This window comes from Photorhabdus tasmaniensis (genome assembly GCF_011189505.1).
GTDB lineage: Bacteria > Pseudomonadota > Gammaproteobacteria > Enterobacterales > Enterobacteriaceae > Photorhabdus > Photorhabdus tasmaniensis.
This window is the reverse complement of the sequence record NZ_PUJU01000027.1, coordinates 1-57,671: the sequence shown is the minus strand read 5'-3', so window position 1 is coordinate 57,671 and position 57,671 is coordinate 1. Positions and strand designations below refer to the sequence as shown.

At 41.3% G+C, this 57,671-nt stretch carries 48 protein-coding genes, 2 tRNA genes, 4 pseudogenes and 2 CRISPR repeat arrays (1 of these 56 running past the window's edge); of the genes and pseudogenes, 28 read left to right on the top strand and 26 right to left on the bottom strand.

Features of this window, described 5'->3' with window-relative positions; translation table 11 throughout:
• The 11 genes from C5471_RS13685 to C5471_RS13640 form a co-directional block, all read right to left on the bottom strand.
• A protein-coding gene (locus C5471_RS13685; RefSeq protein WP_133814685.1) for a phage protein crosses the window boundary here: on the bottom strand, positions 1 to 565 show its 5' portion. It extends 389 nt beyond the left edge of the window; the window shows 565 of its 954 coding nt (coding positions 1-565); the start codon lies at positions 563 to 565; the stop codon falls past the left edge of the window.
• A gap of 343 nt (positions 566 to 908) precedes the next feature.
• Positions 909 to 1,214 carry a phage baseplate plug family protein gene (locus C5471_RS13680; protein ID WP_133814684.1) on the bottom strand — a complete coding sequence of 102 codons (306 nt, stop codon included), beginning with the start codon at positions 1,212 to 1,214 and terminating at the stop codon, positions 909 to 911.
• The gene (locus tag C5471_RS13675) at positions 1,199 to 1,804 is read right to left on the bottom strand and encodes a phage baseplate protein (RefSeq protein ID WP_133814683.1); all 606 of its coding nucleotides are present in this window, start codon (positions 1,802 to 1,804) and stop codon (positions 1,199 to 1,201) included. The genes C5471_RS13680 and C5471_RS13675 overlap by 16 nt, the downstream gene beginning before the upstream one ends.
• A gap of 2 nt (positions 1,805 to 1,806) precedes the next feature.
• Positions 1,807 to 3,576, bottom strand: coding sequence for a hypothetical protein (locus C5471_RS13670; RefSeq protein WP_133814682.1), 1,770 nt, complete (start codon positions 3,574 to 3,576; stop codon positions 1,807 to 1,809).
• Positions 3,569 to 3,634: a DUF6889 family protein gene (locus tag C5471_RS25320; RefSeq protein WP_422630923.1), complete on the bottom strand. Its 66-nt coding sequence runs from the start codon at positions 3,632 to 3,634 to the stop codon at positions 3,569 to 3,571. Before C5471_RS25320 ends, C5471_RS13670 begins: the two co-directional genes overlap by 8 nt.
• Before the next feature lie 134 nt (positions 3,635 to 3,768).
• On the bottom strand, positions 3,769 to 4,179 hold the full coding sequence (locus C5471_RS13665) for a phage tail assembly chaperone (RefSeq protein ID WP_133814681.1): 411 nt from the start codon (positions 4,177 to 4,179) through the stop codon (positions 3,769 to 3,771).
• 103 nt (positions 4,180 to 4,282) lie between these two features.
• Positions 4,283 to 4,723, bottom strand: coding sequence for a DUF3277 family protein (locus C5471_RS13660; RefSeq protein WP_133814680.1), 441 nt, complete (start codon positions 4,721 to 4,723; stop codon positions 4,283 to 4,285).
• Positions 4,724 to 4,732: 9 nt separating this feature from the next.
• Positions 4,733 to 6,202 (bottom strand): DUF3383 domain-containing protein, encoded by a 1,470-nt coding sequence (locus tag C5471_RS13655; RefSeq protein WP_133814679.1) that lies wholly within the window; start codon positions 6,200 to 6,202, stop codon positions 4,733 to 4,735.
• Positions 6,203 to 6,205: 3 nt separating this feature from the next.
• Positions 6,206 to 6,751: a phage neck terminator protein gene (locus tag C5471_RS13650; RefSeq protein WP_242688702.1), complete on the bottom strand. Its 546-nt coding sequence runs from the start codon at positions 6,749 to 6,751 to the stop codon at positions 6,206 to 6,208.
• Between the two features lie 312 nt (positions 6,752 to 7,063).
• A complete protein-coding gene (locus C5471_RS13645) occupies positions 7,064 to 7,483 on the bottom strand; it encodes an antiterminator Q family protein (RefSeq protein ID WP_133814677.1) in 420 nt (139 codons plus the stop codon).
• Positions 7,484 to 8,727: 1,244 nt separating this feature from the next.
• Positions 8,728 to 8,803, bottom strand: a tRNA-Thr gene (locus C5471_RS13640).
• 498 nt (positions 8,804 to 9,301) lie between these two features.
• On the opposite strand from C5471_RS13640, the gene C5471_RS13635 reads away from it, so the two are divergent.
• The 8 genes from C5471_RS13635 to C5471_RS13600 all read left to right on the top strand — a co-directional run bounded on the left by C5471_RS13635 (position 9,302) and on the right by C5471_RS13600 (position 15,398).
• Entirely contained in the window at positions 9,302 to 9,655 is a 354-nt protein-coding gene (locus tag C5471_RS13635) for a Dabb family protein (RefSeq protein WP_133814676.1), read from the top strand.
• 1 nt (position 9,656) lies between these two features.
• Positions 9,657 to 10,079, top strand: a complete 423-nt coding sequence (locus C5471_RS13630) for a DUF2000 domain-containing protein (RefSeq protein WP_133814675.1) — start codon at positions 9,657 to 9,659, stop codon at positions 10,077 to 10,079.
• A 6-nt stretch (positions 10,080 to 10,085) separates the two neighbouring features.
• Positions 10,086 to 11,489, top strand: a complete 1,404-nt coding sequence (locus C5471_RS13625) for a phenylacetate--CoA ligase family protein (protein ID WP_133814674.1) — start codon at positions 10,086 to 10,088, stop codon at positions 11,487 to 11,489.
• Positions 11,486 to 12,433, top strand: coding sequence for a branched-chain amino acid transaminase (locus tag C5471_RS13620; RefSeq protein ID WP_133814673.1), 948 nt, complete (start codon positions 11,486 to 11,488; stop codon positions 12,431 to 12,433). Before C5471_RS13625 ends, C5471_RS13620 begins: the two co-directional genes overlap by 4 nt.
• Positions 12,434 to 12,452: 19 nt before the next feature.
• On the top strand, positions 12,453 to 13,031 hold the full coding sequence (locus C5471_RS13615) for a prephenate decarboxylase (protein WP_133814672.1): 579 nt from the start codon (positions 12,453 to 12,455) through the stop codon (positions 13,029 to 13,031).
• Between the two features lie 68 nt (positions 13,032 to 13,099).
• Positions 13,100 to 13,642, top strand: coding sequence for a carboxymuconolactone decarboxylase family protein (locus C5471_RS13610; protein WP_133814671.1), 543 nt, complete (start codon positions 13,100 to 13,102; stop codon positions 13,640 to 13,642).
• Between the two features lie 28 nt (positions 13,643 to 13,670).
• Positions 13,671 to 14,621, top strand: coding sequence for an ornithine cyclodeaminase family protein (locus C5471_RS13605; RefSeq protein ID WP_166295985.1), 951 nt, complete (start codon positions 13,671 to 13,673; stop codon positions 14,619 to 14,621).
• Between the two features lie 150 nt (positions 14,622 to 14,771).
• Positions 14,772 to 15,398, top strand: a complete 627-nt coding sequence (locus C5471_RS13600) for a LysE family translocator (protein ID WP_133814669.1) — start codon at positions 14,772 to 14,774, stop codon at positions 15,396 to 15,398.
• Positions 15,399 to 15,676: 278 nt separating this feature from the next.
• On the opposite strand, the gene C5471_RS13595 is transcribed toward C5471_RS13600, so the two are convergent.
• Positions 15,677 to 15,764: transfer RNA gene (locus C5471_RS13595), tRNA-Ser, on the bottom strand.
• A 215-nt stretch (positions 15,765 to 15,979) separates the two neighbouring features.
• Between C5471_RS13595 and rcsD the strand changes: the two genes are divergently transcribed.
• Both rcsD and rcsB read left to right on the top strand, forming a co-directional pair.
• Positions 15,980 to 18,670 (top strand): phosphotransferase RcsD, encoded by a 2,691-nt coding sequence (rcsD, locus tag C5471_RS13590; RefSeq protein ID WP_133814668.1) that lies wholly within the window; start codon positions 15,980 to 15,982, stop codon positions 18,668 to 18,670.
• Positions 18,671 to 18,675: 5 nt separating this feature from the next.
• Positions 18,676 to 19,329: a response regulator transcription factor RcsB gene (gene rcsB, locus C5471_RS13585; RefSeq protein ID WP_133814667.1), complete on the top strand. Its 654-nt coding sequence runs from the start codon at positions 18,676 to 18,678 to the stop codon at positions 19,327 to 19,329.
• Between the two features lie 67 nt (positions 19,330 to 19,396).
• Here rcsB and rcsC read toward each other — a convergent pair whose 3' ends face one another.
• The gene (gene rcsC, locus C5471_RS13580; RefSeq protein ID WP_166295982.1) at positions 19,397 to 22,249 is read right to left on the bottom strand and encodes a two-component system sensor histidine kinase RcsC; all 2,853 of its coding nucleotides are present in this window, start codon (positions 22,247 to 22,249) and stop codon (positions 19,397 to 19,399) included.
• A gap of 172 nt (positions 22,250 to 22,421) precedes the next feature.
• Complete coding sequence (gene gyrA, locus C5471_RS13575; RefSeq protein ID WP_133814666.1) at positions 22,422 to 25,049, bottom strand: DNA topoisomerase (ATP-hydrolyzing) subunit A; 2,628 nt, start codon at positions 25,047 to 25,049, stop codon at positions 22,422 to 22,424.
• A 167-nt stretch (positions 25,050 to 25,216) separates the two neighbouring features.
• Here gyrA and ubiG point away from each other — a divergent pair, with 167 nt between their 5' ends.
• From ubiG to yfaE, 4 genes are all read left to right on the top strand, one after another.
• Entirely contained in the window at positions 25,217 to 25,939 is a 723-nt protein-coding gene (gene ubiG, locus C5471_RS13570) for a bifunctional 2-polyprenyl-6-hydroxyphenol methylase/3-demethylubiquinol 3-O-methyltransferase UbiG (protein WP_133814665.1), read from the top strand.
• A 365-nt stretch (positions 25,940 to 26,304) separates the two neighbouring features.
• Positions 26,305 to 28,596 carry a class 1a ribonucleoside-diphosphate reductase subunit alpha gene (nrdA, locus tag C5471_RS13565; RefSeq protein WP_133814664.1) on the top strand — a complete coding sequence of 764 codons (2,292 nt, stop codon included), beginning with the start codon at positions 26,305 to 26,307 and terminating at the stop codon, positions 28,594 to 28,596.
• Between the two features lie 12 nt (positions 28,597 to 28,608).
• Positions 28,609 to 29,739 (top strand): class Ia ribonucleoside-diphosphate reductase subunit beta, encoded by a 1,131-nt coding sequence (gene nrdB / locus C5471_RS13560; RefSeq protein ID WP_133814663.1) that lies wholly within the window; start codon positions 28,609 to 28,611, stop codon positions 29,737 to 29,739.
• Positions 29,739 to 30,005 (top strand): class I ribonucleotide reductase maintenance protein YfaE, encoded by a 267-nt coding sequence (yfaE, locus tag C5471_RS13555; protein ID WP_021325288.1) that lies wholly within the window; start codon positions 29,739 to 29,741, stop codon positions 30,003 to 30,005. Before nrdB ends, yfaE begins: the two co-directional genes overlap by 1 nt.
• A 3-nt stretch (positions 30,006 to 30,008) precedes the next feature.
• Here the strand turns inward: yfaE and C5471_RS13550 are convergent.
• Together C5471_RS13550 and C5471_RS13545 are read right to left on the bottom strand one after the other, a co-directional pair.
• Positions 30,009 to 30,338, bottom strand: a pseudogene (locus C5471_RS13550) (type II toxin-antitoxin system YafO family toxin).
• 50 nt (positions 30,339 to 30,388) lie between these two features.
• Complete coding sequence (locus C5471_RS13545; protein WP_166295979.1) at positions 30,389 to 31,009, bottom strand: iron-sulfur cluster assembly scaffold protein SufA; 621 nt, start codon at positions 31,007 to 31,009, stop codon at positions 30,389 to 30,391.
• 402 nt (positions 31,010 to 31,411) lie between these two features.
• Here C5471_RS13545 and C5471_RS13540 point away from each other — a divergent pair, with 402 nt between their 5' ends.
• The 4 genes from C5471_RS13540 to C5471_RS13525 all read left to right on the top strand — a co-directional run bounded on the left by C5471_RS13540 (position 31,412) and on the right by C5471_RS13525 (position 34,618).
• Positions 31,412 to 32,386 (top strand): Gfo/Idh/MocA family protein, encoded by a 975-nt coding sequence (locus tag C5471_RS13540; RefSeq protein WP_339959285.1) that lies wholly within the window; start codon positions 31,412 to 31,414, stop codon positions 32,384 to 32,386.
• A gap of 346 nt (positions 32,387 to 32,732) precedes the next feature.
• Entirely contained in the window at positions 32,733 to 33,011 is a 279-nt protein-coding gene (locus C5471_RS13535) for a type II toxin-antitoxin system TacA family antitoxin (protein ID WP_021325292.1), read from the top strand.
• A 7-nt stretch (positions 33,012 to 33,018) separates the two neighbouring features.
• Positions 33,019 to 33,519, top strand: coding sequence for a GNAT family N-acetyltransferase (locus C5471_RS13530; protein ID WP_133814712.1), 501 nt, complete (start codon positions 33,019 to 33,021; stop codon positions 33,517 to 33,519).
• 376 nt (positions 33,520 to 33,895) lie between these two features.
• A complete protein-coding gene (locus tag C5471_RS13525; RefSeq protein WP_133814662.1) occupies positions 33,896 to 34,618 on the top strand; it encodes a helix-turn-helix transcriptional regulator in 723 nt (240 codons plus the stop codon).
• 518 nt (positions 34,619 to 35,136) lie between these two features.
• Here C5471_RS13525 and C5471_RS13520 read toward each other — a convergent pair.
• The 4 genes and pseudogenes from C5471_RS13520 to C5471_RS13510 form a co-directional block, all read right to left on the bottom strand.
• Entirely contained in the window at positions 35,137 to 35,643 is a 507-nt protein-coding gene (locus C5471_RS13520) for a contact-dependent growth inhibition system immunity protein (protein WP_133814661.1), read from the bottom strand.
• Positions 35,643 to 37,682: pseudogene (locus tag C5471_RS25065) on the bottom strand (DUF637 domain-containing protein); the annotation flags it as partial. The pseudogene C5471_RS25065 and the gene C5471_RS13520, both read right to left, overlap by 1 nt.
• A complete protein-coding gene (locus tag C5471_RS24395; RefSeq protein WP_242688708.1) occupies positions 37,655 to 37,942 on the bottom strand; it encodes a hypothetical protein in 288 nt (95 codons plus the stop codon). The gene C5471_RS24395 and the pseudogene C5471_RS25065, both read right to left, overlap by 28 nt.
• A pseudogene (locus C5471_RS13510) lies at positions 37,929 to 38,018 on the bottom strand (ShlB/FhaC/HecB family hemolysin secretion/activation protein); the annotation flags it as partial. The gene C5471_RS24395 and the pseudogene C5471_RS13510, both read right to left, overlap by 14 nt.
• A 231-nt stretch (positions 38,019 to 38,249) precedes the next feature.
• On the opposite strand from C5471_RS13510, the gene tyrP reads away from it, so the two are divergent.
• Positions 38,250 to 39,455 carry a tyrosine transporter TyrP gene (tyrP, locus tag C5471_RS13505; protein WP_133814660.1) on the top strand — a complete coding sequence of 402 codons (1,206 nt, stop codon included), beginning with the start codon at positions 38,250 to 38,252 and terminating at the stop codon, positions 39,453 to 39,455.
• 47 nt (positions 39,456 to 39,502) lie between these two features.
• Here tyrP and C5471_RS13500 read toward each other — a convergent pair whose 3' ends face one another.
• The gene (locus C5471_RS13500) at positions 39,503 to 39,685 is read right to left on the bottom strand and encodes a YfaZ family protein (RefSeq protein WP_242688700.1); all 183 of its coding nucleotides are present in this window, start codon (positions 39,683 to 39,685) and stop codon (positions 39,503 to 39,505) included.
• Positions 39,686 to 39,970: 285 nt separating this feature from the next.
• Between C5471_RS13500 and C5471_RS13495 the strand changes: the two genes are divergently transcribed.
• Positions 39,971 to 41,419: a catalase gene (locus tag C5471_RS13495; RefSeq protein WP_133814659.1), complete on the top strand. Its 1,449-nt coding sequence runs from the start codon at positions 39,971 to 39,973 to the stop codon at positions 41,417 to 41,419.
• Between the two features lie 92 nt (positions 41,420 to 41,511).
• Here C5471_RS13495 and menE read toward each other — a convergent pair whose 3' ends face one another.
• From menE to menD, 5 genes are read right to left on the bottom strand one after another with little or no spacing between them, the layout of a single operon-like run.
• Complete coding sequence (gene menE / locus C5471_RS13490; RefSeq protein ID WP_133814658.1) at positions 41,512 to 42,912, bottom strand: o-succinylbenzoate--CoA ligase; 1,401 nt, start codon at positions 42,910 to 42,912, stop codon at positions 41,512 to 41,514.
• A complete protein-coding gene (menC, locus tag C5471_RS13485) occupies positions 42,900 to 43,871 on the bottom strand; it encodes an o-succinylbenzoate synthase (protein ID WP_133814657.1) in 972 nt (323 codons plus the stop codon). Before menC ends, menE begins: the two co-directional genes overlap by 13 nt.
• Positions 43,871 to 44,728 carry a 1,4-dihydroxy-2-naphthoyl-CoA synthase gene (gene menB / locus C5471_RS13480; protein ID WP_133814656.1) on the bottom strand — a complete coding sequence of 286 codons (858 nt, stop codon included), beginning with the start codon at positions 44,726 to 44,728 and terminating at the stop codon, positions 43,871 to 43,873. The genes menC and menB overlap by 1 nt, the downstream gene beginning before the upstream one ends.
• Before the next feature lie 12 nt (positions 44,729 to 44,740).
• On the bottom strand, positions 44,741 to 45,508 hold the full coding sequence (gene menH / locus C5471_RS13475) for a 2-succinyl-6-hydroxy-2,4-cyclohexadiene-1-carboxylate synthase (protein WP_133814711.1): 768 nt from the start codon (positions 45,506 to 45,508) through the stop codon (positions 44,741 to 44,743).
• On the bottom strand, positions 45,505 to 47,178 hold the full coding sequence (menD, locus tag C5471_RS13470) for a 2-succinyl-5-enolpyruvyl-6-hydroxy-3-cyclohexene-1-carboxylic-acid synthase (protein ID WP_133814655.1): 1,674 nt from the start codon (positions 47,176 to 47,178) through the stop codon (positions 45,505 to 45,507). Before menD ends, menH begins: the two co-directional genes overlap by 4 nt.
• A 1,214-nt stretch (positions 47,179 to 48,392) precedes the next feature.
• Here menD and C5471_RS13465 point away from each other — a divergent pair.
• The 8 genes and pseudogenes from C5471_RS13465 (at position 48,393) to C5471_RS13430 (ending at position 57,051) form a co-directional block, all read left to right on the top strand.
• Entirely contained in the window at positions 48,393 to 49,619 is a 1,227-nt protein-coding gene (locus tag C5471_RS13465) for an alpha-xenorhabdolysin family binary toxin subunit A (RefSeq protein ID WP_133814654.1), read from the top strand.
• A gap of 50 nt (positions 49,620 to 49,669) precedes the next feature.
• Positions 49,670 to 50,731 carry an alpha-xenorhabdolysin family binary toxin subunit B gene (locus tag C5471_RS13460; RefSeq protein WP_133814653.1) on the top strand — a complete coding sequence of 354 codons (1,062 nt, stop codon included), beginning with the start codon at positions 49,670 to 49,672 and terminating at the stop codon, positions 50,729 to 50,731.
• A gap of 784 nt (positions 50,732 to 51,515) precedes the next feature.
• Positions 51,516 to 51,974, top strand: a complete 459-nt coding sequence (locus C5471_RS24390; RefSeq protein ID WP_339959284.1) for a DcrB-related protein — start codon at positions 51,516 to 51,518, stop codon at positions 51,972 to 51,974.
• Positions 51,975 to 51,995: 21 nt separating this feature from the next.
• Positions 51,996 to 52,400: pseudogene (locus C5471_RS13450) on the top strand (RHS repeat-associated core domain-containing protein); the annotation flags it as partial.
• On the top strand, positions 52,397 to 52,681 hold the full coding sequence (locus C5471_RS13445; RefSeq protein WP_133814652.1) for an Imm53 family immunity protein: 285 nt from the start codon (positions 52,397 to 52,399) through the stop codon (positions 52,679 to 52,681). The pseudogene C5471_RS13450 and the gene C5471_RS13445, both read left to right, overlap by 4 nt.
• Before the next feature lie 2,096 nt (positions 52,682 to 54,777).
• A complete protein-coding gene (locus C5471_RS13440) occupies positions 54,778 to 55,080 on the top strand; it encodes a type II toxin-antitoxin system HigB family toxin (RefSeq protein WP_133814651.1) in 303 nt (100 codons plus the stop codon).
• A 3-nt stretch (positions 55,081 to 55,083) separates the two neighbouring features.
• Positions 55,084 to 55,458 carry a helix-turn-helix domain-containing protein gene (locus C5471_RS13435; protein ID WP_133814650.1) on the top strand — a complete coding sequence of 125 codons (375 nt, stop codon included), beginning with the start codon at positions 55,084 to 55,086 and terminating at the stop codon, positions 55,456 to 55,458.
• Between the two features lie 123 nt (positions 55,459 to 55,581).
• Positions 55,582 to 55,969: a CRISPR direct-repeat array (repeat unit 28 nt; unit sequence TTTCTAAGCTGCCTGTACGGCAGTGAAC).
• Positions 55,970 to 56,253: 284 nt separating this feature from the next.
• Positions 56,254 to 57,051 carry a PhzF family phenazine biosynthesis protein gene (locus tag C5471_RS13430; protein WP_133814649.1) on the top strand — a complete coding sequence of 266 codons (798 nt, stop codon included), beginning with the start codon at positions 56,254 to 56,256 and terminating at the stop codon, positions 57,049 to 57,051.
• 129 nt (positions 57,052 to 57,180) lie between these two features.
• Positions 57,181 to 57,572: direct repeats of the CRISPR family, unit length 28 nt; unit sequence TTTCTAAGCTGCCTGTACGGCAGTGAAC.
• Positions 57,573 to 57,671 lie beyond the last annotated feature (99 nt).

Here is a 57,671-nt window from a genome sequence, read left to right as displayed (position 1 = left end):
CAATATGCAACTGGTTATCTTCGTAACGCCAGTTAGCATCACATTGCTTCGCTAGGTTAGAAACTTCATTACGGTGCATACCAAAAAGCACTTTTCCCCTAGGTGATGCCGATTTGCGAAATTCCGGGCGCAGACCTGCGGTAATGCCATATTTAGCAATATCACGCATGAGTAAATGGTCTAAGTCTGCTTGCGAATACCCAGCCGCAATGGTGGTATTTACTGTCGCGTAATTGTGTGGCTCATCCCCATCGGCAGCTTGAATAACAACACAGGTATCGGTTGCACTTTCTCTTTTCACATGTGTGTATTGGATTTGGCCTGAAAATATTTGCCCTGAATTCTCCTTGTAGCCCGCCACAAATTTAATTGTTTTAAACTCATTTCGGCGTAATTTATTACTGGTTTCGTCATTGAGGTTATATATCGTGAAAACACCCGTAGCCGGATAGGCGTGTTCAGCTCTGTTGATATTAAATATAATTTTCAAGTTTGATAAATCTACTTTTTCACCCTTTTCGTCTACAACGATAAGGTGGCATTCTCTTATCCATTGTTTTGACATAATTCACCTAATTAACAGAAACAAAAAACCCGCCGAAACGGGCAGATGTTGACAATTATTACTTGTTATTTTTCAGGAATTCTTTCACCTTATTCCAGTCTTCACTTAAAGGTATCTCAACCGAAGTATTCCCTTTTCCTGAAACCTCTATCTTTAATTCAATTTTATCATCACGTTTTATCTGCTTTAAAATAAGGCGTAGTTATAAGCACAACAATCATCATCTGGATTTTCATTCTTTGCTGGATATGAAGTCAGTTTTCCAGCAACCTTTCCATCTTTGGATATACTAACAGTAACAGAATAATTTGCTTCACTATATTTTACCTTCATTTTTACCAAATTAACTTACTACAAAGTATAATCTATCCTCCTTGCCAAGATTATTCCTATAAGGTTTCTGCTGATTTATATCGCCATAAAAGATTAATGAACCATTAAAACCAAGATGACAATATTGTTCAAGCAGATTAACCCCAAAAACCAGCGGCAAACCATTGACTATTGGCTCACTGTCCGGCGTCATAATATCCAGGATCCAACCCGCAATATCACGCCACATCAAACGCATTTTATAGTTAATTCCATTTAGTTGAACATCAAATTGCTGATTTTTAGGTGATAAAGGAATTTCTACAATCCCAGCCATTTTTTACCTCGATCTATAACAAAGTCAAGAATTCTTTGTGGTAATGACGGCTTCACCGTGACTTTGGTTCCGACATTAACCACAGGTGCAGTATCTCCAGAATGTTTCATATTTTCCGCCGGCGCGGTTTTATTCGACGATGTTTCAACAATCATAACTTCACGCAAAGTTAAAGTGACTGACAGAACGTTTTCACTGGTTTGATCCGTCGTAACACTTATATTTTGAATCAACATATTGTTGTATAAACGTTTCCCTGTCACAACATCAAAAGGTTTATATGATGATTTCAGATCAAGCAGCTGTTGATATACCGCACGCGGGTTGGTTCCCAGGCTCAACCCAGTAGAAATATCAAATACTTTTGTGGTATCCACAACATCAAGCAACGAACCGCCACCAGCAAAACCTAAGCTCATTGTCACTTCTGATGGCGAATCATAAGCATGATCACTGATTGTCGCCCCTTGCTGGACCGGGTGATCTGTTATATTAGATGTATCTGTATGGGTTTCTGAAATAACAACACTCGGTACAATGACACCTATTTTTCTCGTTTGCTGAGAAAACATGACTGATAATATATCCATTGTTATCTCACCTGTGTTTGCATATTTCGCAGTAGCATACTGTGAGTGCGTTCTACCGTTTCCCCAGTCAGTCTTGCCGCTTCTCTGGGGGATTCAACGCCGTTAACCTCAATATGATAATTGACTTCTCCTATCCCCTTCATATTATTACCCGTTGGTATTGGCATATGCAGTAATAAATGAGGAGTAAATCCCTGATGATTGATCATATTGGTGATATTTGTCACCGCACCGCTGATCATTCGGCGATCAATCGAAATATTTTTCAAAGAATGAACGATATTATTCAGATGCCCAACCAGTTTTGAGGGTTTATTCACTGGCGGTGGCACTCCAGTAATTGCCGCCCTGATAAGTTCGGGTGAATAAGGATTACCACCACTTTCCACTACCATCATGCTATCAATCAGCCTTTGCATCACATCAGGATCGGTGAGATCAATGAATGCATTCTTAGAAACTCCCATCATTTTAGACACGTTGGCGATATAAGTTTCCGTCTTATTGCCATCTTTTGATGGTGCCCATGTTGGGATAATACTTGCAATAGTCTGTAGTTTTTTTCCGGTAGTTTGACCACGAAAATAACGTCTCAACTGATGGGCTGTACCTTTTAATCCACTGTATGCATCTGGATACTTAGCAAATCTGGGTTTTGGGCTATTTTCAAGTACTGCCCCTGTCTGATGTGCAAAGTTCATATTTAATGGATTATTATTCCGTACCCTTCTGGAAGACATTATTTTCTTCAGTTTTGCCCCTGTAAGCTCACTGTTAAAAACGTTCATCGGCTGGTTAGCTGTAGCCATTAAACCAGGATGAGCATCATGCTGTTTAGCAACATCAGTCTTAAGATGATTTTTATTTAGTGGCTTATTCTTTCGTTTCTTTTTCGTTTTACTTGATTGATCTGATACTTTACCAGGAATACCATCAGTAACTATTGGGCGGTGTCCTTTGTTGATTATGGTTTTCCTGATATCAAGTTGTTCCTGGTATTTTTCATACTTATCTTTGCTGAAAAACGGTGTCCAGTCAGAAGCAATATAGAACCCATGAGTTGACATCCAGCCATTAAGTTGATCAGACGTTATAAATGGTTTTTTATTCGCTTCATGCTCTCTTTTCCGCCGCATTAGAGTTTCACCCACGTTTTCGTGATTTCTTTTTGCTTCTTCCTGCAATGCATTTAACCGATTATTAAAATCAAAGAGTATACCCAGAGTGATTTTTCTTCCCGTGAATTTCCACAATTCATTCAGTGTCGCCAATAAACCTTTCGCTGAGATTTCCCCTTTGTCTAGCCATTTGACTAATTCCTCAACTGCATTAAATATATCATCATTATCAAGTATGCCCGTGGATTGACCAGCACAATCCATTGGTTTTTTTAATAACTGTTCACTCATCAATGAGACCAAAGAAGCCGTATTACAATGGTTGCTATTTGCATCACTGGCCTGAATGCCCATGTTGGGCAAAAGCTCCTCAATATTTCTGCCAGCCAGGCTGACACCACTATCAATAGGTTTAATTTTTTCAGTCGTGACGCCTATTTTCTGCAATTGCCCACCGAGCTTATCCAGGCCGTTAGCGATTTGAGTGATAAAATTAACTACAGCTAATGTTACGTTTTCAATTTCCGCCCGCATTTTGAGAATGTTAGCCGTGACCTCAGTGATAACAGCCATAAATTTACGCTGTCCGGCCTCGTCAACATCAAACCTCAGTGATCCCAAGAAATCCTTCATTGTTTCAGCGTTATTACTCACTTCGCCACCTCTCTATCATGGCCTCATTTTCTGATTTAACGTCGAGGGCATCATTCATTAGTGCAATATCAGCCAGGTCAAGAACGCCATCTTTCAAAGATTCATAACGGCACATACCCGCAATGACCGGGCGTAACAGGTAATCGCGCCCTTCCGGCAGGGTTTCAAAATTTAAGCTGGATTGCCCTGGGATTACATTGCGCTCTCTAATGGGGCGGGAAAAAAATTTCCCAGTGAGTCTCTGATAATAAAGCCCACAATTTTCAGCAGCTCTAAGCCATTAATGTCATCGAACATCAATACCTGACCATTAGATTCATAAATTTTGCTCCAGATACCATTCTGTTCACGGGAAACTATTGATAAGCAAATATCATTAATTTCATATCGGTTGGATTTTCCCAGCGCATTGATTGATTCAATCAAATAAGGAATGAATTCTTCAAAACCCGCCGCGCCCTCATTATTGCTGTCTGTAACAATCTTTTTCATGAGTGGTCCAAGTGCCGGAATAGCTGGCACCAAAGCCACCGCCAGATCCTGTTGCTGAAAAGCGTTCAATTTGCCACCGCGATATTTTTTGCCGTCAATTTCAAATTCCATGATCACCTCTTAAAACCTATCCGCAAAATCGCTCAAACCACCAGTACATAAGTCCAATACGGGTTGGCTTGAGCGTAGTTTCAACGTCTATGAAATCAGCTGGTTAGAATGTTCCTAACATTATGTCGATTTTTCCGCAATCAAATACCCAGGCAACGGTACTGCCGGCTTTAGCATTCTGTAAATCCGGCTGCTTCTGAAATGCGACAGAACGGGCAACTGCCGTATCGTTACTCTGTTTATTACGGATCACAATCACGTTATTGCCCCATGCTGCCGATGAAAGCGATTGGGTACTCAACATAGCGTTCAGTTTGGCGTTGACCGGGCTGGTTTTGAGTAAATTGACAGTGATCGTGCCAGATTTGGTCGCGTGCAATGAATGCATCACTTCACCATCTGCACCGGTGGTCATGGTGTTTTTACTTTCTGACATCGTGACGGTAATGCCCTCATCAGAGAGGGCCGCGCCGTTACCAAGATCAAAAGAACCACCCACTCCGGTAATAGACGCGGAGACATCAAGAAAAGAATATGTAGCCATTTTCAACCCTTATCTGTTTACATTAATAATGACATCAGCGTAGTGAACAGCCCCGGCTAATTTGATAGCACACTGGATAACCGGTGCTTTTCTGGCTTCCCTATCAGCCTGCGCTTGTGTCGCAATAGGCGGGGCGTAAACGTAATAACCTTTTGTCAACGTTGCACCACTATTTAGTGCTCCAATGGGATCACCGCCCCAGACACCGTGAGCGATCAATCCATTAGTCACCGCCTGATCAAGTGACTGCTCAACATTGGTAATTAAGCGTGTAACCCCTTCATCAGTCTGGGGGATCTTGCTGGTACTGGTGTAAAGCAAGTTATAAAGATTATTCTGAACGTAGTTCTGCAACCAATCCAGGCCGTGGCGCTCATCAATAAAATCCCCGTTTGCCATCACCCCTTCCTGAATAATGGCCGTGTCGTTGTTGTATTTGACAAAAACGTTGCCGTTTTTCTTCTTCAAGGCGTTAGCCTGGGTGGCAGTCAGGTTTTCAGCGGTTACAGCGGGCTCCTGCTTGAATTTCAAGGTAATGGTGGTGTTATTGCCGTTGAAATTCACCGTAAACATCCGCCCCATCAAAGAAGCAACGGTATACGGTTTACCGGATGAATATTGCCAGAGCGTGCGCTGATAGTTTCCCCCTGTCAGTTTTGAACCGATATCGGTATCAACATCAGCCGTCAATGCATCTGTTTTTTGTACTGTATGCCCATAGATACGAGAAACCGACGCGGATTCAATGTAGTTAGCAACAGACAAAACATCTTCATCTGTCAGCGTATCATCAGCGATAACCAACCCGTACCAACCACTGGACACCGCCCCCAGTGTCGCTACCGCCTCAGCAATCGTTTCTGCTTTAGTCGGTTCGATAACCGTAGCACCCGATCCTTCGTCCAGTTTTAGCAAGTCACCAATATAAGTTCCAATCGTCGCCGGTAAGATATAACCCATAATGCCCGATGCATTCTGAGCGATAGTGAAACGTGAAGATGCCATGTCATATGTAACTGAACAATCTTTCAATTTGTCCTCTACCCGTTGGGCGACGCCATTAAGATTGGTCTCTTTACTAAAATCAAGGTCGCTGCATATCACCTCTTTGCCGTTAATCATCAATTTAAAAGAGCCATCCGTGATGGCAGTAAACTTATTGATCACCTGCTGTTGCTTGGTCAGTACTGCACTCTGCAAAGAGGAGATAACATTGTCTTTAGCCCATCGGCCGATATATAAATCAACCGGGCGAGGTGACTGGGAGTAATAAAGCGCTGCGGCCTGATATTCTGGTGAAGTCAGTCCAAAATCAGTACCGACACCATCAATGTCAGAATACAAACGGAAACGCTCGTGAGTGTTGATCACATTGCTTGCGCCGACTATCAGTAACGCACCAAAGTTCCGGGACTGAGCCGCATGAGGAGCCATATTCAACGTGACATTGATAATGTTTGAAACAGGTAAACCCTGCATAATTTAATCTCCAAAGAATTTTACAGGCGCTTCCACCAGTGATTTCACACTGTATTCACGCACTACTTTTCGCCGCAAGGTGATCGTCATGTCATAACGACGCACCCACTGGTTATTGATGAGTTTCGGTAAAGAAGTCAGTTGGCTGGATTTGTCTACTGAAAGACCGAAACGTCCCAATTCGTCATTGTTCTGACTGACCTCCAGCCCATCACGAAAACGGGTACCGAACCGCTGGCAGTTCGGGCCATAAAATGAAACTAAACATTCGATTTCTTCATGACGCCATAATTCCGTACTTTCTTCGGTCTGGTTCTCAAAAACAGGTGTAGCATCCGAAATAAAGCCCGTAATACCAAAGTCACACCCGTCATCATCCGTCGGTAACGGTGGCGATTGTCCGGATGTCCATCGGGGACGCACTTTATCGTCAGGCAAACCAGAAACACCACTCACCCAGCAACTTAGTGTGTGCTCCAGTTCCTTATCGTACTCAGGCCCAGAAGTGACAGGCGTTAACCAACCAGCTTTATCACTACCGTTGCTCATCAAAAACACCTCCATCAAACAGCAATAACTCACCATGTGCCTGAGTAAACCAAGCAATACAGGCTTCGTTCCCAGTAGCGGGTTATGATTGATTTAACAGGGATACCGACCGCAAAAATAAGGAAATAGGCGTGAGCGATTCGCGGTGGCAAATACGAAAAAGGCCGCAACAAAGTGCGGCCTCACAATTATTATTTAAATTTTTACTTCTATCGGTACGTAACAGCAGATACGGCAAAAGCCGAATGAAATAAGCCCCGATAAGAATATCGGGGCTTATTAGCTTTAGCGCTTATTCGCAACTTTAACTGATTAGTACACTACCATAGCTTTTTGCGTACGCGTAAGCTTTTTGTGCTCTCGTATTTCATCATCCATTTCTAACTTAATATCGAGCATAGCCAGACATCCCTGTACAAAACTTTCTCCCTTTTGTAACCGGGAACGCACTTCAATATCCGATACTTCAAGTAAACGCGCTATAGACCGTTTGGAAAGCCCTAAAGCGTAGTACATAAATAAAACTTCAATTTCTTCAGACTTATCTACCGTTTGTAGCTTTGCGATACAAGCATCAATGATCAAACCGTCGTTATCACAGCAGGAAGGACGCAATGGACGAGTTGACGTAATTAGCCCTTTAAATCCAGCAGCGATTGGTGGCCAATTGATACCTGTGTCATCATCAACCCAACCGCCCCAACGCTCTAAAACTTGTTGAATATTGCGCATACATTTTGACCTTTTAACTTTTAGTAACAAATAGTAGTAAAAATTATTTTCGGAATGGTCTCATGCATCCATGCATTCGGTATTATAACAAATTTCTCATTCTCTATTTCTGTGTTTCTTTGTTGCTTAACTACATCGTTTAAATACATCTTCTTACTGAGTCTATTAAATGAAAACACTAAAAAATCCTATTCCGATCAGGCTTAACTTTAGAAGTAAACTCATAATATCGTTGTTGTTCCATATAGCCACAAGGTGTTTTTCTTCCTCATCTAAATATTTTTTATTTCACTTTATAGGCTTCTTTTAAGCCTCTAATATATCTTCTTTGAAAACACTCGACACCTAAAACAACACGAATTTTCTTTATTGCTTCTCGAAAACTTTCAAACAACATGCCACCCTCGCTTATTATAAGATAAAAAATACATTAAATAAAAATAGCACAGATTTTTCATCTTATAGATATTAAAGTGTAAAAAATATTCTGGTTTGACCTTAAAATCAGTCGTGAAATGCAGGTTTCTATACCGAAATCAAGGATACAGAAATCATACTGTTGGTATGGTAATAAACGACAAACCAGCGTAAATACGGGATTTAACCAACAGTGTTGCAAATATCTTAACCAGATTAAACAAAGTATTTAAGGCATAAATAGGACTAATGTCGCCAACGACAAATTACCAATTATCGGGTAAATATCCATGCGAAAAGTTTTAACGCTGTCAAATATATCCGTCTTTGACCACCGAGTTTTTTAACTCATACTATTCAATAGACAATTCGCAGAAAATATTTTTCTAGTCTAAAGCTACGTTTATCTAATACGTTTTTACAATATCAATACCTTCATCTATTTCTGCCATGCTTCATATTTTTCTTCCCGACGCTCATCAGACTAATAGATAAATACACGCCATAGCAAACATTTTCTTACGACTGAAAGACTGACATCACAAACACTAATATTTTTCTCTGTTAACTTTGACAAGCATAAATAAACCCGTATCACCTGAAAGTTTGTATTTATTTTATTTCTGGTTTATTTGTTTCAATCTGATGAACTGTTAATTTTATGCAGGTACCTATACCTTTAATTCAATACCCGTTTTAACAAGAAATTGTAACGAAAACGGCGGTTTTTTTGGATATATAGCCTGGATATATAAACAGTAGCTCTGTGCGACAGGTATGAAAAAAGCCGCCATCTTCTTTAGAAGATGGCGGCTTCTCATTTGATTTGGTGCCGGCTACCGGAGTCGAACTGGTGACCTACTGATTACAAGTCAGTTGCTCTACCAACTGAGCTAAGCCGGCGTATTCCGGGGCAGCCCCCGAAAGCGAGCGCAGTATATTACAACCTGATACAAATAATCAAGCATAAATAATAGATTATTTAAGAACACCACTAAAACTCTACCATTAGTAGCATATTCAACAAGTTACCAACATCGAAAGGCACTTCCTGATGCCAGGCTACTGTCGCATATCCTCAGCATAACGTTAATTTCTTGTTGTGATGTAACTGATAATCCGATTATTTGCAGCATCAAATTGTCACCTATTAGAAAATAGCCTTATTATCTGACAACAATAGAAGACAAGACATTCAAAATCCCCAAATTATATGGCGCAATCCTTCCACCTAGTTTTAATTTATTACCATCTAGAAATAGTTGACTGTTATAAATGCAATATGATATTTAAATTAGACACAAATCAAAAAACCAAATCAGGTATGCGCTAGAATTAGGTATAAATCAGATCATTTCAACATGTTATTATAACTCAAAATTACTAATCATGAGGTAGATTATGCTGGGAAAAAATAACTTAATTGCACATCAAGTTTTTTTTACCTTCAAGGATGGAATAAGCTGGGATAGTGAAAAGGCTATATTAGCAGAGAAAGTGACCTTAAATCATATAAATGAGATAAATGAAATTAAAGGTTGGTTTTGTGGTCGCAGTACGGTAGATAGAAAACAATCGGTTGATTTTAGTTTAGTTGGTTACTTTGAAAGTTATGAAGACCTGAATATATATATAAATCATCCGGATCATGTAAAAGGCGCGGTGCTATGGAAAGAGATCAGTACATGGACCGTTTCGGATATTATTATTGACAGAAATAAATTAATCAATTTTGCACAATTAATAGGAAAGTAGTATGGAGTTTGACGAAAGTCTGCATAAAAGCGTAGTCGTTATTGCTGATAGCCTGCCACTTGGTTTGGCAATGAATGCTTTAAGTGTCATTAGTGTTTCAATTGGTAAGACGATTAATGGCATCGTCGGGCACGATGTTTTTAGTAAAGACAGCATTTGTTATCCCGGTGTGGTTAAAACGCCGCTGCCTATTTTGAAAGCAAGTCATGATGTCCTGGATGCTATTCATCATAAATTAAAATCTGATGCTAATTTTAAGTTGAGCCCTTTTTCTTGTTTGGCTCAATCATGCAGAACATATGAGGAATATGAAGGGAAATTATCTGCTGAACATTCGGATGAATTGAAGCTATCTGGAATTGGCATAGTTGGACCAAAGAAAGATATCAATAAACTCACTGGCAACTTACCACTTTACAGGTAACCTATTATGTATTCTATTTTTAGAAACGAGCTTCATGAATCAGGGCTGAAATATCTGGCTGAATTAAAGCAATATATGTCTGGCGAGATAGATGTATCTGCACTGGAAAAAATACAACATAAAAAATTGAAAGAAATCATCAATTATGCAAAAGATGGATCATCTTTCTATAATGAGCGTCTGAATGCAATAAACTCGAATGATGATGATAACCTATCTTCACTCATTGAAAAACTTCCCTTTACAACAAAGTCAGATTTAAGTAAAGCAGGGAACACCATCTCTTCTGATAGCTTGAATAACGCCTGGATATATTATGAAACAACAGGTACAACCGGGCCTTCAACACCTTGTCCCCGCAATGAAATAGATTCTTTAGTGAATAATAGTTTTCTGACACTGCAATATGAGTCTATTTTTAATCAAGAAGGTAAACAGCATATTATTGGTGTCATGGGGCCAACAGAATTGCACTCCACCGGCGATACATTTGAAGATGTATTTCGCAGTTTAGGACATACCGTCATCAAAATGTGGCCTCGTTCGCCGGTTGTCGGTATGCACAGAGTGCTAAGGCTGATACAAGATCTCAAAATAACGGCTTTAGTTTGTACCCCTGCGGTCGCGGCTGAGTTGCTAAAATATTGCCGGGATAATGGATGTAATCCACAGGAATTAGGTATCGAAATCATTTTAGTGCTCGGCGAACTTATTACGCCAAACAGATTAAGAAACTTATCCCGCAACTGGGGAGCCAAAATTTACAACTGCATGTATGCATCGCAAGAAACCTCCATTTTAGCCGCTTGCAACGATACTAATAAGCTTATTACTATTCCATTCAATAATTACTATGAGCTGATTTGTCCTTTTACTCATCAAAAATTAAATGTTGATGATAACCACGTTGCCGGCGAATTAGTGATTACACACTTATATAAAGGGAATAAGCCACTGATTCGATACAGAACCGGGGATATGGTTCGATGCAAAGCAATCGGCTTAGATCGCTGGGAAATCGAGCCTATCGGCAGAGTAAAAGATGTATTAGTGTTGAACAATGCCAATGTGTACGCTTTTGATATTGAAAACGCAGTATTTGAGGAGCTTGAATATTGTTTTGAATACTTTATCGAAATCAACAATACATCTGGTACAGATGAACTGAAAATAACGTTAGAGCCAAGTGATGAATTAAATAATGCTTCACTCATTAGTAAAATAAAGGAAAAAATGGAATCCAAGTTCAATATGAAGGTCAATGTGCATGTCGGTGATGTCGGCGGACTGATTGGCACAGCGGCAATGGTCAGCTGGAAAGCCGCACGGATCCATGACCTGAGAAATGATAGCAACAATATTGAGCGAAATTCAGCTTTAGAAATCATGAAAAAGAGGGCAGCTAAATGACAACCAATATCGTTAGTCCGGTTCATAAAGATTGGATCGTATTTCTCGACGGAGAATATATCAATTTTAGCAGCGCTACCTTTCTCGCAAGTACCCAAGCTTTAAATTATGGCACCGGTATATTCGAAGGGATACGGGCTTATTGGGATCAGGATAATAACCAACTCAATTTATTTAGAGTACATGAACACTATGAGCGGTTAATTCAATCGGCAAAAACACTGAGAATTGAATTGCCTTATACCAGTCATGAATTGACCGATATTACCAAAAATATCATTATTAAAAACGGATTTAAACAAGACATCTATATAAGACCATTGGCGCTTAAAAAGTCATTAATGCCTGGTGAGAAATTTGGCGTTAAGTTAAGTGGTGTAGACTCAACCCTCTGTATTAATATGTTACCTATGGGCGCTTATGCTAAAAAAACAGCATTTAAGTGTCTTATTTCAAAATGGCGGCGTGTATCGAATGCAGCAATTCCCTCTTCTGCAAAAATTACTGGCACCTATGTTAATTCTGCACTGGCTTACGAAGATGCCAAAGAACATGGATTTGATGATGCGATTATGCTGAATGAACAAGGCATGTGTGCAGAAGCAAGTACCTCAAACGTTTTTATTGTTAAAGATAATTGTGTTATTACACCATCGCTTGACTCTGGCATTCTTAATGGTATAACCAGACAATCTGTTTTCGATATTTGTAAATTCCACAATATTCCCTGTATTGAATCAAAAGTTCAACAAAAGGATCTCTATGAAGCAGATGCCTGTTTCTTAACAGGTACCGGCATTGAAATATCAATTGTTTCACAAATAGACAATATATCCTATATTCAAAAAGAAGATTCCATAGCCAATATTATCGCTAAAGATTATCAAGAAATAGTGAGAGGCAGAATCGGTGAGTTTTCACATTGGTTAAGTCCGATTTATTAGTGTAATTCCAGGAGATACCATGGAATGTGTTTTTTTTAGTTTCGACAAAGATACATTTGATGTTTTAAATATAGCGACTTTAGGGCCGTCAGGTACAAGTAGTGAGCAATCCGCTATCCGTTTTGGTGAGTTTGCAATTGAGAATAAAATAGCCAAAAGTTATCAAGTTGTTCTATGTAATACTTACGAAGAAGCCAGCAGTCAGATTATTTTAAAGAGCTGCCAGGCATTGGTGGTAGCCAATGCTTATTACAATATTAGTGAGTTTTATATGGACAATAGATTTAATTTATCGGCTGCATTTTTAAATTACACACCGAATTATGGTATCGCTATTCGTGACGAATTAACTAAAGATAATATAATCATTGCAACTCATCCGGCCCCAAAGGCGTTAATCCCAGAATTGTTGCCTGATAACCTGAAAATAGCCGATATCATTTTTAAAGACTCAACAAGTTCAGCCGCGAAAGCGGTTGCCAATTCAGAGGTAGATGCCGCACTAACAACAGAAGTGGCAGCAAAATTACACAAATTAAAATTTATTTCTCATATTCGACCAATTAAAATGCTTTGGTCAGTATTTACATCTGCATAAGAGCCAATATCGCTCTGAAATATGCAACTATATAGATCTATTTAAAATTTCGATATACGGAGGTTATTATGTCTTTACTTACTTTACACTCAATTACTACCACACCTGAAAAGAGCAAGAGATTACTTCAGAGTTCCATTGATGATTTTGGCTGGATCCCTAACCAAAGTGGTTATATGTCAGAATCTCCTTCACTATTAGCAGCTTATCAACGAGCACATGACTTATTTATTGATAGCTCACTCAATGAAGAAGAAAAAGCGGTAGTGTGGATTACAACGGGAATAGAAAATAGTTGTGACTATACCGTTCAGGCACATGCTTTTATTGCCGTTCATAATGGCGTGGATAAAAAAACGGTTAAAGCATTAATTGAAAAAACTGATGATCTTTCCCCACGATTATTAGCATTGCGTGAATTCACTGTAGAGGTTATTTATTGCCGGGGACAATTGAAAAGAAGTGCTATTGATTTGTTCTTAAGCCGTGGTTTCAGTAAAGAGAATATGTTGGATGTTGTGTTAGGTGTTTCTCAAAAGAATATGTCTACCATTCTCAATAGCATTGCCGGAACTGAAATTGATGATAATTTCAAGCTGGGTGACCTCTAACTGATCATTGATATTAAAAGGCATCAATATGCTTTATGTCGATAAAGAAGCCGTTGTACGTTATTTGACGATGGAACTTAGTCTTAAGCTAAGTGAAATAGCCTTTAAATTGCAATCGGAAAGGAAAGTAGAGCAGCCTTTACGCAATATCGTGAAAGGCGAAGACGGCAGCTTAATGGGCACCATGCCAATTTATATAAAGGAAGGGCCCTATAAAGGATTTGGGTTAAAGTCGGTGGTGGTGAAATTTCAAAGCAATGGTGATAAACCTTCACACGTTGGTAGCGTGCTGGTTTACGACGAGCCAGGTGTTTCAGGTATGGCTGTCGTAGATGCCGGCGCTATCACCGAAATTCGTACCGCAGCCGCTTCTGCTTATGCAACCCATCTTCTCGCTGCAAAAGATGCCAGCCGGTTGGCGATACTTGGCACTGGCCTACAGGCAAGAGCCCATTTGCAAGCCATGTTATATGTACGCCCGATTAAGGAAATCACTCTATGGGGTCGCAGTGAAGAAAAATGCCGTGAGTTTGCCACATGGTGTGATAAAACTCTCAACCTTGCTATTTCGATCAAAGCCTCGCCTGCTGAGGCGGTGCTCAATAGTGACATTATTTGCACAACCACAGCATCACGAGACCCGATACTCAATAGAAAAGAGCTACCGGCTAAATGCCATGTCAACGCCATTGGCGCTTCGGCTCTGGGGTTCCAGGAACTGCACGAAGATGTGTATAGCAATACAACCCTGTTTACCGATTCCAACGAATCGGTACTGGCCGCCTCGCAATCTGTCATTAAGGCACGAGAAAAAGGCATTCTCAGCGAGTCAACCATTGGGATAGAAATTGGTACGGTTTCTCAATCTAATCCCAATTTGTCCGATCAGGGTGTGACGATATTCCAATCCGTCGGTTTGGCTGTCCAGGATATGGTTTTTTCCCGGGAAGTCATTCGACAATTAATAAAAACGCCTTAACTATTTTGCATAAAAATGTGTCAAATTTAAGGCAATCTATGTTAGAAAAACGTCATTGTCGTCTATACTAAAATCCTTACCAGTCACTTGCATACGCAAGTGACATTTTTGTGTTTTATTATTTCAAGATGTTATGTTGAGAGGAAATATATGCTAGAAGTGTCACAAATATTAACCTATACAGCGGCACTGACTGTTGCAGCTGCCATACCAGGGCCAGCAATGACTGCTCTGGTTGCCAGAAGCGTTAGTAATGGTGCATTAGTCGGATTTAGTGTGTTGCTTGGCTTGATTATTGGCGATCTCACTTATTTGTCTTTTGCCGTCTTTGGCTTATCCATTATTGCGAGCAGCTTTGACACCTTATTTGTTGCTGTAAGATGGGGTGCCTCATTATATTTGGGCTATTTGGCATGGCAGTTCTGGTTTGCAAATCATCAACCCATTGATGAAGACCAACCCATTAAGAAAAAGGAACTGGTAGCGGCATGGTTATCTGGTCTCACTCTAACGTTAAGCAACCCTAAAACCATTGCCTTCTATCTTGCACTATTACCTTTAGTCATTAACATGGAATCTATCTCGTTGCAAAACTGGGGACTCATGTTAGTGCCACTGACTGTTCTGGTGTTACTCAGCGTAGGAGCCGTATTTATCCTCGGCGCTCTCAGTATTCGACATTCATTATCAAGCGAACGGGCACAACGGATTTTATTTAGGGGCGCCGCTGTCATTATGTTCGGAACTGCCGTAACGATGCTGATTAAGGCTGATTAAAAAAGTTTGATTTCTTACCATTTCCACGGTTTTATTGCATAAGAATCTGTCCTGGCAAACCATTCTTGTCAATAAATCGTGGATATAACCAGTACACAAAAACCGCTACATAGACTCAATATTTGAGACTTGATAGGTCGCAGATTAACCAGGTTACAAACTTTCATATCCAGTTACTCATTGTTCAATACTGTCATGAAAATGGATTAATAATTATCTGAATGGCACCCCAAAATGAAAAAACCTCATGCACACTTGGTATGCATGAGGTCAATATTTGGCGGAAGGATAGAGATTCGAACTCTAGGATGGTTTCCCATCGGCGGTTTTCAAGACCGCTGCCTTCGACCGCTCGGCCATCCTTCCATGGCGCAGAATTATGCTCTATAGCATGATAATATGTCTAGTCTTTATCGCAAAAATTCTGTGATTTTTTTACTGTTTGCTCAATCCACGATCGACAATATCATTCCCTGCCCTGATCCTGCTAGAATTAACATAAATACATCGGATCATCAGATTCACCAACTTAACAAGCTCGCTAGCACAGCCAAGCAATTATTAAGGCTTTTACGCAACGAATGTATAACAAACAATCTTCTATTAATTCATCAACGATAAACCGTTACTATGGCCTGTTCATTGTTCTGCTTTTTGTTTCGCTGTTTTTATACAGCTATAACTACTTCAACGCCTGGCTGATGGGAAAAAAGTATGCGCTAAATAGCGTTTCAACCAAAATAGTATTACAGATAGAAGATTATCGTTACCACGCTAATGCTATCTTTGAACAAGCCAATCTCTCATCTTTTAAACCGCAGGAACCGGTTGCGCCAATGAAGCTACGGCCTGATGTTTACTGGCTTGAGAGTCGTTATCAAACTGTCGATACCATTATCTTTGGTCACCATAGCGCTGCAAGTGCTGAGTTGACGCAACGCCTTTCCAATTATATGGAGATTCTGTGGGGTGCCCGCAATGAATACAACTCGATGTACTATCTGAATGGTAAAGATAACAATCTGTTTCTGATAACAACTTATTCTATTCTTAAACCAGAATTAAAATTCAAAGAAAGTTATCTAACATTGACTGCCGAATCGAAACGTTCAGAAATGCTGATGCAATCCACAGCGTTAGATGAACGGGAAAATATTTCATCAATCCGCAAGCTCAGTGGCGAGAATATCTATTTCTATACTTACCGGGCAACATTCAATTCACCCGGGCAACTGGCAACCGTTATCGCTTTTGATCTGCCTATTTGTCATCTTCTTCCTATGGATATGGCGGCAAAAAGCTTTAGCTTATTATCTGACGACACACAAAATCTCCAAGAAACTAATAAAGTGAATATCTCACAAAATGGCTTCTGGCTCGAATTTTCTCAACCGCTCAAGGGTACACAATACAAACTACTGTATCGGATATCACTCAAAGATTTACTGATCGATTTATTATATAGAAACATCTGGTTATTACTGACTGATTCAATCTTTATTATCCTGTCATTAGGTGGCCTTATTTACATTCGCAGAAAATATATTGCCCCAAATGCACTGATGAATCACGAGCTACAAATCAAGGATGCATTAAGTCACGAAATTATCTCTAATATCCCAATTGGTTTACTGATTTATGATTTCTCAATAAATCAGACAATAATGAGTAATAATATTGCCGATCATCTGTTGCCTGATATCGATTTAGACAAAATCAAAATGATGGCAAAGCAGCATCATGGCGTCATTCAGACATCAATTGACGATGCAGTCTATGAAATTAAAGTGTACAGCATCCACCGGTTGCCAGAGACTTATCTGTTTTTACTGCAAGATAAAGACCAGGAAGCATTAATTAACAGACGTTTACAACTTGCTCATCTGGAACACGATAAAAGCGTACAAGCCCGGCGTTTTATGCTGACTAACATTCGTTCTGAGTTAAAACAATCAATAAAGGAATTAAATCACATCGCTTACCAGTTGAAACCAATGCTTATAGAAGAAAATAGTGATCGTATCGTTGACAATTTATTAGCTAAATCCACATATATATCCGATTGGGTCGAGAATATCTCATTACTCAATAAATTAGAATCAGGTGACTGGCAAGCAAAAAATGAGTCATTTTCATTGTCATCCACATTAGAAGATATTCTTAAAGAAGTATTTCCAAAGATGAATAATAAAGGGTTGAATTATTATTATCATTGTAATATTAACCCTGAATCTATATTCATTGGTGATGGCTTAATCATGCGTAAAATCATCTTGATGTTGGTTAATTATTCAATAACGACCACATCTTATGGAAAAATATCACTCATAGTTAACTATTCTCCGGAATACAAAGATCACATCCAGATCGAAGTAATAGATACAGGTTCCAGACTTAACTCAAAAGAATTGACTAATTTGAATTACCCATTTTTAATCAAAACAACCGGTGATAAATATCAATCTAATTCAGGAATGACCTTTTATCTATGTAATCAATTGTGTAGAAAATTAAATGGCCATTTTACTATAAACAGCAAACCCAGCCTTGGTACACATTACACGATCAGTCTACCCTTGGTCATCGGCCAAGACCAATGCCCACAGCTACTGGAAGACATTACCGCTTTGCTGGATATCAGCAATACTGAAATCTGTCAGATTACACAGAATCACCTAAATCATTACGGCGCGGCTTACTTTGATAAAAAGAAAGAAAATATGAGCAGAGAATACGATATCATATTGACCGATAAACCGTATAGCTCGGCAAAATCGACTATATTATTGGTTGATAATCTGGCTGGCTTTGAGCAGATAAAACCTGACTATATTCGGTGTAATTACAATCTAAGCGAAGCTGTTATCCATGCCATTTCGCTATTAATTGAGAGAAGCTTCAGTTTTAACGAATTGCATGTCGATTCAGAAATGTCAGTATTTAACGATAAAAACCCTGATTACGATTTTGACAATGTGATAAATAGTTATCAAAAACAGTTGGCTAATAGCGATTACCGACAATTATTTATCGAGACAGTACCGATAGATATTAATAAACTGTATACTGATATAGAACAATATGATTTGGTATCACTTTCGCAAACAGCACACCGCCTGAAAGGCGTCTTTGCTATGTTAGACCTGGAACTCCTCAAACTTTCTTGCGAAACACTGGAACAACGCATAACAGACAGTAACAAAATAGAAATTAAAAATAGCATTAGCCACATTGATGCTATCGTCAAAAGGCTATTGCAGCAGGGTAACTAAATAAGATGAATAACCTTAATGTCATTATTGCTGATGACCATCCAATTGTTCTGTTTGGCATCCGCAAATCACTTGAACGGCTTGACTGGATCAACGTTGTAGCCGAGTCCGAAGACTCCACTACATTGATCAGCAATCTGTCCTGTATTAAAGCAAACGTACTGATCACTGATTTATCCATGCCTGGCGACACCTATGGTGATGGCATCAATTTGATTAAATACATCAAACGCCATTATCCCAAGTTATCCATCATTGTTCTGACTATGAACAATAATCCAGCAATTTTAAGTGCTGTACTTGAACTTGATATTGAAGGAATAGTCTTAAAACAAGGGGCACCAACAGATTTACCTGATGTACTGACCGCCCTGAAACAAGGGGAAAAATTTATACCGGAGAGCGTTTCCGAACTATTGAAGAAAGTGACGAAAACCCCCTACGGCGACAAACCATTATCACAAAAAGAGAGCGAGGTCATACGCCTGTTTGCCCAAGGCCTCCTGGTAACAGACATTGCCAAAAAACTCAATCGCAGTGTCAAAACAATCAGCAGCCAGAAAAAATCAGCAATGGTAAAGCTGGGGGTCAATAACGATATTGCGCTACTCAATTATCTTGCTTCTGTCGCTATCAATACGGATGAGCATATTCAGTAAATACGGTCCGTTATTTTAAAATGAAAGCCATTCTGATGCCCGGCGACTACTTGTACCGGGCATTATTTCAGGCACCAATATTCCTGACTCCGCTCAGTATTTGTCTAAGCGTAATCAGGGAAACAGGCTTAGACAAACAGTCATTCATTCCTGCATCAATACAGCGTTGCTTTTCTTCTGCGAGGGCATTTGCCGTAATACCAATAATCGGCAGCTTACACCCTGCATTCCGTAAATGCGTTGTCAACGCGTAACCATCCATATTAGGCATATTGACATCCGTCAGAATGATATCAACATGCCCTTTCTGCAAATACTCCAGCGCATCTAATCCATCATTCGCCATTGCTGTCTGAAAACCAATAGATTTCAACTGGTCAGTCAATAAATGGCGGTTGATAGGATGATCATCCACCACCAAAACCATAATAGTATTAAACTGGGTAATCGCATCAAATGGGGTGTTTGCCGGTGAAACAAGCGATATCGTATTCAACACCTCGTTGTTACCGGGTGAAATCAGCCTTTCAATTAGAATAGGCAAATCATGCAAATGGTAAGTATTATGCAGCCAATAGCTTTTTCTGATTTGTTCCGGCGAGCCAATATAGTCCGTCGATAACTCAACACAAGCATATGCTGGGGAAGTCACGGCATCAGGGAAATCGCTGATAATAATTTCACGGCCATCTGTATTCTGCCCATTATATAAAACAATCTGTAAATCATAATGAATCAGAAAACGCTGTAAAAAATCCTCAAGATAAAGATTACGTATAGCCAGGATAACTTTTTGCTTTTGCTGACACTGATTCATTAACTGAATTTTCGGCCTGTATTGCGCGTTGTATAAAGGTAAACGGATAGAGAACATACTGCCTATCTGTGGCTGTGAAATCACCTCAATATCACCATCCATCAGGTTGATCAATTTTTCACAAATCGCCAGGCCAAGACCAGTTCCCTGAGATGAGCTTTCCGTATTGGGCATTATTTGAAAAAACGGATCAAATAACTGAACCAACGCCTTATCAGAAATACCGACTCCCGTGTCTTTTATTCTGACGTACAAGTAATCGCTATCAACTGTCACATGAATAATCACACATCCGGTATCAGTGAATTTAATCGCATTATTTAACAAGTTAGATATGACCTGCTGCAATCTAACGGGATCATTGCGGATATAATCCGGAACATCCGGTTCGATATAACAATATAAGGTCAACGGCTTTTTCACCACTAACGGCAGATAGTTAGAAATAACATGAGAAATCACTTCCTGACAGGAAAATTCTCTGGATTCAATTTTGAGCTGTTTAGATTCAATCTTTGAGAAATCGAGAATATCACTGATAATTTTCAGCAACAGAGCTGAAGAGTTACTCATTGTTGATAACAAACGGACAGATTCAGCCGGCAATGAATGAGCTTGTAACAACTCCAGATTGCCAATAATACCGTAAAGGGGTGTTCTCAATTCGTGGCTGACCGTGGCTAAAAACATCGATTTAGAATAGTTAGCCTGTTCTGATGCTAATGCCATTTCCTGTAATGATTTTTCCATCCGTACACGAACACTGATATCAACCAATACACAAATTGCCACCTCTTCATTTCTGTAGCGGGAATGAACAAAACTGATTTGCAAATGATGATGATTACTGGTTACCACATCAACATAACTGCTGGTTCTGTCACAAATAATATGAATAATACGTTCCCGGTCTTCATGAGTCAGCATTCTCAAATAATTATGTGCCAACTCATTACTCAGAATATTACTGCCATCACTTACCCGCAATATACTGATGCCAACCGGGGCTGAGGCGACAATTTTATGATTAAACTGTTCATGCTCCTCCAGACGAATGGCATTTTCCTCAGCCGGAACAAACATCTTGCGCTCAAACAGATACACCAAAATAATAATGACAAAAGCAGACAGTACATTAAGCACAATACTGCTGATAATCTGTAGCTTAAAACCCTCGAAAATGTTTTTCAATGGAAGCGCGTAAATGATACTGAATGAAGATGGCATTAGCCGGCGTTTTAACAATAAATCAGTAAAATTATCATCATAGCCAAAATAAGGTGCTTCCAGCTGATAATCGGCATAATGAAGTTGGTACTCATCATTTGCCGGGTAGTGCAAAACAGGTTGATTACTGCGATTTAATAAGGTTATTGAAATCGGACGGTCTTGTCTTTGAATAAAAGTATCTAATCTGATGAACTGTTCAATACCTATCATTGCAACCATCTGACCATTGACATATACCGGTGCCAATACATAGAGATGGCCACTATCAGATCTTGCGCCAGGCGTAACCCAATAAACCTTTCGTTCTTTACCCTGATCTTTCAGGCTAATCAGTCTGCGTGAGTTTTCATAGACTATTTTTTTTAGCGTATCAGGTTCAGTCGAGGTATTACGAATAGAAAAATTCACCATACACATACTTTTCGTTCCCACCAGGAAAACCTGATTCAAACCCTGAGGAGCGGCAAGATTATCTTTCCAGTAAAAGATCAGGTTATTCAACGAATTTAAATAACTATGGGTATTTTTGCGAAAGGTATGGCAATCAGCACTTTGATTCAAAGGATGATAAGAAAACGCCGGGTTATTATGTGGAAAATCGAGAAAGGCAATTTTTTCATTAGAATTCAGCAAATGCTTTTCTGTCATATATTGAATATCCCGCAGAATATTTGCGGTATGACGCACATAAGAGAGTGTGGAATCATAATTAGCATTATATTCTTGCCGGACATCAGACTTTACTTCATTAAAAATATTCACCAGGTAAAAAGCCGTTAATAAAGCGCCCAATGCCCACAGCATAAAGCCAAGCACCCGGAAAAGATAACGGGATATTTTCAGTGATGTACGAAAAGAAGAAAGATATCTCAAAGGGCTACCTGATAACAACGAACATCATTCAATGTAATAAATGACAGGATATACCAGAGTTCAAGGATCACAAAGAATCACCTGTTGCATATTTCGATATTAATCAAAATCTTTAAAAAAAAAACAGGCACCGAAGTACCTGTTTCTTAATTGAGTGAAAAAATGTCTTCACTTAAACCGGATCAGCTGACTCGCTGCTGCCAGCATCAGGTGAATGGGTATTATCGTTTTCCAACGCCTCCCCTTCTTCTGCCAGCCCATCTTCATCATCTTCCGGTTCAGCAACCCGCTGCAAACCGACAACTTTCTCATCCTCAGCGGTACGGATCAGTGTTACCCCCTGAGTATTCCGGCCAACAACGCTAACTTCAGACACTCGGGTGCGCACCAATGTGCCAGCATCGGTAATTATCATAATCTGATCAGTGGGCTCAACCTGAATTGCGCCGACCACGTTACCATTACGCTCGCTGACTTTAATTGAGATAACCCCCTGAGTTGCACGGGATTTGATTGGATACTCGTTTTCAGCGGTACGTTTGCCGTAACCGTTTTCAGTGACTGTCAGAATCTCCCCTTCTCCACGCGGGATAATCAGGGAAACAACTTTGTCTTCGCCACTCAATTTGATACCACGTACACCGGTGGCTGTACGCCCCATTGAACGAACAGCACCCTCTTCAAAGCGGACAACTTTACCATCAGCAGAGAACAACATGACTTCGTTACTGCCGTTAGTCAGGTCAACGCCGATCAGCTCATCACCCTCATTGAGGTTAACCGCGAGAATACCGGCACTGCGCGGACGGCTGAAATCTTGTAATGCCGTTTTCTTCACTGTCCCACTGGCCGTAGCCATAAAGACATACAGCCCTGCTTCATATTCACGCACTGGCAAAATCGCAGTAATTCGCTCATTTTGCTCCAGCGGCAAAAGGTTAACAATCGGACGGCCACGGGCACCACGGCTGGCCTCAGGTAATTGATAAACTTTCATCCAGTACAGGCGGCCACGGCTGGAGAAGCAAAGGATCGTATCGTGAGTATTCGCCACCAGCAGCCTTTCAATGAAATCTTCCTCTTTGATACGTGCTGCGGATTTCCCTTTACCACCACGGCGTTGCGCTTCATAGTCAGACAGTGGCTGATATTTGACATACCCCTGATGTGACAACGTAACAACAACATCTTCCTGATTAATCAGATCTTCGATATTGATATCAGCGGTGTTCTCCGTGATTTCAGTACGGCGGGCGTCATTATATTGCGCTTTGACTGCCAACAGCTCTTCACGGATCACCTCCATCAGGCGCTCCGGGTTTTCCAGAATGAACATTAATTCACCGATTAATGTCAGCAATTCACGGTACTCATCCAACAATTTTTCATGCTCAAGGCCAGTCAGTTTCTGCAAACGCAGATCCAGAATTGCCTGTGCCTGTTGCTCGGTCAGATAATATTTACCTTCATGCACGCCATATTGGGGTTCCAGCCATTCAGGACGAGCAGCATCATCACCGGCACGTTCAAGCATGGAAGCAACATTGCCTAATTCCCACGGCTGCGCAACTAACGCAGCTTTTGCTTCGGCCGGTGCCGGAGCACGGCGGATCAGTTCGATAATCGGATCGATATTCGCCAGCGCCACCGCCAATGCTTCAAGAATATGGGCACGATCACGGGCCTTACGTAATTCAAAAACGGTGCGACGGGTAACCACTTCGCGACGATGGCTGACAAACGCGGAAAGAATATCTTTCAGATTCAGCAGCTTTGGTTGCCCCTGATGCAGAGCCACCATGTTAATACCAAAAGAAACCTGCAACTGAGTCAGGGAATAGAGGTTATTCAGAACCACTTCACCCACCGCATCACGTTTCACTTCGATCACAATCCGCATACCGTCTTTATCAGATTCGTCACGAAGAGCACTAATCCCTTCGATGCGTTTTTCTTTCACCAGCTCGGCCATTTTTTCAATCAAGCGGGCTTTGTTAACCTGATAAGGAATTTCGTGAACCAGGATAGTTTCACGGCCATTTTTCTCATTAACTTCGATTTCAGCACGAGCACGGATATAAATTTTACCGCGGCCAGTCCGGTAAGCCTCCTGAATACCTCGACGACCATTAATGATCGCGGAAGTCGGAAAATCCGGGCCAGGAATATACTGCATCAGCCCTTCAATGCTGATGTTTTCATCTTCAATATAAGCCAGACAACCATCAATAACTTCGGATAAGTTATGGGGAGGAATGTTAGTCGCCATACCCACTGCGATACCGGAGGAGCCGTTGATCAGCAGATTAGGTACTTTGGTCGGCATTACTTCCGGGATCTGCTCTGTACCATCATAGTTCGGCACAAAATCGACAGTCTCTTTTTCCAGATCCGCCAGCAGCTCATGGGCAATTTTCGACATACGCACTTCGGTGTAACGCATCGCCGCAGCTGAGTCACCATCGACTGACCCAAAGTTACCCTGACCATCGACCAACATATAGCGCAGGGAAAACGGTTGAGCCATACGAACAATCGTATCGTAGACCGCGCCATCCCCATGTGGGTGGTATTTACCGATAACGTCGCCGACAACACGGGCAGACTTCTTGTAGGGTTTATTCCAATCATTTCCCAGTACACTCATTGCGAAAAGTACGCGACGGTGTACCGGCTTCAGTCCATCTCGAACATCTGGTAATGCGCGCCCGACAATAACAGACATCGCATAATCCAGATACGAGCTCTTCAGCTCTTCTTCGATATTAACCGGTGTGATTTCTCTGGCAATGTCGCTCATGGAGCCCACTATCCCTCATAATTCCGGATTCAAAGGTTTAGAACTATACCACAAATCAACAGTTTTATAAAAATCAGATACGGGTATTTAAAAATTAAGCCATGTATACTATGACAAAAATGGAGTGAATCCACCTGTAAAACAAGTTTAAGGAGCGACAACCGCTGATGAACGTTAAAACCCCCGCCACAACAAGCAATGTTGATCAACAGGAAATAGAGAAATTTGAAGCGGTTGCTTCCCGCTGGTGGGATTTGGACGGCGAATTTCAGCCACTGCACCGGATTAACCCACTGCGCCTGAATTATATTTTGCAGCGTTCCGGCGGCATTTTCGGTAAGAAAATCCTGGATGTGGGTTGTGGCGGCGGCATTTTGTCGGAAAGCATGGCCCGTGAAAATGCAGAAGTGACCGGGCTTGATATGGGTACTGAACCGCTTCAAGTTGCCAGATTGCACGCCCTTGAAACCGGCATCCCTGTGACTTATGTACAGGAGACCGTGGAAAGCCACGCAGAAAAATATCCACAGGCTTATGATATCGTCACCTGTATGGAAATGCTGGAGCACGTACCGGACCCACAGTCGGTTGTCCGTGCCTGTGCGCAGTTAGTCAAACCCGGTGGACACGTCTTTTTCTCTACCATTAACCGCAACAAGAAAGCCTGGCTTATGGCGGTCATCGGTGCGGAATATATTCTGAAAATGGTGCCGAAGGGGACCCATGACGCGAAGAAATTTATCCGCCCATCAGAATTAATAGGCTGGATTGACAGAACGCCACTGCAAGAACAGCACATTATCGGCCTGCATTACAACCCGCTAACAGATAAATTTACCCTCGGTCACAATGTTGATGTTAATTATATGTTACACACCCAGTATGTCTGACATATTCATCTGATCGATGAATAAAGCGGCAAATAAATCCTGTTTTCAGGAATTTTTTTACTCATTTTTGCCTGCGCTTCTGCCAGGGTAACCGCTAGTAATGATGCAGGCTTCCGGCTTTTTAATAAATTTAGTCCTCAAGTTATCCACAAAAATCCGTGTTTTTGTACACTTGATAAAAGCTGTTTTTAACATTATCTTGTTGTCATTATTTAGTGTACCCCCTACATATTGTGTTCCTTAACATTCCATTACCACTACTCTCTCGTTGGTTTCTTCACCACTGAGAAGGTTATGTTTTGGTCTTGTAAAGACACAAAGCAGGTGGGAGCAAGTCTGAAAGAAAATGTAAGGTATGCCTGTCCATGAACCATAGTCTGCTAGTAACAAAGCGTGATGGCCACAAAGAACGAATTGACCTTGAAAAAATCCACCGGGTTATTAATTGGGCAGCTGACGGTCTGAAAAATGTCTCGGTATCACAAGTAGAACTGCGTTCTCAAATCCAATTTTACGACAGTATCAAAACCTCAGATATCCACGAGACGATGATTAAAGCTGCTGCGGACCTTATCTCCGGTGATGCGCCAGACTATCAGTATCTGGCAGCCCGCCTGGCAATTTTCAACCTGCGTAAAAAAGCCTACGGTCAATTTGAGCCACCAGCCCTGTATGATCACGTATCCCGTATGGTGGAAATGGGCAAATATGACAAACACTTGCTGGCAGACTACTCGAAAGAAGAATTCGAGCAAATGAACGAGTTTATTAACCACTGGCGTGATATGAATTTCTCTTACGCAGCGGTCAAACAGCTCGAAGGTAAATATCTGGTTCAAAATCGTGTTACTGGTGAAATTTATGAGAGCGCCCAGTTTCTTTATATTCTGGTAGCCGCCTGCCTGTTCTCCGGTTACCCGAAAGAGACCCGTCTGGGCTACATCCGTCGTTTTTACGACGCGGCTTCCACATTTAAAATTTCTCTGCCGACCCCTATCATGGCAGGTGTGCGCACTCCTACCCGTCAATTCAGCTCCTGCGTGCTGATTGAGTGCGACGATAGCCTGGATTCCATTAACGCCACTTCCAGCGCCATTGTGAAATATGTTTCCCAACGCGCCGGTATTGGCATCAACGCGGGCCGTATTCGTGCGTTGGGCAGCCCAATTCGTAACGGTGAAGCTTTCCACACCGGCTGTATTCCGTTCTACAAACATTTCCAGACAGCGGTAAAATCCTGTTCGCAGGGAGGTGTCCGTGGCGGTGCCGCGACATTGTTCTATCCGTTATGGCATCTGGAAGTTGAAAGCCTGCTGGTACTGAAAAACAACCGTGGCGTTGAAGGCAACCGTGTCCGTCATATGGACTATGGCGTACAGCTCAACAAATTAATGTATGAGCGCCTGATCAAAGGTGAAGATATTACCCTGTTCAGCCCATCTGACGTCCCTGGATTATATGATGCATTCTTTGCGGATCAGGATGAATTTGAGCGCCTGTATACTCAATATGAGCAGGACAGCAATATCCGTCAACAACGCCTGAAAGCGGTTGAACTCTTCTCCCTGATGATGCAGGAACGTGCTTCCACCGGACGTATCTACATTCAGAACGTAGATCATTGCAACACTCACAGCCCATTTGATCCCTCCGTTGCCCCTGTGCGCCAGTCAAATTTGTGTCTGGAAATTGCACTGCCAACCAAGCCATTGAATGATATCAATGATAAAAACGGCGAAATCGCGCTGTGTACACTGTCCGCATTCAACCTAGGCGCAATCGAAAATCTTGATGAGCTGGAAGAATTGGCAGTTCTGGCTGTCCGGGCGCTTGACGCCCTGCTTGATTATCAGGACTACCCGCTGATTGCCGCAAAACAAGGAGCAATGGGCCGCCGTACTTTAGGTATTGGTGTCATCAACTACGCTTACTATCTGGCAAAACATGGCGCGCGTTATTCAGATGGCAGCGCTAACAACCTGACGCACAAAACATTTGAAGCTATCCAGTATTACCTGTTGAAAGCCTCTAATGAGCTGGCGAAAGAACAAGGCGCTTGCCCGTGGTTTAAAGAAACCACCTATTCTGAAGGTATCCTGCCTATCGATACCTATAAAAAAACACTGGATACACTGACCAATGAGCCATTGCACTACGACTGGGAAGCGTTGCGCCGTGATATCAAACAATATGGTCTGCGTAATTCAACATTATCCTCTTTGATGCCGTCAGAGACATCTTCACAGATCTCCAACGCCACCAACGGCATTGAACCGCCTCGTGGTTACATCAGCATCAAAGCATCAAAAGATGGCATTTTGCGTCAGGTTGTACCGGAATATGAACGTCTGAAAGGCGCTTATGAACTGCTGTGGCAAATGCCGAGTAATGATGGCTACTTGCAGTTGGTTGGTATCATGCAGAAATTTATCGATCAATCGATCTCTGCCAATACCAACTATGATCCGACACGTTTCCCTAGTGGAAAAGTGCCGATGAATCAACTGCTGAAAGATTTGCTGCTCGCCTACAAATATGGTGTGAAGACCCTGTATTACCACAATACGCGTGATGGCGCGGAAGACGTTCAGGGTGACCTGGAAGAAGTCGTGGAATCGGCTGATTCCGATTGTGAAGGCGGCGCGTGTAAGATTTAATTTGAGGAAGTTATGGCCTATACCACCTTTTCGCAGGTAAAAAACGACCAGTTACAGGAACCGATGTTCTTTGGTCAGCCGGTAAACGTAGCTCGTTATGACCAGCAAAAGTACCCAATTTTCGAGAAACTGATCGAAAAACAGCTCTCCTTCTTCTGGCGCCCGGAGGAAGTTGACGTGTCCCGCGATCGCATTGACTACAATGCTTTGCCGGATCATGAAAAGCACATTTTCATCAGTAATCTGAAATACCAAACGCTGCTGGACTCTATTCAAGGCCGCAGCCCGAACGTGGCTTTTCTGCCCTTGATCTCCATCCCTGAGCTGGAGACCTGGATTGAAACCTGGTCTTTTTCCGAGACGATTCATTCACGTTCTTATACGCACATCATCCGTAATATCGTTAACGATCCGGCGGTTGTGTTTGATGATATTGTCACCAATGAAGAGATTCTAAAACGAGCGAAAGACATTTCCGCTTATTACGATGATCTGATTGAAATGACCAATCATTACCAGTTATTTGGTGAAGGAACCCATCAGATTGCTGGTAAAACCATTAATGTCAGTCTGCGTGAACTGAAAAAGCAACTGTACCTGTGCCTGATGAGCGTTAACGCACTGGAGGCGATCCGCTTCTACGTCAGCTTTGCCTGTTCATTTGCTTTTGCCGAACGCGAACTGATGGAAGGTAACGCTAAAATCATCAAACTGATTGCCCGTGACGAAGCACTGCATCTGACAGGCACTCAGCACATGCTGAATCTGTTGCGTTCTGGTCAGGATGACCCGGAAATGGCTGAAATCGCCAAAGAGTGTGAACAACAGTGTTACGACCTGTTTGTTCAGGCGGCGGAGCAAGAAAAAGAGTGGGCAGAGTACCTGTTCAGCGAAGGCTCTATGATTGGTTTGAACAGAGATATTCTGTGTCAGTATGTTGAATACATCACCAATATCCGTATGCAGGCTGTTGGGTTAAAACTGCCATTTGAAACACGTTCTAACCCGATTCCGTGGATCAATTCCTGGCTGGTGTCTGATAACGTTCAAGTCGCGCCACAGGAAGTTGAAGTCAGTTCCTATCTGGTTGGTCAGATTGATGCTGAAGTTAACCCTGACGACCTGAGTGATTTTGAACTCTGATGACAAGCTATAAAGTAACCCTGCATGGTATGCAGGGTTATCATATTCATAGTTCTCCTGAGCTGCATAACAGTCTGCTGGAAGCGCTGGAACAAGGCAAAGTACAGGCTGAATACCAGTGCCGTGAAGGTTATTGCGGCTCCTGCCGTGTCAGGTTGGTAAAAGGTAAAGTAGGCTATCGGCGTAAGCCATTGGCTTTTGTCAATGAAGGTGAAATTCTGCCCTGCTGCTGTCATCCACTCAGTGATATTGAGATTGAGCTTTAGTATTCAAGCAGAATGGAATTCCTCAGCCCTACGCTCAAGCTCTGCAAGAAATGATGTCTTTGCTAATTCGTGAGCTTTCGGGCTCATAATGCTAATCACCTGAAAACGATCACTATCCATTCAATGCCGCACGTACACTAAATAATTATTCGAGCTTCGGCCAATCTGTGGTTTATGCTCTTCCCACGGCATTTCATCTGGCATTCTAATATGCAATTTATAGATGTTTGAATCTAGAGTCCTGCTGTTATGCTCCCATTGACCATCCCGGCCAAATACAGAAGGTAATGAGGCTGTTTTTTTCCAATGCTCTAACAACTTTGCATAAACCATTGCAACCTCATGAAACTCAACATCTTTATGAACAGTAACACTGACCTTCATTACAAAAATTCCGGCGCTGACAGACCTAGGTTTCTATGCTCTGCCGATATCATCAATTTAACTTCACTATTCGCAGGTAAATTATCGGGCTGATATGTCTTGGTCGGCGGCAGGCTTTGTTCAATAGCTGAAAGAATATCGCACGCAATATACTCAGAGCTCGCTATTGCTCTACCGAACTTTACGATATTCACCCGAAATATTTCTCGCTCAGACAAATCCGGGAAATGCTTACTTAAACTATCAGATGACAAAACGATGCGTATTGCTTCTTTTATCCTCATACAGTGTTCAATATTATCATTGGCTAATTTTCTCATCAGTACCAGATTTGAAAATAATTCACCTTGTCCTTTAGCAACACGATGAGCGATAGCCTCGGATAACGACTTTCGCGTATACTCATTCAGGCTTTGCAAGTAAGCAGTCGCTTCTGACAAAGGCAGAAAGACTCGTTCACCTTTCAGATTAAAGGTCAATGTAGATACCAAACCTGCCGATTTCTGTATCTCAACTACCGTCATCGGTAAAACGGTACTTTTAGCCGGGACAGGAGCCAGAGATGCCAGTAAAGCTGCTGTCATCGCCGGGAGAGCCATTGTTTTCGCTTGTCTCTTCATATCATTACCTCTTTCAATGTTGTCATATACCAAATTATAAACGTTGTAAATTTGGCGATCAATTCATCAAATTTCTGGTGACAAAAAAATACTCTGGTCGAAAAACTCACGAAATCACATTTCGTTAAGCTGGTATTGACTATATCAATCAAAGACTATTACTGATTAGTACAAAACAACTACCGTAAAAAATAGCCCCATTGAAATCGCCTGAATTAATATTGGGTAAAAATCATATCAACTTACTTGCTTCAAAAATAGAAAACATGTTATATACATGAACATTCGAGATAAAAAATGTAATAAACCAGATTTAAACTATAATCTTCATCAATATTTTATTAATGAACAATTCAATACAAATATATTAGGAAAATAAAAATGAAAAAAATAAAATGAGGAATTATTGGTTGTGGTGATGTTACTGAAATAAAAAGTGGCCCTGCTTTTTATAAATTAGACAATTCTGAATTAGTTGCAGTAATGAGACGTAATGCTAATTTAGCAGAAGATTTTGCCAAAAGACATCATGTTCCTAAATGGTATTCTGATGCTAATTCACTTATTAATGACAAAGACATTGATGCAGTATATATTGCAACGCCACCTTCTACACATAAAGAATATACCATTTTAGCGGCTAAAGCAGGTAAAGCGATATATGTAGAAAAACCTATGGCATTAACATTTGAAGAATGTAATGAAATGATAGCGACTTGTAGATCACAAAATGTTCCATTATTTGTGGCTTATTACAGGAGAGCATTACCCAGATTTTTAAAAATCAAAGAATTAATTGAATCAGGCGCGATAGGAACACCAAGAATAGTAAATTGCATACTTTACAGAGAGCTAGAACCCTGCTATCAGGACCCTCATCATTTACCTTGGGTTGTTAAACCAGAAATTTCCGGTGGTGGATTATTTGTTGATTTAGCATGCCATACTCTGGATATATTAGATTTTCTTTTGGGGAAAATTATTTCTGTCAAAGGACATGCAAATTCACAGGGAAATGCTTATCCAGCAGAAGACTGTGTATCAATGTCATTTATGTTTGAAAATAACATTCAAGGCGTTGGAATATGGAATTTTGTGTCGAACTCCAGATATGATAATGTTGAAATAATTGGCGACAAGGGAAAAATATCTTTTTCTACCTTTGGAAATTCAGCCATTTCATATTATGACGGAAATAATAGATTACACCAATTTAATATTAACAACCCAGAACATATAGAAATGCCATTGATTAGCACGATAATTAATGAATTACAAGGAAAAGATTTTTGCCCTTCAACGGGGGAATCCGGCTCACGAACCAGTTGGGTAATAGACCAAGTATTAAAAGATTATAGAATGAGTAATTATTTGTAAGGAATTTATTTAAAAAAAATATATTGGTTACGAATGGAACAAGATATATAGATAAAAAAAAGGTGATATTTAGACTGGAACTGATAATGAACTGGTCTGCTACCTTTTGGACTACCTTGTTCCAATCACCATTGCTGATTTGAGGTAATCGCGTAGTGACAAGAATCAGTATTACAGACCTTCCCGAAAGTCCGAAAACGGTGGTCAGAGAAGGTCAAGCTATTACTATCTACCTTTTTCTTAATGATGGCATTTATACATGGTTTAATGTCACACTTGCAATGTAATGCCAATAGCGTTACATTAGTATATTATTTATACTATCTACAGCCAAAGGAGATTCAAAATGAATGTAACAATTGAGAATCGTAAAAATAAGACGCTCAATTTGAGGATTAGGCAAGAAGATCGAGATTTAATCGATAGGGCAGCAAAAGTAAAAGGCAAAACCGTCACCGAATATGTCCTTGATACGATCAAGCGTGATGCTGAAAACACCCTATTGGAACACTCATTTATGGTTGTTTCTCCAGAAGTTTTTGATGCTTTTGTTGCTAAACTTGATGATCCGGCAGCACCAAATGAACGTCTTATCAAAACAGCAAATATGAAAAAACCTTGGTGATACAATGATAAGTAATGGCCCAACCCCATTAACAGACGATCACAATTTAGATAATTTTAATTCAGGAGTTGACACTCTTGATAATTGGTTAACAGACAAAGCATCAAAAAACCAAAAAGGAAATGCCTCACGAACATACGTTGTAAGCGAAGACAAAAATGTTATTGCCTATTATTCGTTGGCTACCGGCTCAATTATGTCGCAAGAAGCAATAAGCAAATTTAAACGCAATATACCAAACCCCATTCTGGTAATCATTTTGGGCCGTCTGGCTGTTGATAAAAATTATCAAGGAAAAGGGTTTGACCGCTATTTGGTTAGAGATGCTGCCATACGTGTCACACAAGCCGCAGATTTAGTTGGTATTAGAGGGTTAATTGTCCATGCTATCTCAGAAGACGCTAAAGCATTTTATAAATCTGTGGGTTTTGATGAATCACCTTTAAACCCAATGACGTTGATGATCACATTAAAGGATTTAAAGACAGCTTTCGGAATCAAAGGTTAATGTATATAGCTGAGCTTTTTCAAGATAATCGGTGGACACACAACTCTTTTAAAAAGATTAACTGACCACCGTTAATCAACCCACTAACTCTTTCTAACCGAACAAATAGAACACCAAGACAGCCATGTCAGAAAAGGTCAAACTGTTGTGGCGGATTCGACTAATAGACCCAAAGAAAGAGCAAAAATAACTACTCGATTGTAATTATTCATTAAAAATATAATCAATAAGAAAAATTTTACCCAATATAAAACATTGGCATATTAGTGATATTTACAGAAGCGGTAAAATCGTCCATAAACATAATTATTCATTGCGTTGTAAAAGTGATAACCTTACATGGAAGTATTCCAGTTTAATCATGATGGGTGAAATTATGAAAGATAAAAGTATGAGTTTCTCTGTAAAAAAAGATCTGGATGTTCATTCAAAAAGCTTTGATGCTATCATTTCATATATGGAAAACAGCAACGATGTTTGGGTTATAAAAGACAACGAATCTCGATTCATCTATGCCAATAATACTATGATTTGTTACAGCGGTCTTCCTAAGAATTTTAACATCGAAGGAAGGCTTGATGGTGAGTGTCCAGCACCGTGGTCTGAGTTTGAAAATATTATACAAGCTAATGATAACAATGTAATGACGAGTCAAAAGACCATTCCGGTACTTCACACCTTCACTTATGTCGGAAGAAAAAAAATAATCCAACCATTCCTGGTCAATGTTACCCCTCTAATGAAGGATGGAAAATGCATTGGAATTGTGTCGCACGGTAAAAAACTTGAAATTTATTCCATGTGTCATTTTGAAAATAATAGGCATCCTGATTCACTAACTTTTGGCACACCAACTGATTTATTTACTGATAGAGAGTTCGATATAGTATTTTTTGCGTTGCAATCACTAAGCGCTAAAAGTATAGCTAGAAAATTAGATATTTCATATAGAACGGTACAAACCCGGCTACAGATAATTTACCAGAAAATAGGAATAAATTCATTAAGCCAGTTAAAAGAATATTGCAGAGTAAGGGGGTATGATAACTATGCTCCTACCCGATTTATTAACCCTAATCCCTATATACCTCTAGCATAACAATGCACAACATCGTTGTCGTCACTATGCCAGTAGGGTTCTGCCAAGCAGAACCCCTGCACCTATCTAGCTTCGTGTGTAAGATCGATGCTTAAAAAAGGCCCCGCTTTACGGCGCTTAAGCGCCTGAAAAAACCATCGCTGAAAGATTCTTTCGTCTCCGACCATCCTGACAATTCAGCGGCAAGGCAGATAACGATATGGCTCTCGTTGCTCACCACGCCCAAAATGAAGACTACCCGGTACGTGACGAAAATGTGTCAAGACTGTCACCATTATTTACATCATGATCAAAATAATCGCCATATTGATCAAGAGAAATTACCCTGCTTTTTAATAAGGCACCAAATACAGACTCTCCTAATTCTTATTCAGATACAATTTTAAGGCCCATTTATAACTATTTAAGTCCTTTTGAAATAATTAGCGGACACACAATAGCTATTACGTGTCCACCTTAATTAACTCTATAAATCAAAACTCATAACTAATCAGTGAAAACAAACTATTGCTTTATCATCAAACATAACTTCTGCAACGTGAAAAAGCCAGCCGTAATGCGGCACCCACTTCCGCAGGGGAGCTGTCTGCCGGGATGATGACATAATCAGATTCAACAATGCCTTTTCCTGTCCAGAGCTCAAGTTTTTCATGGCCAGTAGGTCGTATTGTGATATTTCCATCCAGCAATTGTATACCACAATCTCGCATTCTTTTAAATAATTGACGTTTTGAACGATAACCATAAGTTTTGATTAATTCATCAATCCATTCTTTATATTGTTCATCACACTTCTCTGGCTCAAAGAAATCATCTATCTCTTCCAAAGGAATGAGCCGACTCTTAAATAACGCATCAAGAACTGCCATACCTAATTGCTCATCATCTACATCAGGAGATAGCAAATAGTAACTCCCTTGTGGATCAGCGCCTAACATCCGATAACCAGAAAAAGTTTCAATGCAGTAAAAATCGCCATTAAACATGCATCTAGCATTTCTCCATCGTTTAAAAACTTCGCTCATTATTTCACCACTATAATTTTGACATTGACATTTTTTTCTGAGCCATAAGATATTGCTCGGTTAATTTGCTCCCATTGTTCTACTGTTGTAGCTTTGGGTACAGCAATCCGAACTTCACGCTGTGAAATCATTCCTGCATTTAAGTTCTTTTTACCTAGTCTCGCCTCGGTAAAGTTTACTGTGGCATCTATATTCCCTTTTATAGAAGTATAAAGTTGTTTTGGATTTTTAATTCTTGAAGCAGTACGTGTATCCAATGTTTTTACACTGACAGCCAAACCTGTTTTTCCATCATAAAAATCAAAAGTCTCAAACCTTTCAGGCAATCGAGAACCTTTAGACATCTGCGTAGCAACAAAGTCCTCAAAAGGATACCCCTGTTTATAGTTACCTTCTCCCCACGTCATTTGGGTTTTGCTGCCATCTTTTTCTACCCGATACACATGACGAATGTCTACTGTTGGATGCGGATCTTTTGATATCACTTTCGATAATTTAGCTGCACCAGATGTCGATCCCTTGACCGCGCCAAAGCCACCAACCATCATGCTGGCCATCTCAGTGACAATTTTTCCTGCTTCCAAGCCAGCGTTATAGGCACCCTCAGGACCGGCTTTTTCATATTCGGCTTTGACAATATCAAGCTGCTTGAGATAACCATCCTTTGTCGCTTGCCAGATAAAGCCGGGCATATCCTCCTGAATCAACAGTATTCTAAGCGATTCAATGACTTCCGAAGGATTAGATACCGCCCCGACAATTGCCATCACACTATCATAAAGTTCTGATGGAATACCGGATATAAAACCCGCCGCTAAAGAGCCATCTTGCGTGTTACTAATCAAGCCCCATTTAGCAAAAATCTGCACTTTTTTAAGGTAATTGGATTCTGCGGCAAGCTCTTTCTCCATTAATTACTGCTGGTGATGAGCTAGGTAATTATAACGGAAAGTGTTCTCCGCACCGGCAAAGCCACCAAAAGCACGGGCAATTTGCGCTTGCCGTTCCGATGTTTTCTGCCATTCTTCAGCTTTGATGATGTTATCACCCATCATGATACCGGCCAGTTCCGCAGCCAACGCCCCCGCCATTGCACCTTTGGCATTTCCTCGACCAATTTCAGCACTGATGCCCGCCACAACTGCGTGGCTCAATGTTTTGCCCGGCACTCCCAATACCTCGCCATTATCACCAATCAATCTGGCACCTTCGGCATGAATCTGGCTGCCAATATTAGATAACAAAGCAGTAGTCAGGTTATCTTTAAAGCTGCCGCCATTAATCGTAGTATTCAGGCTGGAACTAATAATGGACTGACCGGCTACCCGCTGGACAACTTTGTTCCAATCACCATTGCTGATTTGAGGTAATTTCGCTTTTGTCGGATCGAGCTTAGTGCCATCAGCCGCTTTATCCCATCCCATGTAGGAATCAAATCCGGCCAATGCACCACCAATCGCCATTGAGGTAATAGTTGATTTAACCGTATCACTGCTACCCAATGTTTTTAACGCTTTGGATATATCACCCTGACTATCCACAATAGCGACAGCCGCCTGTGCCGCCAGTGATGACATTCCCGCAGTTAACGCACCACCCGCAACGCTATTACCCGCATAAGATGCAACAGATGCTGACAGAGAGCTGCCTGCTGTTGCCGCCGCTGCTGCAATAGCAATCACCGCAGAAACCACCGGATTTAAATGCTGGCTCTTATGATCCCAACTGTTATAAGCATCCTTGACCAAATTCCATTGAGCATCTTTACGTTCACTGAGTCCTTTCAGCCAAGCCGTTTCCGGCGTATTACCGAAGATTGATATGGCATTCTGTAATGACTGACCATTTTTTGCTTTGATATCAGCGCTAACACCATTTGCTGCATCTACGGTAAGTTTTCCGCCGATATGAATAGCAGGAAGAATCCACGTATCTTTGGTATAACCTTGATCCCTGTGTTTGATATAAAAGCCTTTTGATTGGGTAATAGTCTGTTCAAAAGTAGTATTTTTTACCGCCTTAAAGTTGACTTTACCGTGAGGTTTGCATGTATCTGAACCGCCTTTCCGTTGATATCTGTACCGCTGATAACACTGATATTATTTCCCGCGGTTAATCGGCTGCTTAATTCTCCTGAACGTGATGAAGGGAATAATTTACTCAGTGAAGGAGATAATTCACGGGGAGTCAGATCAATACTTTTTGCAGAAGTTAAATTGATGTCTTTTCCTGCGAAGAAACGAATACTCTTAGCAGATAAATTTCCACCGGCATTAATCACAATAGGAGTATTGCCCACCCAATGAGAGGCGTTCGCTGGCGTAAAGGTTGTCCAATGTGGTCTGGCCGTAAATAGATGAGAGGTAATAAAAAGAAGCTACGGCTCTGGTAGTTATTACGAAAATCACTGTTACGACTAGCAGATAATGACCACTGTTATCAGTACCCAAACTGGCACTGACCGGCAAATGAGTCGATATTCGTTTTAAGATACAAACTGTAATTATATGTTTACAATTAGTGTAACCATTATTTGACAGAAGCAAATTGATCCTTTAGCCTCCCTTTCTATAACTATTTCAATCAGTTCAAAAGCAGAGGAAAGCGTGAAGAATCGCACTATTGGCAGTATTTTTATCGTCGCCGGGACGACAATTGGTGCAGGGATGCTGGCTATGCCACTGGCTGCGGCCGGTGTTGGTTTTGGGACAACCTTCGTGATGTTAGTCGCTCTTTGGGTTTTGATGAGCTATACCGCTTTATTGCTGGTGGAAGTTTATCAGTACAGCCCGGCAGATACCGGCTTAGGAACCGTAGCAAAACGCTATCTGGGACGTGGTGGTCAATGGCTTACCGGTTTCAGTATGTTATTCCTGATGTATGCCCTGACCACCGCTTATATCAGCGGTGCCGGTGAATTGCTTGCAGGCAGCCTGTCTTCATGGCTGGATAAACCCGTTCCGGTCTCATTTGGGATACTGATTTTCACCGTTGTCGCAGGTTGTGTTGTCACTATCGGTACTCAATCTGTCGATATGATTAACCGCTTGCTGTTTACTGCAAAAATCATCTTCCTGGTGATTATGTTGGCCGTCATGATGCCTCATATCAAAAACACGAACCTGCTCTCCATGCCCCTAGAGCAAGGTCTGGTATTATCAGCAATTCCCGTAGTATTCACCTCTTTTGGCTTTCACGGCAGTGTGCCAAGCATCGTGAGTTATATGGGCGGCGATACCCGCAAGTTACGCAAAATATTTGTTATCGGCAGTGCTATCCCATTGACTGCCTATATTCTGTGGCAATTAGCAACACTGGGAGCAATTTCTTCCCCTACTTTTGTCGGCATTCTGGCAGAACAGGCAGGGCTGAATGGGCTGTTACAGGCAGTGAGAGACGTCGTTGCCACTCCTCGTGTAGAGCTTGCTGTCCGTCTGTTTGCTGACCTGGCACTGGCAACCTCATTTCTTGGTGTCTCTTTAGGTCTATTTGATTACATGGCGGATCTGTTCAAACGCCGTAACAATGCGACAGGCCGCCTGCAAACAGGGGTGATTACTTTTATTCCACCATTGCTTTGTGCGTTGTACTATCCAAACTTTGTTATGGCTCTGACTTTCGCCGCTGTAGCACTGTCTATTCTTGCTCTGCTACTGCCTTCAATGCTGGCATGGCGCAGCCGCCAAATTGAACAAGCAGCTTATCGGGTCATAGGCGGAAAGCCCGCTTTGGTGCTGGTATTTCTTTGTGGAATCGCAGTTATTGCTATCCAGATTGGTATTGTCAGCGGATTGCTGCCGGAAGTGGGTTAATCCTAAGTTGAAATTGTCCGCATCAAAAATGATGCGGATTGAGTTCATCAAAACAGTTTAGAAATGTTTAAACCCGCACCAACATAAAACCCATCAGCCAGTTTGTTATCACCAATTGCAGCTGAAGTATTGGTGAAATGGCGACCAGCTTGAACATTCACCGAAATCGCATTCGCTGTCCCGGCAATGAACAATAAACCGGTTGCTGCTGCGGCAAGATAAGCCTTCATATATTTCCCCTTTATTTACTTAATGTTAAGCATCTTACTTAAATAGAACTAAACCTGTAGACAACAAAAGGAAATGAATCATCTATACTTACTAAATATGTGTGAATTTTTAATTTCATTTATTTAATAATTAAATATGTAAATAATTTTATATTAAACAATAAAGTAAAAAACAATAAATAACTTATAGAAAAAATACAACATTTGAATTTTAACATTTGACCAGAACTATTTTTTTAATCAGCGATTACGCTGTTTTTTTTCATGTAAAACAGGAGAAGTGTGATGAAAAAGAGAGGACTGACAACGACTGCCGGAGCCCCTGTCGTTGACAATAATAATGTCATAACCGCAGGCCAACGTGGTCCTATGTTGTTACAAGATGTTTGGTTCTTAGAAAAACTTGCCCATTTTGACCGTGAAGTTATTCCAGAGCGCCGTATGCACGCCAAAGGCTCTGGAGCTTATGGAACCTTTGTTGTTACTCACGATATCACTCAGTACACCAGCGCTAAGATTTTCTCTGAAATAGGCAAAAAAACAGAAATGTTTGCCCGTTTCTCAACTGTCGCCGGTGAGCGCGGGGCAGCAGATGCGGAACGTGATATTCGTGGTTTTGCACTTAAGTTCTATACTGAAGAAGGTAACTGGGATTTAGTCGGTAACAATACTCCGGTATTCTATCTTCGTGACCCCCTGAAATTCCCAGATCTTAACCATGTTGTTAAACGTGATCCGCATACCAACTTGCGTAATCCTGCCTACAAATGGGATTTTTTCTCCCATCAACCTGAATCACTGCACCAATTAACCATTGATTTCAGTGACCGTGGTATACCCAGATCTTTCCGCCATATGCACGGTTTTGGTAGCCATGCATTCAGCTTTATCAACTCAGATAATGAACGTTTCTGGGTGAAATTTCACTTCCGTTGTCAGCAGGGCATTAAAAATCTGTTGGATGATGAAGTGGAAGCGCTGGTCGGTAAAGATCGCGAAAGTTCTCAGCGTGACTTTTTTACAGCCATTGAACAAGGAGATTATCCACGCTGGAAATTGAAGGTTCAGATTATGCCAGAGGAGGAAGCTTCTCAGGTGCCATACAATCCATTTGATTTGACAAAAGTATGGCCTCATGGCGATTATCCAATGATTGATGTCGGTTATTTCGAGCTGACCCGCAACCCTGAGAACTACTTCTCAGAAGTGGAACAGGCCGCTTTCAACCCGGCTAATGTCGTGCCAGGTATCAGTTTCTCCCCTGATAAGATGTTACAGGGCCGCCTGTTCTCCTATGGTGATGCCCAACGTTATCGCCTTGGCGTTAACCACCATCAAATTCCGGTTAATACACCTCGCTGTCCGTTCCACAATTTCCACCGTGATGGTGCAATGCGCGTGGATGGCAACAGCGGAAACACGGTGACTTATGAACCAAACAACGCCGGGTTATTCCAGGAACAACCTGAATTCAAACACCCATCATTGTCTTTAGAAGGAGACGCTGACCACTGGAACCACCGTAAAGATGAAGATTATTTCAGTCAGCCTCGTGCACTGTTTAACTTAATCAACAGTAAAGAGCATCAGCGTATGTTCGACCGTATCGCCAGTGAACTGTCACAAGCACATGAAGAGACTCAACGCCGTCAGGTTGAGCTATTTAGAAAAGTTCACCCAGAATATGGTGCTGGTGTCGAAAAAGCGCTGCAAAAATTAAAGACTGATTGCTAACAACACCGTATCATTAATTATCTCTGCCCATGACTCCATTAGTGATAATGGGCAGTACAAAATTCAACATATTGATAGCAAATCAACATAGCTCAAGAGAAACCGGGTAAATCCAATACCCATTTTTTGATCTGCTGACGGGAAATCTTAATACCGTCGTTTTTAAACTGTTGAGGTAAGAGATAATAAGCTGCCGGACGCTGAAAAACCGCCAGTTTATCAACCAACCATTCAGGTAATAAATCAATAATTTCAGGCGAGTGACTATCAATGACAACGACAGGGCGATAACCAAATTCCGGATCGGGCACAGGAACAGCAAAACTTTGTTCTACCTGTGGGTAGGTGTTAATCATGCGTTCAATCTCTTCCGGTTGAATGCCTTCTCCACCGCTGAAAAACTGATTATCCATCCGGCCAAGTATGCGTAATTCACCCTGTTGTATCACTCCCCGATCACGGGTATGAAACCAGCCATCATGATCAACCAATGGTTGTAATTTTCCATCCAACCAGTATCCACAAGCAAGGCTGTCAGAACGAATTTGAATCTCCTCCTTGCTCAACCGAACTTCCTTACCCGGTAATGGATTTCCCACGCCAAGAAACTCATCTGCTCGTTTAACGCATACCGTTGAAGCCAATTCGGTTAAACCATAACTACACCAACAACGAATACCTTGCTGCTCGGCCCTTTGCGTCAATTCAACGGGGATCATTGCCCCACCCAGAAGCACTTCTTTCAAATTCGGCAGCTGATTTTGGGGCTGCTCCAGTAACCGCCAGAGCTGAGTCGGCACCAATGAAGCATGAGTACAATCGGCTAAAGCATGCTCCAACGGATTGATATTTCTCAGGACCAGAGAAGCCCCTTTCATTAACCAACGCCAGATAATCCCCTGACCAGAGACATGAAACAACGGCAATGAGAGCAACCAGCTATCTTGCTGCTGAAAATTCATCACAGAAAGGACATCCCGTGCACTGGAAAGATGCGCATGAATTGAGTGAACAGCAGCTTTAGGTAACCCGGAAGAGCCGGAAGTCAAAATCATACTGGCTGGACGTATTGCGTCCCATACTGCTGAGTTACCACCAGAATTCAGTGGCTCACTTTGCCAATCAAGGGATCTGGCATCTATAACGGGCAAATCGCCACCACAGAAATCAGCAACAAAATCAATATTCAGATGAGGCAGTAATTCAGACAAAAGCACTTCTGGCAATTGGGGATTCAGTGGCAACACCCGCGCACCACACTGTAGTGCAGCAAGATAACCCAGCAACATCTGTTCGCTATTTTTCCCCCGCAGCATGACGCCACTTCCTTCAATTACCCCCTGTTGGCGGAAATTTGCCGCAATTGCATCCAAAGCAGCCACCAACTGATGCCAGTTTAAAACACGATCACACAACCGAATGGCAATATTTTCGGGGCTAAAAGATGCCCAGTAGTGCCACGGCCACTGGGTAAATGGATTTAACTGCGCCATGCGATTTCCAATTCATCCAATCCCGTCACTGGAATCGTGCTATCCGGCCAGCGGCGCACTAACTGAGACTGAATAAGTTCCAGCGTATCCAACCCTGGAATGGTCGCAGGTGTCAGCCAATGAGCAATGCGGGCAAGTTGAGTCAGACCAAAACTGGTTTCAATACTGGAGCTGATCACCGTTTCCAACCCGGCATTGTGCGCTGCTGAAATCAACTGACGACAACGGGCAAGACTTCCTGTCAAGGTGGGTTTGATTACGACAGCAGCCACACCTTCTTGGGCCTCCACACTGAAACCTTCATCACGGAGACTTTCATCCCAGGCAATGGCGATCCCAGTATCACGGGCAAAAGCGAGCGATTCTGCCGAGGTTTGGCAAGGCTCTTCCAAAAAGGCAATTCGGTTGCGGTAATCAGGATTCACATATTTAGCGAAACCGTCCGCTTTAGCACGGCTCCAGCTACGGTTAGCATCCAGTCGCAAAGATAAATCCGGTACCGCTTCCAGCAGAACATTTACCACCATACCGTCACGCACCGCTTCATACAGCCCGACTTTCACTTTGGCAACCTTTTGTCCACTCATTTCACTGAGACGAACAATCAGTTCATCAGGATCACCGTTACACAATGGCGCTTTCCGGTAATCAGCTTCTTCCGGCAATTCACCCTGTAATTCAGCTAATGCGCAGCTAATCCCAAATGCAACAGAAGGCAATTTACTTTCGCCCGGTTCAGCATCAAGGCACCACGGTTTAAGCCATTCCACCGCAGCTTCCCCCGCCTGTTCAACAGTTTCTTTGCTAAATTCTGGCAGGGGCGAAATCTCTCCCCATCCCTGTTGACCATTTTCCTGCAAGTGAACCAAAAAGCCATCACGGGTTTTAAGCCGCTGATAGCGCAGGATAACACCTGCCTCCAGCGGCAGTCTGAACCGGTATAAAATTGCAGTACGCATTATGGGTTACGTTTAAATTGGCTGAAATCAGGTTGGCGTTTCTCATTAAAGGCGTTACGCCCTTCCTGACCTTCTTCTGTCATGTAGAAAAGCATAGTGGCGTTACCGGCCAGCTCCTGCAATCCAGCCTGGCCGTCACAATCAGCATTCAGAGCAGCTTTCAAACAACGCAAGGCGATTGGACTATTTTCCAGCATTTCACGGCACCAGCGGACCGCCTCTTTTTCCAGATCTGCATAAGGTACAACGGTGTTAACCAGCCCCATATCCAATGCTTGTTTCGCATCATATTGACGACACAGGAACCAGATTTCACGGGCTTTTTTCTGACCGACAACCCGTGCCATATAAGATGCCCCCCAACCGCCGTCAAAAGAACCGACTTTAGGCCCAGTCTGACCAAAAACAGCATTATCAGCGGCGATAGTCAGGTCACACACCAAATGCAATACATGACCGCCTCCAATCGCATATCCGGACACCATAGCAACGACGGGTTTTGGACAAGTACGGATCTGGCGCTGGAAATCCAACACATTCAGATGATGGGTGCCTCTGGCATCTTGATAACCACCGTAGTCACCCCGGACTTTTTGATCACCACCAGCACAAAAGGCTTTTTCACCCATACCGGTCAGGATAATCACACCGATGGTGTCATCATAACGAGCATCATCCAGCGCTTGCATCATCTCTTGAACAGTCAATGGACGGAACGCATTACGTACTTGCGGGCGATTGATGGTGATTTTAGCAATACCATCGATGGATTTGTGATAAAGAATATCTTCAAATTCTCCAGAGCAGTCCTGCCATTCAATCGGGGCATATAGCTCTTCTTCGCTCGGGTAAATCATATTCGTATTCCTTCAATCAAAGAGTGATAAAAAATGGTTTACTGCCGCAGCAAACGCCGCCGCGTTCGATCGGTGAGCATTATGCCCAACATGCGCAATGGTTTGCAGCGGTAAAGCGCAGTACTTTGCTACTTGCCGAAATTTTTCGTCTTTTTCGCCACACAGATAAGTAAAAGGCAACGTCAATTGTTGCAATTCAGGCACCAGCCAGGGTTGGTATCCAAGCGAAGTATTTTCCAGCATATCAGCCACACCACCGCCATGATTATGACTGCGCACGTTGATCAGTTGCCGGCGCTGTTCAGGTAATAGATCAGAAAAAACCGCCTGCTGATACCAATCGGACAAAACCTGTTCAATCGGCTGAGAACGAAAACGTCTGGCCCAACGCCTATCATGTTCAAGACGGGCATCCCTTTCCTGTTGGGAAAACAAACCAGGGTTTCCTCCTTCAACCAGCAACCCACACAATCCCTGAATATCACCATAACAGACATGATTCATGGCAATACGGCCTCCTAACGAGTAGCCAATCAGCCAGTATTTATCAATTTGCTGTTCTGTTAACGTTTCAGACAGCAGACGACTCATATCGGTGAAATTTTTTACCCGAACATCCCTGGAATCACCATGACCAGGCAGATCGATTACCAATGAGGGATAATGAGCGCACAGATTCACTAATGGCAACCATTCATCGCCACTGCCCAATAATCCATGCAACCAAACCAGCCAGGGGCAGTCATTGTGACGGTTGAACTTGCGACCAGCCAGACTCACAACATAGCCACCTGTTTTAAAAGCTGTTGCAAACACTCAGCCCCTTCTCTACCTGGCACTTTCAGTTCAATCAGCGTGGTTTCATTTTGTTGCCATGCCTGTTCAGTACATTGCCGCAATTCAGCCCAACTTTGTGGACTGGCGTAATTCAAACCAAACATCGCCGCCGCATGATCAAAATTAACGTACTGAGGCATACAGTAAAAACGTTGCCTTTCCTCTTCCGGCGTAGGCAGTAAAGAGAAAATTTGTCCGCCATTATTATTTACCACAATTAATACGGTTGGCGCGGAAGGATGACGCAACAATGCCAGGCCATTCAGATCATAAAGTGTAGATAAATCACCGATAATCGCCAAAGTTGGCTTTGCTGTTGCCCGTTGCACACCAGCCGCAGTGGAAATCAATCCATCAATACCGCTTGCACCCCGGTTACTGTAGACCGGATACCCTGCCGGTAATTGCCCAAGCGCATCGATCAAACGAACAATCAGGCTGTTACCCACAAATAACTGTCCATATTCAGGCAGTAATTCATGTAATTGATAAGCTACGGCAGCTTCACTGAACTTCCCTGCTAATTCTGTTCTGACACAGTTAACTGCTTTCTCTGACCAGATTATGAGCTCTTCTGCCCACGATGTACGCAATTGTGCCGGATGAGCCCGTAACCAGTCAGCAATATTACAGGTTAATTTTCTGCCTCGATGATTGGCGGGATCAAGCCGGCCTGGAATGGGATCAATAATCCAAAACTCCTCCGGCTGGCATTTAGCCTGCCACTGTAACAGACGTTTTCCCATCAGACTGGAACCAAACTGGACCATCAGTTGCGCTTGCGCCAAAATTGTCTGTGCGTGAGGATTATCCAACCATAAATCGGCACAAGGCAATGGTTGCCCGGTTTGTGAAAGCGCATTGCCAATCAGCGGCCAGCCTAATGTTTTTGCCCATTCAGCAACATAAATCCCCTCTTCAGCACTTATTCGTCCAGCCAGTACAACCCCTTGTTTTTGTTGCCAATAGCGCCAATCAGGCACTTCTGCCACCGCACAGATTGCCGGCTGACTTAACCAGGGCTTATTACTTTTCCACCAGTTGCCTAACTGTTGCTGCCACTCATAATAAGAAGGCTGTTCATTACCATATAACGGTTCAGCAAATGGGCAATTAATGTGCAAGGCCCCATGCTGCAAGTTCGCCATACCATTATCTATGACAGAAACCAGCCAGCTTGCAGCAATATCGTCTGTTGGTCTTGGCAAACAAATTGTCTGAGATGGATGAGAAGCAAAAATACCCTGCTGATGAATAGCTTGATTCGCACCACAATCTATCAATTCTGGTGGCCGATCGGCAGTCAGGAAAACCACACGTTCACCCGTTAAGCCAGCTTCGATTAATGAAGGATAGAGATTTACCACCGCAGTCCCGGAAGTGACGATAACCCCGACCGGCTCTTTACTTGCTTTAGATAATCCCAGTGCCAGATGGCCTAACCCGCGTTCATCAAAATGGGTATGACAAATCAGTTTGTTATTCTCCGCCGCAGCCATTGTTAAAGGCGTGGAACGTGAACCTGGCGCAATGCAAACATGACGTAATCCGTGGCGGGTAAGTGCTTCCAATAAAAGTTCCGCCCAGCGGCGGTTAAATGCGCTGTTTGACATATTTTACTCAAAAAAACATTGATAAAAACTCGCTGTCAGCCTAACGATACGGATAATCTTTTCTTTATCCTAGTTCAATGAATTGCCATTTAATCGAAAACTTGTTTTCACCGACTACTGTGCTTTATCTGACCACTTGCGGCCATAAGCTGTACAGCAGATAATGATTCACCCAGTGTTAAATCACTACCGTCTCCAGCCTTTGCCCCAAAAGACATGATAAAAAGTAGGATTATACGGAGCATTAATAATAATTAAAGCCCTGATTATTTGTGTAGTTATATGTGTTCAATTCCGTTAGCAGCGAAAGCTCTCTCCAATGCTGAAAACAGGATAAATCAGACGTTTAGCCCTTCTGATAACGAATATTAAATTCATTAATATAATCACTTTGAATTATGTGATTTTCAATAAAGCGGCGCTTTCACTTACTGCTAAAAATTTACTAAATAAAGACCGTTATTATAAGCCAGGAAATAAAACAAACCTGTATTCTCCGAATAAAATCCTTTCTCTAAAAAACATATCTTATTTGCAAAATAGTAAAATAGAATTATAACCCTCTCCCCCTTACTTGTTAACTCCGGCCATTATATGAACAATTAATACTTTAGTTAAAATAGGGTTCTGAATCTTTATTCCATGAAACAAGATAAATAGGGTGCAATCTTACCCACTTTTTAAGTACGCCATAAACGGTAAATCAAAAAACATCCAGCTTATTCTTTATAAAAAGATCGTATTACCTGCCTTTTAAATCAAAAAGGAAGAGATTATATAATCATAACATAGCAACACAAATGTAATTATTTGTTTTAAAATACATTTTCACATAAACAGTATTTAAATATTTTATATTTATCATACTAACATCAAGAAAGAACACAAAAACTCATAACAAATTAACAAGCAAACCAAAGTATTATTTTCAAGCTTAACTATCAACCATAAAAAAATCAACAATATTTAATTCCATTAATTTCATATTTATATATTAAAAACACCTAAATTTAATTCTGATGAAAATACAGACAAATGTTTAATTAAAATTATATATTAAACTATTTTTTCAACAAAAAATCACGCTAATCAATGTATTTTTAATTAAGATTATTCAATAAAAAATACAACGTAAATTCAACAGCATGGGTATTATGACATCCGGTTGTGCCTTGATGTATTTAATAATTTTTTCAATGCAGCAATAACCACTAATGGAGAAATATATGTTATTAGCTCAACTTCCAGCGGAAAAAACACTGAATGAAACAGATATTCCCTCTGCTACCTTGCAATTACTGACAGGTAAACAAGCAGGTGTTGCCCGCCCCGGTGGAATATTTACCAAAGAAGACCTTATTAATATCAAATTGTATGTTAAGAAAGGTCTTTCACTGCCTTTTAATCTAGAGGAAGTGAAAAATTATCTAGGCTACCAAAGGGTCGATATTCCTGGATTGGAACCAGAAGATATTCATACTTTATTTGAAGAAATCCGCATTCACTCACTTAGCTGGAGCGGAGTGGAAAACGATATTATGCAACAGAGTATCGATCTGGAAATTGTCGGTAAACAAATTACCGAGACCGGAGGGAATATCATCAGCATCATTAATGAGATGCCAATTATTGAACGCATAAAGAAGAAACTGGGAGAATTATCGAATAACCAATTAGCCAGTATCACCTACACCAATGAAGATAAAGAGGTGTCGCACGCACTGGAAGAAATCCTGGATAACATGAAGAACGATATTCAAAAACAGCAGCAGAAAACCGAAAAGGTCAGAACCGAAGTATCTGATTTCAAGCTAAAACTGATCGGCGGCAGACTCTCAAATGGCGGCATTGCATTTGGTTTACAGCCACAAGTAGAAAATAAGAAAAGGCTGATGAAAGACAATAAGATGTCAGTGGGTATCAAAGATCTCGATGAAAAAATTATCGAGAAAAAAGAAGAAATCACTCAACTTAAGAAAGACTACGACAAATTCGTGGGCTTGGCTTTCTCCGGCATCGCTGCGGGGCTTATTGGCCTTGCTATTACAGGTGGTATTTTTGGTGCTAAGGCAGAAGAAGTACGTAAACGGAAAAACGCATTGATCAAAGAAGTGCGCAGCCTGGAAGAAAGCATCAAAGGTAAACGTGCATTGCAAGAATCTATGGCCAGCTTGTCTATTGATTTTAGCGACATTGATACCCGTTTGCTGGACGCAGAAGTCGCACTGAACCACCTGGATTACATGTGGCAATCCATGCTAACTCAGATCAATGCCTCCAGGGATAAATTCGCCGAAATTAACGACGCGCTGAAACTGACCTCTTTTATCACCAAATTCCAGCAAGTGATAAGCCCTTGGAAAGAGGTAGAAGGTTCCGCTAAACAATTGGTCAGGGTTTTCGATGAGGCGTTGAAAGAGTACAAACAGCGCTATAACTAATCACAACTCTCCACTGTATTACATAGGAAATAGAAAAAAGGAGCATTAAAATGACTGAAATTATTACTTTTCCACAAAACTCTGCTGCTTATCCAGAAATCAACATAAAAACCTTGAATCAAGCGGTGAAAAACATCTGGCGTCTGGTGCAACAGCAAACTTCAGGCATTGAAATAATCCAGGAAAAAACGCTGCGGGTCGGCATATACAGCCGTGATCTTGACGAAACGGTACGTATCTCTGTGCCTCACCTGCAAACTGTCCTGCGGCAGCTCCCTCCTCAAGAATACTTTCAGACCATCCTCGAAATTGATGCAGAGCTGGAAAATTCTGAGCTGGACGATGAAACCCGGAATACGCTGTTAGAAGCACGTTCAGAGCAGATCCACAGCCTGAATAAAGATGTCAAAAACGTTATTCTCAACTTACATAATGAAGCTAACCAACTGGCCAGCAAAATTGCCGATGTGCGTAACGTTGTGATTTCAGAACGTCTGGGAGGAGTCCTGGAAGAACAACAAGCACGAAAAGTGGAACTGCAAGCTGATATTGCCCAGAAAGAGCAAGAAAAAGCCAAACTGGCCGAAAACCGCGACAAAATCATCGCAAGCCAAGATGTCATTCGCCAATACAATCTGGCTGACATGTTCAAGGACTACATTCCCAATGCCAGCGAAGTGGACAAACTGGACATCAGCAACCCTAAAAAAGAGGCCATCAAACAGGCACTTAAACAGGGAATTGAAATCGCCAAAAAGATTCTCGACAATATTTCTAAAGGGCTGAAATATATAGAATTAGCTGATGCCAGATCCAAACTGGATGAGCAAATCACTCAGTTGAATAAGGTGTCCGATAACCTGAAAACTCAACTGAAAGAGACAGAAAAGCGGATTACCGGTATCGGCGCTGCACAGCAAATCGAGACAGAACGCACCACACTACTGAGCCAGGCAACAACACTGGAACAAGTATGGAGTATATTTGCCAATCAATTACAGGAGACAATAGACAGTAAAACCGGCCAGCAAGATCTGACCAAACTCATACATAATCAGCTGAACTTCCTTAATAATCTGGAATCACAATACAGCGCGCTCCTATTGAGCTAAACACCACTTACTCCCTGAGCCTTCATCAGGCAGTACAAGGCATGAGCACAATGAATCAATGAAACTTGTGTGAAGTGCAGTTCAAGGGGAAGAGAGCGTTATCAACAACTGACAATCACCCGGTAAGGACCACCTTACCGGGCCAAAGTTGCAGTGAGGCTCACGTTAAAGTATCTGATAATATGACAGCAAATCTGATTAATGAAGCGTTGGAATTACAGCTAATATCAATCAGATTAAATCAATCTCTGATAAAGACGTGAAAATAATAGCTGGCCTTAATGGCTTAGGTTATCAGCCACATCTGTGCGCTTTTAAGCCAGCTATTCTTAAACAGAGTTGATTCTTCTCAATATCATAAAAAATACAGCATTAAGCTTCTCTGGTGATTAATACCAAGTCTATCAACCGGGCAAGGTAACTAGGTTGAATAAAGCTTTAGTGATTTAGCTAATATAAAACCGGTTTCCAGCGAGATTATCGGCATCTTTTGTGACATAAATCGCATTTTATTACATTTATTGGTGATTAATTCTCCGTGTAATCAAGACATAGCCGATTTTTTATTATATCTTTTTGTCTGAATATTAAACGGACAACATTATTGATTGTATAAATTTATTGATGACTGATAAGGGGAGACGCCCTGCATTTGTTTAATCAGGATTATCAATGTTGTTGCTCTGTTCGGTATGCCTGCATAAGACGAAAGAAAGATGGACAATCAAGCCCGTTGTCGGTTCACTGAAGGCAGCAAGAAGGCTATCAGGAACAGACGGTCAACATCCTCATCGCGCCCGAAGCCCCGGCGCTGAATATCTCGCGTGATCAGTTAATCGAAGGCGAAGAGCTCCCCGGTTACCTCACCCATCAAAAAGGTCTGTTGAAAAACGGTCTGCGCAACTGGCAATTGTTGGAAGAGCAGCCCGCGACGCTGGGCGATAACTTGCGGCAGGGCACCGCGCTGCTTTCCCGTTATCGGCCCAAAAAAGGCCAACAAGTCTATCAATATCAGGCCGTATTCCGGCTGGATGAGAAAAAAAGGCAGGCCAGCAAGCTGGCCCCACCCCTGCTGCACTGGCTGCGCGCGGCTCGCACTGCGCTCCGCTCCGTGCAGTCCCCAGGGGGCTTCCCTGTTAAAATGCTTGACCTGCGGGCCTCGCCAGCCCGCACCCGCCAACCCGCGTCAGCGGCGGAGAAAAAGGCGGCTAAATCAAGGGGAAAAATCCGCTCAACCGTATGATGGCGTCGGGATAGTGCCGAAGATCCGATCGGGTTAGCCGGAGGAGTAAATCCTTACAGTTACGTGCATAATCCGGTATCGTGGATTGATCCGTTCGGGTTGGCAGGTAAAAATTGCCAAGATGTTGGTAATAAGTCTAAAAATGCTCAAGAAATGGCAGAGGAGTTAGCTAATCAACTTAATAAAAATACAGTGACATTCTCAACTCCAACAACTATGGGGCATATAGATTTAAGAGGTAGGGCGCATTTTGATAAAATAACCCAAACGGATATACCAACTCCACATGTTCAAACTTCACCAATAAATATAGCTCCTAATGGAAAACGTTTTCCTTTGAAAAAGCAGGAAGTAGCCAGACCTGCTACTAAGCAAGATATACGTACAGCTAGAGAACTAGCTAAAAAACAAGGGATATTAAAATGAATGATAATATCATTGAACACCTTCAAAACTGGTATCAATCTAAATGCGATGGAATGTGGGAACATGAATATGGTTTTGATATCAGTACATTAGATAATCCTGGTTGGAAGGTTAATATATCAGGAGAAAATGGGAAAAACCCATTAAATATTATTGTAAATAACACTGATGCCGATTGGGTAAATATAAAGGCAAGTGAAAGAGAATTTAAAGGATATGGAGGTATTGCAAATTTAGAGACAATACTGAAATATGCAGCACAATGGCTTGATAAAGTGTAGAAATATAATTAAAGCCGGAAAGATCCCCATGATCTTCCGGCTTTTTGTTCTTACCGTGGAGAATACCCGTGATACGCCAACGCAGACTAGAGCCGTCCTATCGCATCCTTAATCAGCCACGCCTCATCATCATTCACTGCACAGGCGCGTCTCCGGTCGCGGTAGGAATAGCCGTTACCGACTACCCCCCTCACAGATCCGAACGTGCGCGACTAACGCATCCGGCTCCTACCTCAGGTGTTTGGCGTAAAAGCGCTGCAAAGGATAAGGATGCACAATTCGGGGGGACGGTATCCATTTATTCACCAGTGACGGGCCGGTGCTGACTCTGGGCTATAACCTGAACGGGCAGCTGACGGAAATTACCTGTACCGATGAAGGTGTACGTAAAAGAATATTATCCAAATAGATGAGTATCAAACGTTTTATCGTCGGTTATTTAACAACATCAGAAAAGATAAAAAATGAATATAATCCACGGTCGTTAAACATAAAACACGATATCCAATGATGATTAAACTTAACAAAAATCAGGCGTTAAAAGAGATAAAAACAACGGTTAAAACTTTATACCAATTAAATCCATCGAGTAAAAAAACGACTTCCGATAACAGGTTAACTGTCATCATCATTTAAAAACGAGAATACCAAAGCATTAAAGCTTTTATATCAAAAACGGGTTTAACGCAATAAATGCAACTTTTCAGAGGACAGTTAATGGTATTTAATCCCATTAATCCAAAGTTGAAAAGAAATCGCACGCAAAATAACATTACCCAAATAAACGGATATTAAAGCGCTTTCTCGCCAATTATTTAACAGCATCAGAAAAGATAAGAAGTGAATATAATCCGCGTTCGTTAAACATAAAACACGATATCCGATGATGATTAAACTTAACAAAAAGCAGGTGTTAAAAGGGATAAAAACAACGGTTAAAACTTTATACCGTTTAAAACCATAAATTATAAAATGATTTTTAATAACAGTTTAAAACCTACCCCTCACAAAACCCAAGGCAGAATTCACTTTTTACCCGGCCCGGTTTAATTCGTTTATCCGTGATTCTATACTCCACTTATTTTACATTTTCCTAACCTATCTAATCACTAAAAAGCACGATTATCAAAGCATTAAAGCTTGTATATAAAAGACAGATTTAATTATAAGCGCAGTTTTTTTAAATTACATTAACCATTAGCGAAAAACTTAAAATAAATCAGCGAGAAAAAGAATATTATCCGAAAAAAATACAATATACCATGATGATTAAACTTAACAAAAAGCAAGTGTTAAAAACAATGAAAACAATGGCTAAAACTTTATTATACAAGTTAAAACCAGAGGTTAAAAACCTACCCATCATAAATCTATCAGTGAAAATGAGAAAAAGCATTGGCTTTATTAATGCTTATATACCCTGTAAAAAGACACATAAGAAGATATAATAGGTTAATCAGACAATATATTTAAAAAAAGAACCAAATTTAATAACGTTTTCAATCGGAGAGTGAATTCTTTATCAGCCAGTTAAATAATTATTCGTGAAAAATAGGAACAACAAAATCCGCAAATAAATGATTTAATCGAATATGAACTTGTTTACTCGCAGAGTAATTATGTTGCATTTATTATGTAATTCTACCATCCATTATATAAAATCTTTAATCACTCTACATTTTCGCTTTTAAAGAGTCATGGCAGGTTAGGTAAATGTGAAATAAGCGGAGTATAACATCATCGATAAGTGTTTAAATATGAAAATGGATAAACCGTTTTCAATCCCTCTTTATTTTTTAAAAATCTGGCATTAATGGGACTAGATTTCTTTAATTTTTCGCTGACTAATTACCGATAAAAAGACGCCTGCGATCGCCAAAAAAGGAAATGCCCGCAAAAAGAGAAAGTGAACAATGTTAAAAGGATGAATAGCGAATACCACTATTCTCATTCCACGGATTTTCTTGTTTTTTAATTAAAAAGTCACATAAACTTGTTACGTAATTTGGTCTTACACATCATGGGGCATAAAAAAATCGCAATTAATGGGCAATAAACACTTACGTGAATCCCAAAATGGGACTAAGGTAAGATTTATGAAAATAATATCCGCTGCATCACTGAAAACATTTTGGGAAAAGTATCCCGACGCAGAACAACCACTAAAGGCTTGGTTTTACGAGGCAAAAAAAGCCTCATGGAAGACACCAGCAGATATCAAGGCTCAATACTGTAATGCGAACATCCTAAAAAATAATCGCGTGGTATTTAACATTAAGGGAAACAATTACCGTCTGATAGTTTCTATCTTTTATCCCGCATGTTGGATGTACGTAAAATTCCTCGGCACACATAAACAATACGATGCCATAAATGCCAGCACCGTAGAACCGGAGTGAACAATGAACATTAAACCCATTAGAACAGAACAAGACTATAAAGCGGCACTTGAAGCCATTTCACCCCTGTTTGATAATCAACCTGAAATTGGAACACCTGAGTTTGATTTTTTAGAAGTGATAGTTCTGCTCATTGAAGAATACGAAGCAGAACACTATCCAATCGACCCACCAGACCCGATCGAGGCCATTAAATTCAGAATGGAGCAATCAGGATTAACAGTTAAAGACTTGGAACCCACTATCGGCAAATCCAACCGTGTTTATGAAGTTCTCAATAGAAAGCGTAATCTGACATTATCCATGATCCGGAATTTACACAGTATGTTTGGTATTCCTGCTGATGTCCTAATAAAACCAACAAAACCAGCTCCATAAGGGGCTAGTTTTATAAACCATTCGTGGCTTACGGATTTCAAATCCAATAGCGGTTATTAAGATAAGAATAAATCAGTACCCCTAATCCCTTATAACCAAGGAAAGAAATAGAAATTTAACCTTTTTCTAAGCTGCCTGTACGGCAGTGAACGGCAACTCTAATCTTTGCTTCAATGAAATAAATTTCTAAGCTGCCTGTACGGCAGTGAACTACCCGTGGTCCAGTAATGCTTGCTACTGGATTTTCTAAGCTGCCTGTACGGCAGTGAACAGTAACTGATCGCAACGGAATTGTATTAGCACTTTCTAAGCTGCCTGTACGGCAGTGAACTTTGTGAGAGAGGTCGTGAAATTCTGGGATATTTTCTAAGCTGCCTGTACGGCAGTGAACTATGTGTAGCCCAGTGATTTAAATTAATCGGATTTCTAAGCTGCCTGTACGGCAGTGAACGGTAGCCTTGGGCGTTTGGAACATCTGGCGATTTTCTAAGCTGCCTGTACGGCAGTGAACTGTTGCATATTAACTTTAATTTATTGATTATTAAAGAGCAAAGTGACTATAAAGGAGAAAAACCCTTTTTTTAAGCAGACTCTAACCTCTTAAATAAATCAATAAGTTATCATTAGCTGATAAAAAAGGGTCAAAAATAGCATCCTACCTCTGGTCAACTATCTTAAAACTAACTATTTTACTCTTCTTTATATATTACATATAGTTGCTACAAACTAGCCGGTAATTTTTGAAGAATACCGACACGCTTTTTCTATAATCAACTCTGTTTAAAAGAGAATCAAATGACTTCATTTCCCATCTATCATGTTGATGCATTTACAGATCTCCCATTTTCTGGCAATCCCGCCGCTGTTGTTATATTAGATCACTGGCTTTCAGATAAAGCTCTATTATCCATTGCTATGGAAGTCAATCTCTCCGAAACGGCCTTTTTAGTTAGTAATCACTTACGTTGGTTTACCCCCAAAGTTGAAGTAGATTTATGTGGACATGCTACATTAGCTACAGCTTTTGTGATGGTTGAACATCTAGCCATTACTGATAATCCTATCGTATTTCAAACCCACTCTGGCGCTATTACCGTTTATCATGACAACGGTACTTATAAACTTGATTTACCCAAAGTTACCTATAAAGAAGAGTCCATTCTGCAAGCAGATATTGAGAATGCACTTGGTCAAAAAATATCTGAGCTTCTCGTCTCTGATAATCGCTATATTTGTTTACTCGAAACCGCAGAACACGTTCTAAATACAAAACCTAATTTCGACAAAATAGCGGCTTTGCCTTTACCAGGAGTTGCTATAACAGCACAAGGTAAACAACAAATTGACTTTGTTTCGCGATATTTTGCACCCGCTAAAGGTGTGCCAGAAGATCCAGTAACCGGCTCATCACATTGTGTACTCGCCCCATTTTGGGGTAACCGTTTAAACAAACAACGGTTATATGCACGTCAATTGTCAAAACGAAGTGGGGACATTGTGTGTGAATTGCACGGAGATCGAGTACATTTGCTAGGAAAAGCCAAATTATTTTCCTATGGGCATATAATCCTTGATCTCCCAGCTATTTCCTAAGATAAGAAACTCAACATAGATTATTGATGCAAGATTATAAGAGAAAGAGAATTTTGTTAATAAAGCAAAACTCTCTGGCTGCTTGTACGGCAGTGAACTTGGCCTTAAGAAAAAAGTAACCGGGAAACACTTTCTAAGCTGCCTGTACGGCAGTGAACTCTTTCATTACGAGCACCGACCAATGAAACTTTTTCTAAGCTGCCTGTACGGCAGTGAACTTTGAGCCCCCCGCCGCCGCCGCAAGTGAGGTATTTTTCTAAGCTGCCTGTACGGCAGTGAACGCCTATCTATTCGATGATGAATACGTTGACGATTTCTAAGCTGCCTGTACGGCAGTGAACCTACCGGCTTTTGACGGAATATTGGTACATGCTTTCTAAGCTGCCTGTACGGCAGTGAACAGATGTCATCCTGCGCTTTGCTGAACAAGTTTTTTCTAAGCTGCCTGTACGGCAGTGAACGGAATGTAAGTGCCACCCGTCTGAATATTCGATTTCTAAGCTGCCTGTACGGCAGTGAACTGTTGCATATTAACTTTAATCTATTGATTATTAAAGAGCAAAGTCACTATAAAGGAGAAAAACCCTTTTTATAAACAGAGTTTAATCCCCTTAATAAAT

Excerpts from the sequence above, each read along its gene's own strand:
- C5471_RS13680 (WP_133814684.1), bottom strand. The coding sequence starts at position 1,214 with ATGGCTGGGATTGTAGAAATTCCTTTATCACCTAAAAATCAGCAATTT.
- C5471_RS13675 (WP_133814683.1), bottom strand. The coding sequence starts at position 1,804 with ATGGATATATTATCAGTCATGTTTTCTCAGCAAACGAGAAAAATAGGT.
- C5471_RS13665 (WP_133814681.1), bottom strand. The coding sequence starts at position 4,179 with ATGGAATTTGAAATTGACGGCAAAAAATATCGCGGTGGCAAATTGAAC.
- C5471_RS13660 (WP_133814680.1), bottom strand. The coding sequence starts at position 4,723 with ATGGCTACATATTCTTTTCTTGATGTCTCCGCGTCTATTACCGGAGTG.
- C5471_RS13655 (WP_133814679.1), bottom strand. The coding sequence starts at position 6,202 with ATGCAGGGTTTACCTGTTTCAAACATTATCAATGTCACGTTGAATATG.
- C5471_RS13650 (WP_242688702.1), bottom strand. The coding sequence starts at position 6,751 with ATGAGCAACGGTAGTGATAAAGCTGGTTGGTTAACGCCTGTCACTTCT.
- C5471_RS13645 (WP_133814677.1), bottom strand. The coding sequence starts at position 7,483 with ATGCGCAATATTCAACAAGTTTTAGAGCGTTGGGGCGGTTGGGTTGAT.
- C5471_RS13635 (WP_133814676.1), top strand. The coding sequence starts at position 9,302 with ATGCTGGGAAAAAATAACTTAATTGCACATCAAGTTTTTTTTACCTTC.
- C5471_RS13630 (WP_133814675.1), top strand. The coding sequence starts at position 9,657 with ATGGAGTTTGACGAAAGTCTGCATAAAAGCGTAGTCGTTATTGCTGAT.
- C5471_RS13625 (WP_133814674.1), top strand. The coding sequence starts at position 10,086 with ATGTATTCTATTTTTAGAAACGAGCTTCATGAATCAGGGCTGAAATAT.
- C5471_RS13620 (WP_133814673.1), top strand. The coding sequence starts at position 11,486 with ATGACAACCAATATCGTTAGTCCGGTTCATAAAGATTGGATCGTATTT.
- C5471_RS13615 (WP_133814672.1), top strand. The coding sequence starts at position 12,453 with ATGGAATGTGTTTTTTTTAGTTTCGACAAAGATACATTTGATGTTTTA.
- C5471_RS13610 (WP_133814671.1), top strand. The coding sequence starts at position 13,100 with ATGTCTTTACTTACTTTACACTCAATTACTACCACACCTGAAAAGAGC.
- C5471_RS13605 (WP_166295985.1), top strand. The coding sequence starts at position 13,671 with ATGCTTTATGTCGATAAAGAAGCCGTTGTACGTTATTTGACGATGGAA.
- C5471_RS13600 (WP_133814669.1), top strand. The coding sequence starts at position 14,772 with ATGCTAGAAGTGTCACAAATATTAACCTATACAGCGGCACTGACTGTT.
- rcsD (WP_133814668.1), top strand. The coding sequence starts at position 15,980 with ATGTATAACAAACAATCTTCTATTAATTCATCAACGATAAACCGTTAC.
- rcsB (WP_133814667.1), top strand. The coding sequence starts at position 18,676 with ATGAATAACCTTAATGTCATTATTGCTGATGACCATCCAATTGTTCTG.
- gyrA (WP_133814666.1), bottom strand. The coding sequence starts at position 25,049 with ATGAGCGACATTGCCAGAGAAATCACACCGGTTAATATCGAAGAAGAG.
- ubiG (WP_133814665.1), top strand. The coding sequence starts at position 25,217 with ATGAACGTTAAAACCCCCGCCACAACAAGCAATGTTGATCAACAGGAA.
- nrdA (WP_133814664.1), top strand. The coding sequence starts at position 26,305 with ATGAACCATAGTCTGCTAGTAACAAAGCGTGATGGCCACAAAGAACGA.
- nrdB (WP_133814663.1), top strand. The coding sequence starts at position 28,609 with ATGGCCTATACCACCTTTTCGCAGGTAAAAAACGACCAGTTACAGGAA.
- yfaE (WP_021325288.1), top strand. The coding sequence starts at position 29,739 with ATGACAAGCTATAAAGTAACCCTGCATGGTATGCAGGGTTATCATATT.
- C5471_RS13545 (WP_166295979.1), bottom strand. The coding sequence starts at position 31,009 with ATGAAGAGACAAGCGAAAACAATGGCTCTCCCGGCGATGACAGCAGCT.
- C5471_RS13535 (WP_021325292.1), top strand. The coding sequence starts at position 32,733 with ATGAATGTAACAATTGAGAATCGTAAAAATAAGACGCTCAATTTGAGG.
- C5471_RS13525 (WP_133814662.1), top strand. The coding sequence starts at position 33,896 with ATGAAAGATAAAAGTATGAGTTTCTCTGTAAAAAAAGATCTGGATGTT.
- C5471_RS13520 (WP_133814661.1), bottom strand. The coding sequence starts at position 35,643 with ATGAGCGAAGTTTTTAAACGATGGAGAAATGCTAGATGCATGTTTAAT.
- C5471_RS13500 (WP_242688700.1), bottom strand. The coding sequence starts at position 39,685 with ATGAAGGCTTATCTTGCCGCAGCAGCAACCGGTTTATTGTTCATTGCC.
- C5471_RS13495 (WP_133814659.1), top strand. The coding sequence starts at position 39,971 with ATGAAAAAGAGAGGACTGACAACGACTGCCGGAGCCCCTGTCGTTGAC.
- menE (WP_133814658.1), bottom strand. The coding sequence starts at position 42,912 with ATGGCGCAGTTAAATCCATTTACCCAGTGGCCGTGGCACTACTGGGCA.
- menC (WP_133814657.1), bottom strand. The coding sequence starts at position 43,871 with ATGCGTACTGCAATTTTATACCGGTTCAGACTGCCGCTGGAGGCAGGT.
- menB (WP_133814656.1), bottom strand. The coding sequence starts at position 44,728 with ATGATTTACCCGAGCGAAGAAGAGCTATATGCCCCGATTGAATGGCAG.
- menD (WP_133814655.1), bottom strand. The coding sequence starts at position 47,178 with ATGTCAAACAGCGCATTTAACCGCCGCTGGGCGGAACTTTTATTGGAA.
- C5471_RS13465 (WP_133814654.1), top strand. The coding sequence starts at position 48,393 with ATGGAGAAATATATGTTATTAGCTCAACTTCCAGCGGAAAAAACACTG.
- C5471_RS13460 (WP_133814653.1), top strand. The coding sequence starts at position 49,670 with ATGACTGAAATTATTACTTTTCCACAAAACTCTGCTGCTTATCCAGAA.
- C5471_RS13445 (WP_133814652.1), top strand. The coding sequence starts at position 52,397 with ATGAATGATAATATCATTGAACACCTTCAAAACTGGTATCAATCTAAA.
- C5471_RS13440 (WP_133814651.1), top strand. The coding sequence starts at position 54,778 with ATGAAAATAATATCCGCTGCATCACTGAAAACATTTTGGGAAAAGTAT.
- C5471_RS13435 (WP_133814650.1), top strand. The coding sequence starts at position 55,084 with ATGAACATTAAACCCATTAGAACAGAACAAGACTATAAAGCGGCACTT.
- C5471_RS13430 (WP_133814649.1), top strand. The coding sequence starts at position 56,254 with ATGACTTCATTTCCCATCTATCATGTTGATGCATTTACAGATCTCCCA.